This is a genomic window from Stackebrandtia sp. (assembly GCF_035643755.1).
Classification (GTDB): Bacteria; Actinomycetota; Actinomycetes; order Mycobacteriales; family Micromonosporaceae; genus Stackebrandtia.
In genome coordinates, this window is sequence record NZ_DASQPW010000032.1 from 1 (window position 1) to 40,825 (window position 40,825).

A 40,825-nucleotide genomic window follows, 5' to 3' on the forward strand; every position below is an offset into this window, starting at 1 on the left:
GATCGCGTGGAACGCCGTCTACGCGGACGCGAAGTTGCCCCTCGAGGGCGACGGCGACGCCGCCTGGATTCGGCGGGGCGGTCGGCTGCTCGGGTTGGTGAGGCGACAGCTCGCGGGCACCCACGAGGTCGTCGTGACCGAGCCGTGGTGGGACTGACGCCGCCGATGCGCCTCAGGCGTCGAGGCGGGCCATGACGGCGTCGATGGTCATCGACATGGCGTGTTCGTACTCGGCCGCCATGGCAACGAGATCCCCATAGGTGGGCCGATCCGCGTCGACAGGGAGGCGCCCGGGCCGCTCATACACGTCGGGCGCGTTACCTAGGGCGGCGAGGGAGGGGCGCATGTCCGCTACGGCGGCATACACCCACGATTTCGGCATGGTCAACTCCGTGCACGACACGCCCCAGTCAAAGGCCGCAGTAGCCCAGGGCGTGACGCACCCGAAGCGCTGGATTGAGACTGAGCCGTGTGACCGGCAGGGCAGGTTGTTGGAGATGTCCCATGCACGGTCCTGCTGAGCATAGCCGCCCAAAGCACCGGCGCGCCGCCACACGCCAAACGTTTCCAACTGTGGCGACGTGGTCGAGTTCCACCTAAGCATCTGCACATCATCCGGATGTCTCGGTCCACCGCAATGCCTAGACAAAGGGGCTACTCCGAATACGGCTGTTCGTACACACTATGAGTGTTGGAGCCTTTGATGAGCATTGTTAAAGGAGATCGCTGTAATGTGGTTACTTCGACAACAGCTGGCCGTACAAGGATGTGCTCATGCCAATCGAGACAATCGCCATAGATGATGCCCAAGCCGCGAAGATCCTCACTCTGCGCGAGGGGCACTTCTCGGACATGAAGGCAAAAGCCGTCAGACCAGCTAAACTGACAAAGGCGCTATCGGCGTTCGCCAATGCGGATGGCGGCGAGCTCTATGTTGGCATAGATGAGGATGACGGCAGGTTCTCGTGGAATGGCTTCACCGACGAAGAAGCTGCGAACGGTCACCTTCAGGTATTTGAGCAAATTTTCCCACTCGGCGACGGTTTTAGGTACGAGTTTCTATCGAATGATCCGAGCTCTGGGCTGGTTCTTCACGTGCTCATTCTCCGTTCTGGCTCGATTCGGAAAGCCAGTGACGGTAATGTGTATGTCAGGCGCGGCGCAGCATCACAGCTTCTAACGACCGACGCACAACTTCACCAGCTAGAGCGAGACAAAGGGATAACCACTTTCGAGGCCGAGACCGTTAATACTGCAGCGGAGACAATAACGAACTCAGTCACGACCATCGAGTTTATGCTCGGTCTCTTCCCCCTCTCTGATCCTGAGCGCTGGATGCAGATGCAGCGCGTGATCGTGTCAGGCAAACCCACCGTGGCAGGACTCCTCCTCTACTCGGACTTGCCACAAGCTGACCTTCCAAAGCGGTCATCAGTCAAACTTTACAGATACAAGACCGCCGAAGCTGAAGGCCGTCGTGAGACACTAGGCGGCCAGCCGCTTACGATCGAAGGCCCTCTATACCACCAGATCCGAGATTCGGTGCATTTGACGACGGAACTGGTCGAGTCGATTAGCAAGTTGGACGCCGCAGGGCTCGCATCGATATCCTATCCGCAAGAGGCACTACATGAGATCATTACCAATGCACTCATTCATCGTGACTATGGTATCGCCGACGATGTCCATATACGAGTTTTTGACAATCGAATCGAAGTCGAGAGTCCAGGGCGGCTCCCAGGCCACGTGTCTCCGGACAATATTCTAGATGAACGATTTGCACGAAACGGAAATATTGTACGCTTGATCAATAAGTTCCCAGATGCCCCAAACAAAGATGTAGGCGAGGGCCTCAACACCGCCTTTAATGCTATGAAGAAGCTCCAGCTCAAAGATCCAGTGATTACTGAGCTCGACCACTCGGTGCTCGTGAATATCAGACACGAGAAACTGGCGTCGCCAGAGCAAATGATCGTTGAGTACTTGCAGTCGAACCCTGAAATTACTAATCGCATCGTGCGCGGTTTGACGGGAATCGGATCCGAGAATAAGGTAAAGAGGATATTTCAGAGTCTTATGAAGCGCGGTCAGATTGAGCGGGTTCCTGAGAAAAAGGGGAACCTCACGGCTTACCGGCTTGTTTCGCGAGAATAGCTAAGGCATGCGTGTAAGTTCCTGGGATCATCACCACCCACCGCTGATGTCTAGTGAGATGACCCCGCTATTTGGTGACGCATGACTCCAGAGCGCAATATTTGCTAATGAGAGTCACTTCGCCGTCGACAATCATTCGAGTAGATTTTCTGCCCGATTCTTCGTTATCAGAGATTGTCGTCGCTACTTCGAAATCTCTTTCTAGCGTCTTGGTCAGCAGGAAGCTCTTGTAACGCCTCAGCGTATTCAGCGACAGCGCAGGCAGATGTCGACAGCAAGGATAGATACGACCCACTCCAGATCAATGCGATATGAACTGTCGTCGTGGGCATTCTACCCAGAGATAAATTGACTACGGAAAGTAGCAGAACTCAGCTACAACGCCTAGCGTCCAATGCGTGCCACGATGGAGTCGATGGCCATCGACATGGTGCGTTCGTATTCGTCCGCGGGGTCGAAGTGGGCCAGATAGGACGCCGCGGCGGCGATGGACGGCAGCGTGGATCTCTCCAGCGTGGTCCGATGGTGCTCGTCACCGCCGGTGGCGCCGAAGTCCGTGGTCGTGTTGGCCTCGCGCATCAGCGCTCCGACCAGGGTGGATGTCATCATTCGTAGCATGTGGACGCTCTGTTCGGGCGAGGCACCCGCCTTCCGCAGCACTGACAACACTGCCTCGATCGGGGCCAGCGCCTCCGTTGAGCTGAGCCGGCGGGTGAGGACTAGGGGGGCCGCGTTTGGGTGGGCGAGCGCCTGATCTCGGGAGATGCACGCTATCGCCCATAGGTCGGCCCGGGTGTCGCCGGTGGGCTCGGGGTACGCCAACCTGCCGAGGATGTGTTCGGCCACGGCGTCCAGCAGGCCGTCCTTGCCGTCGACGTGGTTGTAGAGGCTCTTGGCGTCGACGCCGAGCGCGCCCGCCACGGCGCGCATGCTCACCGCGGTGATGCCCCCGCCGTCGATCACCTCCAGGGTCGCCTCCACTATGGAGGTTTTCGACAGCAGGGCGGCGCCCCGGGGTGGACGGCCGCGTCGCGCCGGCGATGGATTCTCACGCTGAGTGCTGGGTTCGGACGGGACCACGGGCCCATCATGCCCGAGCATTGCGTTAAACCACACTGTGGGTATAACCTTTCCGGAACCTTTACCCACAACGTGGGTATCCCGGGTGAGGAGACCGCGGATGTCGCGATTCGACATGCCTGACGCGACCGTGCTGCGCGCCCGGGAAAGGCTCGTCCTCGATCATTTCCGCGACGAGGTCGCCCACGACTGGGATGCCACGCTGTCGACCTTCCCCCACCCCCACTACGAGATCGTCGCGCAAATGACGGTCCACGATGGTGACTGCGCGGTGCGCGGGTACTACCGCGACACCCGCGTCGCCTTTCCCGACCAGCACCACGAACTCATCGCCCTGCGACACAGCCACGACGCCGTGATCGTCGAGTTCTGGCTGCTGGGGACCCACCTCGGTCCGCTCGGGAAGATCCCGCCGACCGGCACCCGGCACCGCACCCGCATGACCGCCTACTTCGTCTTCGACGCGGACGAAAGCCTTGTCGCCGAACGGATCTACTTCGACCAGCTGACCATCCTCAGGCAGCTCATCGCCGGACTCGACAAGCGCAGGCCCCGCCAGCTGCTCACCCTGATCAGGGCCGTGTTCGGGCTGTTGCGCATGGCGGGCCGCGAGCCCGACCCCCGCCTCCTCACCACCACCCCGCCCGATCTCGACGGTTGACCCCGTCCCGCGAACCATCCACAGGAGACACCCCCATGTCTGTGCGAGTGCACCACCTCAACTGCGGCACCATGAGACCCTACGGAGCACCGGACGGCCTGGTGTGTCACGTCCTGCTCCTCGAGACCGACAAAGGACTCGCGCTTGTCGACTGTGGATTCGGCACCCGCGACATCGCCAGCCCCGGCAAGCGCTTCGGCCCGATCCGCTTCTTCGTGCGCCCCGCCTTCGACGCCGCCGAGACCGCCGTCCACCAGATCAAGAGCCTCGGCTTCAAGCCCAGTGACGTCCGCGACGTCGTGCTGACCCACTTCGACGGCGACCACACCGGGGGCCTCGCCGACTTCCCCTGGGCCCGAACCCATCTCACCACGGAAGAGGCCGCCGGGGTGAAGTATCCCGGTACCCTGCTGGAAAAGCAGCGCTACCGGCCCTCCCAGCGCGACCACGACCCGACGCTCGTCATCCACGCACCGTCGGCCGGGGACGTCTGGCGGGGTTTCGCCAACGCCAAGGAACTCACCCAGGTGGCGCCCGGCGTCGTGCTGATCAGCCTGCCGGGCCACACCCGCGGCCACGCCGCCGTCGCCGTCGACGCCGGAGACCACTGGGTCATGCACGTCGGCGACGCCTTCTACCACCACACCCAGCTCGACGGCACCGCGAGACCGCCCGTCTCGCTGCGGATGCTGGAGCGGTCGGTGGCCCTCGACTGGGGACGGGTGAAGGCCAACCACGAACGGCTCACCGAGCTGTGGAACGCGGACGAGCCGGACCTGATGCTCGTCAACGCCCACGACCCCACGTTGTTTCGCCGGGCGCGATCCCGCGAGACGGCGTGACCTCAGTGGAGGGTCGTCACGGCTGCGTCTCGGCCTCGGTCGGCGCCTGTGGGCGGGGCGGGCGGGTCAGCAGCGGCAGCGCGATCGCGACGAACGCCATGGCCGCGATCGTGTAGAACGCCGCCGTGTAGCTGGTTCCCGAGATCAGGTTGGCGACGACCAGCGGTCCGATCACGCCGCCGATGCTCCAGCCGATGATCATCAGGCCGTAGATGGCCCCGGCGTTTCGCAGGCCGAAGAAGTCCCCCGCCGTGGCGGGCATGGCGCCGAATCCGCCGCCGTAACACAGGTAGACCAGCGCGCCCAGAACGGCGAACAGCACCGGCGAGGCGGCGTGCGGCAGGATCACGAAACACACGGCCTGGATCGCGAGCATCACGGCGAACGCGGTGGTGCGCCCGGTCAGCCCCGACATCCAGCCCCAGAAGATCCGGCCGCCCCCGTTGAACAGCCCCATCACGCCGGTGAACGTGGCCGCCGCCGCGGTGCTGTAACCCGCTATGTCGGTGGCGGCGGAGGTGGCCACCGAGATCAGGCCGATGCCGGCGGTGACGTTGAGCGTCAGGATCGCCGTCAGCAGATACCACTGTGGAGTGCGCAGCGCCTCCCCCTGTCCGTACTCGCGCGTGGTCGCGACGACCCGCCCGGTGGTGGGGGCGCTCCAGCCGGGAACCCGGTAGCCCTCGGGCGGGTTGCGGAAGAAGGACGCGCCCACCACGGTCATCACCAGGTACGCCACGCCGAGCCACAGGAAGGCCCTGGTGGGCACCTTCGGGTAGATCTCCACCAGGCTCTGGGCGACCGGGGAGGTCAGCACGGCGCCGAACCCGAACCCCCCGACCGCGATGCCGGTGATCAGGCCGCGCTTGTCCGGGAACCATTTCTGAAGCATCGCCACCGGGACGATATAGCCCAGCCCCATGCCGAAACCGGCGATCACGCCGTACCCCAGCACCAGCAGCCACAGTTGATCGCTGTCGACGGCGAACCCGGCCAGCAGGACGCCGGCCGCGTAGACGACGCCACCGGTCAGGGCGACGACGCGCGGTCCCTTGACGTCCTGGACGCGCCCGCCGATGTAGGTGCCGAGAAAGATCATCGCGATCGTCACCGAGAACGGAAGCGCCGCTTGGGATTTGCTCAGCGCGAAAGCCGAGTCCTCGCTTTGTAGGGCCCGGGAGAAGGTGCTCCACGCGTACACCGCGCCCAGCGCCAGTTGCAGAAGCACTCCCGCCGCGGCCAGCCACCACCGGCCTCGGGTCGGGTTGTCACCAGAAGACGTAGCCATACCTTGGAATACCGCATTTCGGGCCCCGGGTCAACCAATAGACATTGATTTTCTTCGATGGATTCCGCGCGGGGCGAATGCCCAAATCTGAAATGCCCATACCGGCCATAAAGGTTGCGGCGCAAGCGCTTTCGTCCGGTGCTCAAAGGCTGTAAATTGAGCCACCCAAAATACGCTCTATGAAGGGTATTCACGCCACGATGGACGACAGCAAGCGCAAGTCACACAAGGGTCTGCTGGGCCGGCCGATGAAGCGGTCGACCTTCTTGAAGACGGCGGCCGGAGTGGTCGCCGGGGGTGTCGCCCTGGGCGGCTCCGCGTGGGCTTACGCCGCGACCCGGGACGGCGGCGCCAAGCCCAAGGGACAACCGACGGTCACCCACGTCGCCGACCTCACCGGCCAGGGCCACACCGATCAGTTCAAGGTCAACGGCACTGACCTTGGCATTCCGGCGACCGCGCCGGACAACAGCTGCCTGTTCGTCTTCGGCGACAGCTACGTCGGCCCCGGCCCCAACGAGAACGACGAGAACTGGCGCGCCCCCATCGGGCTGATCGGGGACGTCTCCGACCTCAACGGCGGCGTCAAGTGGACCGGCGCCATCGCCGACGACTCCGGCGCCGCCCGCCAGTTCTGGGACTACCAGCACAACAACGACGAGTTCTCCACGGTGCTGCCCGGCGACATCATCACCATCGGCGACACCATGTACCTCCACGTCCGGGTCCACAAGGGCCTCGACACGGTGGTGCGCACCGAGATCTGGAGCTCCACCGACAACGGCCACACCTGGAACAAGACCCCCGCCGAGTGGGCCGGCGACGTCCACAACGGCTGGATGCAGCAGGTGACCTGGGCGCTGGGCGACGACAACAAGGTCTACGTGCTGTCGGACCGCTTCATCCGCGACGACGGCTTCATCATGCACCGCGTCGACGCCGACAAGATCACCGATTCCACCGCCTACGAGTGGTGGGGCTGGGACGACTCGGCCAAGAAGTGGGGCTGGGGCATCGCCACCCCGGGTCTGATCTGGACCAAGCAGGCCGGCGAGCTGTGCCTGCGCCGCATCGACAACAAGTGGGTGCTGACCTTCTTCAACAAGGCCGACTACAGCATCGACGCCCTGCTGTTCGACAACCCCACCGACGATCTGTCCAAGGTAGAGCACCACCAGCTGATCCTCGGCAACAACTGGGGCGACCCCCAGGACGACAACCACCTGGCCCAGCTGTACGGCGGCTACATCATCCCCGGCTCGACCCTCAACGACCTCCACCTGACGGCGAGCCAGTGGAAGACCGACGACAACTCGATCTACCGCGTGGCGCAATACCGCGTGCAGGGCCTGGGCGGCTAAAAGCCCCGAAAGCGTTGGGCCACGGGGCATGCCCCGTGGCCCAACGGCGTGCGTGAAGAGTCATTCAGATGCGCTGTCGGCTGGCGTGGTTGCGCTGTGCCATCGCTGAAGCAGGTCGTCACGTTGATAGTCGCGCAGTAGTTTTGTCACCCAACGAGCCAGGAGGTCCTTTCCGGATTCATCCATTGTGGCGACAAAGTCATCGATCACCGCGCCAGGGGTATCCGGTTCATCACGCACGGGTTCCTCGACGAACGCGGGACCGTGAAGCTGTGAGCGCAACTGCGTGAAGGTATCGGCGACGGCGGGCAGTTTCTCGACCTGGTTGATGTTTCTGTTGAACCACCATGCGGTAGCGCGATGCGGGTCCGACAACAGGTTGCCGAAGTAGCTGATCGAGTGTTCATCCATTTCGGTACTGAGCTTCCCCAAGCGCCGTATCCGCATCGCGTCCTCATACCGTGCCAGCACCGCGACATCATCCTCATTGGCCGTCACCTCCAGACAGCTGGCGCTCGATGCGACTCCGGAATCATTGATGCGGACGCATTTGTGCAACGTCAGTTCCAACTCGTTTCGCAACTCATCCGCCTGCAAAACACTGAACCGCTCGGCGACCGCCTGCGCCCGCAGGCGCAACCCGTGCATTCCGATGCGCGTGGCATCCGTGTCGGGTGCCGGGGTTCCATCGGTGACAACGGTCATTCGCAAACGGGCAGTGAACTTGAGATAGTCGTCGCGGCTGTTCAACACCATGGTGATCTCGACGGTCGGAGCCTCGTAGACATGCCAGTCACTGCGGGCGGGCGGAGGCATGACATCGATGGGCGCCTTCGGCCCAAACGACAACTTCCGGGCCAATCGGGCCAGCCAGCATCGCCGCCGCGGACCTGCCGCTTGATCGGTCATACCGCGGACTCCAACTCTTCAAGCTGGGTGTAGATCTGGGCGCGTAGTTGGTCGATGCGCGGGGCCGTTTCCTCCGTGATGACGAGCTTCGGGCGCAGCGCATAAGACAGCACCCCGATGTTGCGCAGGCTGGAACCCACCGCGCTGGGCAGCAATGCGGCCATCGCGTCGCCATACTCTGGCCGGGCTCGTTCGGCCAGTTCCATCCAGGCCGCGACCATGACCGCCACATCCGTGGGTGGCATGGTTTCGTAGGCCTTGGTCCACAACGCCGTAGTGGCGGAGGTCAGCAGCGGTACCTTGCCCAAACCGCGACCAAGACTGCCGGGGTCCAACGCCTCCAACACGCTGGCGTACGCCCGCGCCAACACGAACATCTGGCCGGGGCGTTCCGCGTTCAGCCAGCCGTTCAGGTACCGGTGCAGCGTGGGTAGTTCCACGCCGTCGGCGATCTTGACGATCGCCCGCACCACCTCGTCACGAACCACGGGATCTTGGCTGGCGGCGATGTGACGCAGCCGGGTGAGGGCATTGCGGGGATAGGCGACACCGAAACCGGTGCCGCACACCTGCGCCACGGTAATCAGGAGATCGGGGTTCCTCCGGTCATACACCCAGGACCACAGCTGGGCGCGCACCTTGGCTCCGACGCGATCGTCCATCGCGCAGTCGGTGAGGACACGCACCGCCAGTGAACGGCGGGTGCGGTCGATCGACACTCGCCGCCGCCGCTTCGCCGCGTTGTCGTCACCAGCCGGCTTCAGAGACTGCGACCAGCGGGCGGCAATCTGGGTGGCGACCTTGTGATCCACTCGCACCCCCAACTGGACCACGCTGTCGGCGAGCCGATTCAGGTCCTTTGTGGTGTACATGGAAGCGTTGTGGGGCAATATCCGCAGCCAGGTCTTGAGCGACTCCCGCAGCGGACGGTACCCTCGCCACACGTGCGGCAACACGGCGTCGGCGAAGTCGGCGTTGTCGAAGGTCACGTTCGCCGCGTCAAACGAGACCGGCCCTTCCAATTGGGACAACTGGTGCTCCGCGCTGGCCTCCTCGAGGGGATGCACCGGCGGCAGCTGGTATTTGGTGACCTTGATCAGTTGACGCGCGGCGAACACGACCGCGGTCGGGTCGGCACCCTGTAGGACGGCCGCCGCCAGCAACAGGCAACGACGAAAGGCGTCGATGTCCACGTCTAGCTGCCTTGCCAGGACTTCCGACCAGTCCGTTCGCGCCGAGTTCAGGCCCCGCAGCACGGTGGCGAGATCCGCACCGCGCTGTCTGGCCGCATTGGCCTGCGTCGCCAGAGCCACGGCGTCGGCAGGCCAGCATTTGTCCAATGTGGCGCTCAGGGTGGGAGCGGCGAGCATCCGCTCGGCATCCTCGGATCCGAAAGTGTCGCTCAGGTGCGCCTTGAACACCAGTCTCCCGTCGGGAGGTACAAGGGAGTACACCCGATGCGGAACGGCGTTTCTCAGCTGGTCCTCGTATTCCTTGGGGTAGCTGACCACCAGATAGGACTTGGTCTCTTCGAGTTTGCGCCCGACGTTACCCAGGTCATTGAGCGTTTCGTCCAGGGTCCCGCTATCGACCATCACCAAGTCAGCGAAGTACGTGGTGGACTTCTCTTCCCGATCCAGTACCTCAAGGAGCTTTTCCTCGTCGTCCAGCAGCAGCTTGTGCACCGAGCGATCCTCCAAGGGAATCGTGTGATCCGTGGTGAGCCGCGACAGGATCCACTGGGCCGCGGTGTTTCGGCCGCACCTGCCACCGGACTCCCCGAGATTGGGACAGGTCATGACCAACAACCGGTCCGACTTCAGCCTCCCCAGCATCCCGGCCAGGCCAGGCGGTGGAACCGCGGACGCCACTCGTTGCGCCACGGCGGCAGGATCCACCACGCGAACCCGGTTCCTGGTCATCAACGAATTCAGCTCGGCGATGGGGTACATGAGGGTGGTGGCCTTGATGTGTTGCGTGACGTCTTGGGCGTATGTCACGACGCTGTGCTTGTTGAGGTCGCGAGTGGACTCATCACCGGGGCTGGGTGGGGTCGGCGAAGGAGCGGGGTCAGCGGGCGGGTCCAACGGCTCGTCAGGTCCGAGCGGATCGACGAGGTCGTCGAGGGAACCGGCGATCGCGGGATTGCGGTTCACTCCGACCACCCCGAGTCGTCAGTCCACGTCGCGCCGCGGCGTCCGCTGTGGTCTCCATTATTGACGTCACCACCCGGCTGCACGATGTCGCGCTTCGCGTTGTTGACGACGCTGTCGCGATTGAGGTCCCGCCCGGCTACATCACCGGCGTTGCGGAATTGGCCCACCGCCCCGGCCGAGCCGCTGAGCTCGCCGACGCTGACCGACTCGTCGCGCACGTCACCGGCCGCGGTGCCCAGCGCCTTGGCCTGCTGGCCGTCGACCCGTTGCGACACCGCGGCGGGCTCGAGTTCTCTCGGCGTGACGGGTTCTTCCCGCCGTTCCTCCGGTGCGCCCAGCAACCCGTGACACAGTAGGTCACCCGATGGCGCGGGCACGTGTACGTATGCCGTGGTCGCGAACTCCTTGTCGGGTAGGGACACCTCGACGGCGACGTACTCGGACTCGCGATGCCAGCCGCGGCGGGCGCGTCTCAGCGTCCAATCCAAGACGGTTCCGGTCACGATCACACCTAGCCGGGTGACGGCCGGATCGGACCGCTCCAGCAAGTCACGCGCCGTCGGGCTGTCGACGAGGCGGTGAGTGTCGATCATCGTCTTACCCACGGGGGAGTTCAGCCGAAGGTCGGTGGCATCTTGGACCGGTCCGACATGCAGCGCCAGCCGCATCCGCATGTCGTGCCCGCCGGCGCGGGCTTCCTCGGTCAACGCCTCATGCAGGGCGTCGAACAGGCGGTCCACCACCAGGGGCAGGGCGATCGGGTCGAAGCCGATCATGTATCCATCGCCGGTTCCGTCCTGAAATCGGCAGCCACTCCAGTAGCGCTCCAGATTTGACTTGATGAACGCCCGGTGCAGAACGTCGACGACAAACACCTGCATGCTGCCCTGGCTGTCGTCGTCGTGCTTGCTGAAACCCTTGGTGTCCACCACCAGCACCGCGGTGGAGTGCTCGGTCGGCTTGGCGGATTCGTGGTCGCGGTTATACATCGCTTGTCTCCGTTCGGATTCGCACCGGCATCGCCGGTCGCCTTTCCAGCCTGCGGCCACCGGCACGTCGCCCGATGTCCAAATTTGGACGTTCACCCCGGTGTCGTGTCTCACAGCCCAGCCGCTCGCACGATGCTCCGCAGCCCGGCGGGATCGAGGACTTCCGTTCCACCATGTTGGACAGTGACCAAGCCGGCCATGCGCCAGCGCGCCAACGGGGAGGTGACCGAACTGCGCACGACTCCGAGGGCATCGGCCATCTCCTCTTGGGACAGTGGAACCAGCATCGGCGTCTTGTGCGAAGGTCCGGCCACTTTCACCGCGTACAGCAGTAGCTCCGCCAGCCGGGCCTCCGCCGATGCCCGCGCGGTCTGCCATTGGCGCGGAGCCGTCTCACGCAGCTTTTCCACCATGTAGCGCCGAAACTTCGACTCCAGTCCACCCAGACGAAGCCGGCCGTGGAAGTCCTGGTCCGACAGTCCATACGCGACGCAACGCTCGATCGCCACCACGGAGGCCATCCGCTGTTCGCCAATCCCTCCGGCCAGCTCCCCCAACAGGTCTCCCGGCCCCCGCAGACACAACAGCACCGTATTGCCGTCTTGCCCGACGTACATGACCTTCACGCGGCCCACCGAAAGCAGCCGGACCACGCCGCCCGGCTGCCCCTGGGCGAAAAGGATGTCCCCGCGTTGGAAGGTGTGGCGCACCGCGACGCGAATCAACTCGGTCCACGAGGCGATGCCGACGAATCCCCGAAATCCGCTCAGCGCGACGTCCGCTGGATCCTCCATGTGCGACCGTCCTGGCTCGACGAATGTGGGGTGGCTCGAGCCCAAACGGGCCGAGCACCAATCAGGATGGCCGAGTCGTGGATGGGTCACTGTCGGAGACCCGACAGTGACCCATCCACATTAGATTCGGGGTCAGGCGGCCGGGCGCAGGGTCTGGAGCATTCCGTCCAGGTCGATGGCGAACATGTCGTGGCGGAAGACGTGGCCGCCCGGTCGCTCGTGGGCCTCGTAGGCGGTGCCCGCGGCGTCCAGGGCCGCGCGGAATTCCCGCTGGCCCGCCAGCACCTCGGTCTCGTTGGCCTCGTCGAACAGGTTGATCGGGTCAGGCGAGGTGCCCGCGACCAGGAAGATTCGCTTGTCGGCGTACGCGGTGAGGTGGTGCATCGGGTTGTCGGCGTCGATGCGCTCGTCGTCCCAGGGGACGCCGTAGACCGTGGCGCCGCCCAGGTCGAGGGCGGCCGAGGTCGCGTTGGCCCAGTGGACGACCAGACCCGCGTCCCGGCGCAGACTGGGCGGGCCGGAGTGGGCGCTGACCGAGCAGAACAGGTCGCGGTGCCTGGCGGCGTACTTCAGGGCGCCGAAGCCGCCCATGGAGAAGCCCGCGACCGCGCGGCCCCGGGTGTCGGGGTGGGTGCGGAAGTTGGCGTCGATCCAGGGCAGCAGCTGGTCGATGTGGAAGGTCTCCCAGTTGCGGGGGCCCAGGTTGCTGGACACCGGGTCGCTGTACCAGCCCGTGGAGGCGTCGGGCATCACGACGATGAGGTCGCGGCCCGCGGTGAGCTTTTGGATGTCGTGCTGGGTGTCGAAGGTGCGGAAGTCCTCGTTGCCGCCGTGCAGGAGGTACAGCACCGGGTAACGGGCGTCGCCGTCGTGGTACCCGTCGGGCAGCAGGACGTTCACCGCCGGGTTCCAGCCGATCGCGGTGGTGGAGAAGCGGTAGTAGGACAGCCGACCGTTGATCTCGCCGCTGTCGACGACGGTGAGGCCGTTGCCGTTGTCGGCGGCGCTGGCGGCGCCCGGCCACCAGATGCCCGCGGCCGCGGCCCCTGCGATGGCGGTGGCGCCCGCGATTCCGGCCAGCAGCCGCCGCCGGGTCATGGACGTGAGCCTTGCCGGGTTCTCATTCATGTCACCGACGCTACGAGATGACGCCCCGTGATGGAACCCTTGCGCGGCAGGGATTCCATAAAATCTCCCCAAAACGGGGAGCGCGTCAGTTGGCGTTGCGGCGGCGGCTCCACCAGGTCCGAAACGCCCCCGAGGGGGATTCGGCGTGGGGGCCGTCGCCCAGGGTTGAGGTGGGGCCGGCGATGTGCTGATAGGCGTCTTCGACCCGGGCGGCGAAGTTCACCTCGGACAGGCTCACCCCGTCGGGCCGCGTGACGTCGATGCGCGTCTGCCCGTCCAGACGGGAGACATCCGGGCGCAACTCGAACGCGTCCGCGAATATCTTGATGCGCTCGGTCAGATCGGCGTGTTGACTGTCGTCGATCGTCAAAACACGGCTGATGTGGGTATGGTCCGTGCTCCAGCCGTCGAGCTGTTGCAGGGCGTCTTGTAGCAGATCATCGCCTCGCGTCATCTCACACCTCAAGCGGTCGCGATCGGCCGGGATCGACAGGGTTCTTACCGTCGCGTGGCCGAATCGACGCCGCATCTTTACCTTTGGGTGTCGGCAAGTCTGGCTTGCCGATGCCGGATCTGTCTAGCGCCCCAAAGCCGTTAAATCCGACATTTCGGTTATTGAAGGAAGGTTCTCGCCGCAAGTCTCCGCCCGTGAGACCACTTCTGTCCACTCGGACGAGGGGTGGCGAACCGAACGGTGGTCCCCGCCCCGTCCGTCCGATGATCATTCATAGTGGACGGTTAAGCGAGGGCTCACCAACGGGTAACGGAGACGAAAATGACAGGCGTCATGTCGCCTCCGGGCGTTACGTTAAGAGCGTGAGCTCCCATCCCCCCGATTCTCCCCCGCGCCGCCGTGCCTTGAAGAGTCTGTGGCGGCTGCGACACTACCTGCGCCCCTATCGCGCCCGCATGACCGCGATGCTCGTGTTCGCCCTGGCGTCCACCGCGGCCTCGGTCACCGTGCCCCGGCTGATCCAGCACGTCATCGACGGCCCCATCGCCCACCGCGACACCTCGGGCCTGTGGCTGCTGGGCGTCGTCGTGGCGCTGTTCGGTCTCGCCGAGGCCATCACCGTGTGGCTGCGCCGCTTCATCCAGGCCAAGGTGGCGCTCAGCCTGGAGGCGGACATCCGCTCCGACCTGTACGCCCACATGCAGCGGCTGCACGCGGGCTTCCACGACCGGTGGCAGACCGGCCAGCTGCTGGCCCGTGCCACCTCCGATCTCGGCTCGATGCGGCGGTTCCTCGCCTGGGGACTGATCTTCGGCGTCACCAGCATCCTGACCTACGTCGTCGTCGTCATCCAGCTCATCACGCTGCACTGGCAACTGGGCCTGGTGGTGGCGGCCTCGGCGGTGCCGCTGTTCGTCGTGTGCCGCAACTTCGCCCGCGACTACATCCGGGCCTCGCGCCAGATGCAGGACCAGCAGGGCGAGGTCGCCGACCTCGCCGAGCAGGCCGCCCAGGGCATCCGGGTCATCAAGGCCTTCGGGCGGGCCCCGCACGTGCAGCGCAACTTCGACGCCGAGGCCGAGCGGCTGCGCGTGATCTCGACCGAGCGGATGAACGTGTCGGCGCGCGCCCTGTCCAAGTTCAACCTGATCCCCAACGCCACGCTCGCGGTGATCCTGGTGGGCGGCGCGATCGCCGTGGCAGACCACAGCCTCACCATCGGCGCGCTGGTGGCCTTCGTGACCCTGGAGCTCATGCTGCTGTGGCCGATCGAGGCGCTGGGCTGGATCATCGCCAACGGCAACGAGGCCATGACCGCCGCCGACCGGATCCAGGACGTCTTCGACACCGAGCCCAACATCGTGGACCGCGACGGCGCCGAGCCGATGGCCCGCGAGACGACCCGCGGCCACGTGCGCTTCGAGGGCGTGTCCTTCGGCTACGACGGCGTCGACGCGCCGGTGCTCGAGGGCGTGAACCTGGAGATCCGGCCCGGCGAGACCGTCGCCATCGCCGGGGCCACCGGCAGCGGAAAGACCACCCTGGTGTCGCTGGTCCCCCGGCTGTATGACGTCGGCGCCGGGCGCATCACCATCGACGGCGTCGACATCCGCGACATCACCCTCGACAGCCTGCGCGCCGTCGTGGCCACCGCCTTCGAGGACCCGACGCTGTTTTCCATGAGCGTCAGGGAGAACCTCACCCTCGGCCGCGCCGACGCCACGGAGGAGGACGTCGCCGAGGCGCTGCGGGTCGCCCAGGCCGAGTTCGTCCACGACCTTCCGTACGGGCTGGACACCCGGGTCGGCGAGCAGGGCCTGTCCCTGTCGGGCGGCCAGCGCCAGCGCCTCGCCCTGGCCCGCGCGGTCCTGGTGAGGCCCGCCGTGCTGGTGCTGGACGACCCGCTGTCCGCCCTGGACGTCCACACCGAGGAGCTGGTGGAGCGCGCCCTGCGGCAGGTCCTCACGGGCACCACCGCGCTGCTGGTGGTGCACCGTCCGTCCACCGTGGCCCTGGCCGACAGGGTGGCGCTGATCGCCGACGGCAGGATCGCGGCCTTCGGCACCCACAGCGAACTGTTGCACGGCACCCCGGCCTACGCCGAGGTGCTGTCCGCCGAATCGGAGGACGTCACCACATGACCACCACGACCACCAGCCGGGCCGAGCAGTCCTGGCGCGGCAGGGCCGAATCCAGCGACGCCGACCGCACCTCCGCCGAGGCCACCGACGCCGCGGCCATCAAGGAGCTGCGGGTGCGCAGCCAGGCGCTGCTGCGGTCGCTGCTGCGCCCGCATCGCACCAAGATCGTGTGGATCATCGTCCTGCTGCTGTTGATGTGCGGCACCAACCTGGCCGGGCCGTACCTGGTGCAGCTGGGCATCGACTCCGGCATTCCGCCGCTGCTCAAGCACGCCGACTACGGCGTCATCATGTGGGTCGGCGTCGCCTACGCCGTCGTGACCCTTGTGGACTATGGAGCGACGTACGGGGACATCACCCTGACCGGCCAGGTCAGCCAGGACCTGCTGTTCGACCTGCGCCGGCGGGTCTTCGGCCACTTCAACCGGCTGTCGGTGGGCTTCCACGAGCGCTTCACCTCCGGCCGCGTGGTGGCCCGGATGACCTCCGACATGGACGCGATCCGCGAACTGTCCGACAACGGCGTCCACGACCTCGTGCTGTCGGCGCTCAACGTCGTGGCGATCACCGCGATCATGCTGTGGATGGACACCCAGCTGGCCCTGGTGGCGCTGGTGTCGTTCCCGGTGATGGCGGTGCTGGCCAACTGGTTCCGCCGCTACTCCACCGTGGTGTACCGCCGCACCCGCGAGACCATCGCCCTGGTGATCGTCTACTTCGTCGAGTCGATGAGCGGGGTGCGCGCGGTGCAGGCGTACCGCCGCGAGCCCCGCAACCAGTCCATCTTCAATGGACTCAACGACGACAACCGGGTCGCCAACACCCGCGGTCAGCGCGCCTCGGCCCTGTTCGCCGCCAGCACCAAGGGCGTGGGCAACGTCTGCATCGCCGTGGTGCTGATGGTCGGCGGGTACCTGGTCATCACGCGCCAGACCCAGATCGGCGTGCTGGCCGCTTTCATCCTGTACCTGCGGCGCTTCTACGAGCCGATGCAGGACCTCACCATGTTCTACAACACGCTCCAGTCGGCGACCGCGGCGCTGGAGAAGCTTTCCGGTGTGCTGCAAGAGAAACCCGACGTTCCCGAGCCGAAGCGACCGGTCGCGCTGGAGGCGCCGCGCGGCGAGATCCACTTCGACGCCGTGACGTTCTCCTACCGCGGCGACCAGGTGGTGCTGCCCGACATGGAGCTGCGCGTCCCGGCGGGCCAGACGGTGGCCATCGTCGGGGCGACCGGCGCGGGCAAGACCACCGTGGCCAAGCTGATCTCGCGCTTCTACGACCCGACGGCGGGGGCCGTGCGGCTCGACGGCGTCGATCTGCGCGAGGTGTCCGAATCGGACCTGCGGCGCGCGGTGGCCATGGTGACCCAGGAGAACTTCCTGTTCAACGGCACCGTGGGCGACAACATCGCCTTCGGACGTCCCTCGGCCACCGCCGACGAGATCGCCGAGGCCGCCCGCGCCATCGGCGCCGACGAGTTCATCCGGGCCCTGCCCGACGGCTACGACACCGACGTCCGCAAGCGCGGCGGGCGGCTGTCGGCGGGGCAGCGGCAGCTGGTGGCCTTCGCCCGCGCCTTCCTCGCCGACCCGAGGGTGCTGATCCTGGACGAGGCGACGTCCTCGCTGGACATCCCGAGCGAGCGGCTGGTGCAGCGGGCGCTGCGCACCATCCTGGCCGACCGCACCGCTGTCATCATCGCCCACCGGTTGTCCACGGTGGAGATCGCCGACCGGGTGCTGGTGATGGAGAACGGCCGCGTCGTGGAGGACGGCCCGCCCCGCACCCTCATCGAGGGCAGCGGCCGCTACGCGAGCCTGCACGCCCAGTGGGAGAACAGCCTGGTGTGAAAAGCCGGTGGCGCCCGAAACATCGGACGCCACCGGTCTCAACCACCGAGATAAGTCAGGTGCCGGTCGCCCGGGCCATCATCGCGTCGAAGTACTCCGCGTAACGTCCCTCGACCCGCGGATCGTTGACGTACGCCAGGGTCTCGTCATTGGTCCGCAGCGAGGTTCCGCTGAGGTTGTGCGAACCGCTCCACACGGCCCGCTGCCATTCGTCGCCGTACTTCGCGTCGATCATGATCAGCTTATTGTGTGAATTGAAGATACTGACCTTCCCGTTACGGAGATCACCACTGGAGTTGGCCGCCTGCACCCACGACTCGGTGTCCCGATCGCCCACGATCACCTGGACATCGCAGCCGAGCTTGTCCTGCAAGGCCGCCAAGCGATCGCGGATCGCCACCCGCGGCTTGGTGAACAGCGCCGCGGCCACCATGATCCGATTGTGGCTACCCGAGCACTCCTTCACCTTGTTGAGTACCGTCAGCACGTTGTCGCTGTGACGCGGATACGCGTACCCATAGGTGGACTTCGATCCCGCCGCGACCTTGTCGTCGTCGTCCCAGGTGTCGCCGTCATAGGTCCAGCTCTGCGCGTTCAACCGATTCCAGTACCCCAGGAAGAAGGCGTACAGCTTGTCGTCGCCGGAGACCTTCAACATGTTGTTCGGCAACGCCATCTGGGCGGTGGTGAGATTGGTGGAGGTAACCGCCACCTGCTTGACACCGCCGATGTCGAACAGGAACAGCTTGTTGTGGCTGAAATGGGTTCCCAGGCAACTGCTGCCGTGCGAACACGACGTCAACGGGATCCCGCCGTCGGTCAGCGTCGTGTAACCGCCGTTGTGGTCGTGCTTGTTGATGCCGTCAAGCACCACCTTGACGTCCACGCCACGATCCTTGGCCGCCACCAGATCCCGCGCCAGCTCCGGGCGCGTCCAGGTGTACTCCGATATCCGGATCACGTCACCGGACCCGGCGGACTGGGTCAACTGCCGCAACCGATCCTCGATCGCGGTGTCGTGGCCATTGCTCACCTGCTCGGGATCGGTCAGACAGGTCTCGTAGTCGCCGGAGACCACACAGCCGCGCGGCCCCGCCTCCGCGGCCGCATCGGCCAGGGCACCAGTTGGGGGATATACCAAGATCACCGCCACCGACAAACCCGTCAGGGTGGCCAGCGGCAACATTCGACGTCGCATCACCGGGGGTACTTTCGAACGGAAGGGGTAAGGGACCCACCAACGTACGTATCAACCCCACAAGCCGTCCATTACGGAAAGAAAGCTACGGAATACGCTCCGTCCATTCCGGGGTCGAAAACTTCTCGGCCGCGAGGATCTCGGCGGCCCGCTGCTCCCCCGGGCGGATCTGCCCGTCCCGCAGTCCGTACCGCCCCCGGAAGTACGCGATCATCACCGAGATGACGTCCGCCCGAGGCAATCCCGTCTGACGCCGCAGCGGATCCACCCGCTTGGCCGCGCTCGTCACGCCCTTGTCGGAGATCTTCTCCCGCCCGATCCGCAGCACCCGCGTCATCTTGTCCGCGTCGATGTCGTACGCCATGGTCACGTGATGCAACACCGCCCCGGCCGCCAGCCGCTTCTGCGCCGCCCCCGCGATCTTCCCGTTGTCCGAGGTGATGTCGTTCAACGGCTGATACCAGGCATTGATCCCCAAGTCCCCCAACGCTCCCAGCACCCAGTCATCCAAATAGGCGTAACTGTCGGCGAACGTCATACCCGCCACCAGCGACGACGGCGCGTACAACGAATACGTGATCGTGTTCCCCGGCTCCACGAACATCGCCCCGCCGCCACTGATCCGCCGCACCACCGTGACGTCATTGTCCTTGGCCGCGGCGACATCCACCTCGTTGCGCAGCGACTGGAAACTCCCGATGATCACCGCGTTCGACGCCCACTCCCACACCCGCAACGTCGGTGGACGCCGCCCCGCCGCCACCTCCTCGGCCAACACCTGGTCCAGGGCCATGTGCAACGCAGGCTCCTGCGGTCCCGCGTGGATCAGCTCCCAATCATGATCGGACCACTCCGACGTCCGCGACAGCGCCCGCCGCACCGCGATCGCCACCGACTGGGCCGAGAACCCGAACAGCACCGCGTCATCCCGCAGCCGCCCGTTCAGACGCGCCGCGATGGCCGCGCCGTCCATGTTGGTGGGAATGCCCTCCAAGGCGGCATTGATGTCCTCCAATGCCTCGTCGGGCTCCAGGAAGAAGTCACCACTCACCTGGACGCCGCGCAGCGCGTCGTCCTCCACCTCGGCGTCGACGCGCACCAGCTTGCCGCCGGGGACCTTGTACTCGCCATGGATCATGAACCCACCAACCATTCGCCACGCCCGTGGCATTCCATTTGTGACGCGAAAGGGGATGCCCGGCGCAACGCCGGGCATCCCCCCTTGCTCGAACGAGACTAACTGCAACCGCTGGTGGAGCCGCAGCCCTCGCACACGTAGCAGCTGCCCGCGGGGCGCATCTTGGTGCCGCAGGTCATGCAAAGCGGCGCGTCGGCCGCCTTGCCCTGCACCCGTTCCAGCAGCTCGGTGGACGAGCCCACCGCGATCTGCGGGGACTGCTCGACCAGCTTCTCGACGACCTTCTCGATCGGCGCCGAGGCCGCCAGCGCGGCGAAGTCGATCTCGTCCTCGTCCGGGGTGACGGCGGCCGGGTCCTCGCCGCGGACCTCGGCGATCCGCTCGGTGGAGGTGAGGATTCCCAGGTCGGCGCGGGTCTCGTACGGCAGGTAGTCCAGCGCCAGACGGCGGAACAGGTAGTCCACGACCGAGGCGGCCATCCGGATGTCCGGGTCGTCGGTCATGCCGGCCGGCTCGAAGCGCATGTTGGTGAACTTCTCGACGTACTTCTCCAGCGGGACACCGTATTGCAGGGCGATGGAGATCGCCACCGAGAACGCGTCCATGATGCCCGCCAGGGTGGAGCCCTGCTTGGACATCTTGAAGAAGACCTCGCCCAGGCCGTTGTCCGGATAGGACGACGCGGTCAGGTAGCCCTCGGCGCCGCCGACCGAGAAGGACACGGTCTGGCTGGGGCGCTTCTTCGGCAGGCGCTTGCGCACCGGGCGGTACTCGACGACCTTCTCGACCTCCGGGCTGGCCTCCTCCTTCTTCTTGGCCGACAGCGGCTGGCCCACCTTGCAGTTGTCGCGGTACACCGCCAGGGCCTTCAGGCCGAGCTTCCAGGACTCGAAGTAGATGTTCTCGAAGTCCTCCACGGTGGCCGATTCGGGCACGTTGACGGTCTTGGAGATCGCCCCCGACACCCACGGCTGGGCGGCGGCCATCATCTTGACGTGTCCCATCGCCGCGATGGAGCGGTCGCCCATGGCGCAGTCGAACACCGAGTAGTGCTCGGTGCGCAGGCTCGGGGCGTCGACGACGTGGCCGTGTTCCGCGACGTACTCGACGATGGCCTCGATCTGCTCGTCCTGGTAGCCAAGGGTTTTCAGGGCCCGCGGGACGGTCTGGTTGACGATCTGCATGGAGCCGCCGCCGACCAGCTTCTTGAACTTGACCAGCGCCAGGTCCGGCTCGATGCCGGTGGTGTCGCAGTCCATCATGAAGCCGATGGTGCCGGTGGGCGCGATGACGCTGGCCTGGGCGTTGCGCCAGCCGTTCTTGTCGCCGATCTTGTTGCCGCGCTGCCATTCGGCGACCGCGGCCTTGAGGATGTCGCGGTCCATGACGCCGAAGGTCTTGACGTTGTCGCAGGCGGCGGCGTGCTTGCGCATGATCCGCTTGTGGGCGTCGGCGTTGAGGCCGTACGCCTCGTAGGGACCGACCACCCCGGCCAGCTCGGCGGAGCGCCGGTAGGACACCCCGGTCATCAGCGAGGTGATGCCGGCGGCCACGGCGCGGCCCGCGTCGGAGTCGTAGGCGAAGCCGGACGCCATCAGCAGCGCGCCCAGGTTGGCGTAGCCGATGCCCAGCTGGCGGTGGGCGCGGGTGTTGCGGGTGATCGCCTCGGTCGGGAAGTCGGCGAAGCAGATCGAGATCTCCATGGCGGTGATGACGAACTCCACGGCCTTGGTGAACTTGGCGACGTCGAAGCCGCCGTCGTCGCCGAGGAACTTCATGAGGTTCAGCGACGCCAGGTTGCACGAGGAGTTGTCGATGTGCATGTACTCCGAGCACGGGTTGGATCCGGTGATCCGGCCGGTCTCGGGGTTGGTGTGCCAGTCGTTGATCGTGTCGTCGAACTGGATGCCCGGGTCGGCGCACTCCCAGGCGGCCTTGGCCATCTTGTGGAAAACGCTCTTCGCGTCCAGGCGTTCGATCTCGCCGCCGTCGAGGCGGGCGCGCAGCGGGTAGTCGGCGCCGTTCTCCACGGCGTGCATGAACTCGTCGGTGACCCGCACCGAGTTGTTGGCGTTTTGGTACTGCACCGACACGATGTCGGAGCCGCCCAGGTCCATGTCGAAGCCGGCGTCGCGCAGCGCGCGGATCTTGTCCTCCTCGCGCGCCTTGGTGGAGATGAAGTCCTCGATGTCGGGGTGGTCGACGTCCAGGATCACCATCTTGGCGGCGCGGCGGGTCGCGCCGCCGGACTTGATGGTCCCGGCGCTGGCGTCGGCGCCGCGCATGAAGCTCACCGGGCCCGACGCGTTTCCGCCCGACGACAGCAATTCCCTGGAGGAGCGAATCCGCGACAGGTTGAGGCCGGCCCCGCTGCCTCCCTTGAAGATCAGGCCCTCTTCGCGGTACCAATTCAGGATCGAGTCGATGGAGTCGTCGACGCTGAGGATGAAACAAGCCGACACCTGCTGCGGGTCGGCGGTCCCCACGTTGAACCACACCGGGGAGTTGAAGCTGAAGTACTGGTGCAACAGCAGCCAGGTGAGCTCTTCTTCGAAGATGTCGGCGTCGGCGGGGGACGCGAAGTACCCGTTGTCCTCGCCGGCGGAGCGATAGGACTTGACCACCCGGTTCAACAGCTGCTTCAGGCTGGATTCGCGCTGCGGGGTGCCGACCGCGCCGCGGAAGTACTTGGAGGTGACGATGTTGGTGGCGTTGACGCTCCAGAACTCCGGGAACTCGACGCCGCGCTGCTCAAAGTTGACCGAACCGTCGCGCCAGTTGGTCATGACCACGTCGCGCAGTTCCCAGTTGACCTCGTCGTACGGGTGCGTACCCTCCGTCGTCCACACTCGCTCGATCTTCAAGCCCTTGCACGCCTTGCCACCCGCGCGTGACGCGGCGTGTGGTTTGGCGTCGACCGTGTCGCTCATGTCATTACTCCCTGGGTCGGTGCGCGTGTCCCCGCGCAGTTTTCGGTACATGGATTTCATGTTCTTCACGTTCGTGTGGCACGCGAATCGCCGGTGACGGCGACGCGTGCTCCCCCCTTTCGACGACGGCCCTATGCGGTGGCCGCCCCGATCGCGTCCTCGTCTGTCTTCATTTGGCGCAACATCGCGATCTCCTCGGCGAAGTCCTCAACGGACTCGAAGGAGCGGTAGACGCTGGCGAAGCGCAGGTAGGCCACCTCGTCGAGCTCCCGCAGCGGCCCCAGGATCGCCAGCCCCACCTCGTTGCTGGGCACCTCGGCCAGCCCCCGGGCCCGAATCTCGTCTTCCACCTTTTTGGACAGTACCGCCAGCGCGTCCTCGTCCACCGGACGGCCCTGACAGGCCCGGCGCACCCCCGCGGCCACCTTGGTGCGGCTGAACGGTTCGGTGACGCCGGAGCGCTTCACCACGGCCAGGATCGACTCCTCCACGGTGGTGAACCGCTTGCCGCATTGTTGGCAGGAGCGGCGGCGCCGGATCAGTTGGCCGTCCTCGGCCTCACGCGAATCGACGACACGCGAGTCCGGGTGCTTGCAGTAGGGACACCGCACCGGTCATCATCTCCTTGCGCCGGAATCGCCGTCGACGATACAAACCCGACATACCACAATCTCTGGTTGGACCACATCAGTGTAACCACTAGATGTTGTGGCTCGACCCTATGCCCCCATGATCGTATCCGCAAGCATTTCGCCGGGAATGTCGACGTGCCGATTGTCTCGCCCGCCCCACCCATCGCCAAATCCGGCAATCGAACTATTGTTTCACTCGCAGGTGAAAAATGGTTTAAAGTGACTTCCGGCGCTAGCACCCGGTTACCACCAACCGACTGTGACGGTCGGATTCGCAAGGAGGAAGACGTGGCCATGACCCGGGCCAAGACCGACGTTCCCACCACCATCAGCGACGCGCCGCCCGACCTCGACGAGGCCGCCCTGACCGAACGGCAGCGCAAGATCCTGTCGTGCATCCGCGACTCCGTCGCCGATCGCGGCTATGCCCCGAGCGTGCGCGAGATCGGCCAGGTCGTGGGCCTGGCGTCGGCCTCCAGCGTCGCCTATCAGCTCAATCAGTTGCAGTCCAAGGGTTTCCTGCGCAAGGACGCCAAGCGTCCCCGCGCCGTTGACATTCGTCCCTCCCACAACGGCGACGCCGAGGGCACCCGCAAGCCCCCGCGCTATGTGCCGGTGGTCGGCGAGATCGCCGCCGGTACCCCGATCCTGGCCGAACAGCGCGTGGAGGAGATGTTCCCGCTGCCGGCCGAGTTCGTCGGCGAGGGCGACGTCTTCCTGTTGAAGGTCAAGGGCGACTCGATGATCGAGGCGGCGATCACCAACGGCGACTGGGTCGTGGTGCGCGAGCAGCCCGAGGCCCACAGCGGCGAGATCGTCGCGGCGATGATCGACGACGAGGCCACGGTGAAGACGTTCAAGCGGCGCGAGGACGGCAACGTGGAGCTGTTGCCCGCCAACCCCTTGTACGACCCGATCCCGGCGAACAACGCGCAGATCCTCGGCCGCGTCGTGGCCGTGATGCGGCGGATCTAGTACCCGCCGCGGCGGCCACCGCCGCCGTAGACCGTGCCGCCGCCGTAGTCGTCATCGTCGTGGCCGTAGGTGGACCCACGCGACTGTCCGCCGTAGCCGCCATCGGAGCGTCCTCCGTAGACGCCGCCGCCCCCGTCGTCGCGGCGGTGCGGCCATTCGTCGAACTCGCCGTCGTCGCGGGCCGGCGCCGGCTCGAAGAGCCGCCCGCCCCCGAGTCCGTCGTCCTGGCGGCCGTAGCCGGGCTCGGCGTAACCGGAGTCCTGGTAACGGTCGTACCGGTCGTCGCGGGGATCGTAGCGGTCGTCGCGCCGGTCGTAACGGTCGTCGTAGCGATCGTCGTAGTCGTCGTCGGCGGGCTCCATCGAGTCCTTCAGGGAATGCGCCCGGCGGGTGCGGCGCGACACCACGATCGCCCGGATGCCGACGATGACCATGATGAGGCCGATCAGCCCGATGCCGGCGATCGCCCACAGGATTCCGTTGACGCCCAAGGTGTCCAGCAGCGAGTCGAGGATGCCCTTGCTGGAGCCGCTGGAATCGTCCTTGGCCGCCGAGCCCGAGTCCGATGTGGGTGCCTTGGCCGGGGTGTAGTTCCACAGCTGGGGCGGCGTCTCCACCGTGACCTGGTCGCTGGCCATCTTCGCCTCGGACGCGGTGACGAACTTCTTGCCGTCCGAGGTGTAGGCGATCGCCTCGCCCTGGGGCTCCTTGGGAAGCGGGGTGACCGCGGGCTTCGTCTTGCCCCCGATGGTCTTGGCGACGTCGCCTCCCGACACCTTCCACTCGTAGGCGTCGGTGTAGGTGCGCAGCACGGCCTTCTTGCCGTCGGGGGACACCGCGCCGCCGGTGACGATGGTGGACGGGGCGTCGCCCAGCGGCACTCCCCCGACGTCCTTGGGGCCACCCTTGGTCTTGGTGGCCTTGATCTTGAACTCGCCGACCTTCTTCATCGGTTTCGGGCTGCTGGCCGCGCTCTCGATGTCCTTGCCGGGCGAGAACAGCTGGGTCTTGCCGGGCTCCCAGGTGGCGAAGATCGGGGTGCCGTCGTGTTGCAGCAGCAGCGCCTCGGCGTTGTTCTTGGCGCCGCCGGGATAGGTGAACCGGTAGGTGGTCGCGGTGTTGCCGTCCGGCGAGACCTTGTGCAGCGCGACCGAATCGCGCTCGCCCTTGTTGTCGCCGGTGTCGGCGATCCAGAAGTTGCCGCTGGAGTCCACGGCGAGGTCCTCGGGATCCAGCGGGTCGATGCTGCTGACGCTGACTCCGGTCTCCGCGTGCTGGCACTTGCCGTCAAGCCCGTAGATGTTGAGCACGTTCTGCCCGTCGGCGCCGTCGACTATCGCGAAGTAACCGTCGGTGCCGTCCGTCGCCAGACCCGACAGTTCCTGGATGCGATCGTCGCCGACATCACAGATCTTCTTGCCCGCGTCCTTGGCCAGCGCCACTCCCGGCAGCGCCGCCATCGCTGCCATGCCCGTCAGGGCGATCACGGTTGCCCACCGGGCGCCTCGGCTCCTCATTCCACCTTGCTGCACGCAGCAAGTCTTGCATTGAACCGACGGAAACGCGAAGGTGCCGGTGCGGATTGACCGCGGGGAACCGGAAGGTCACGAACCGTCCATGGCGAACGGCCCCAATTCGGCCGCCAGGGCCTGGTCGACCCGCACCTCCATCACGGTCCCCTCCCCGACGTGATCGACCCTCAACACCTCGCCGCGCTGACGGATTCGCGCCACCAGGTCGCCTCGGACATAGGGAATCCGGACGGTGAGCGCCACGGCGGGGCGGGGCAGCGCCTCCTCGATGGCGTCGCGGAGCTTGTCGATGCCCTCGCCGGTGTGGGCGGACACGAACAGCGCCTCGGGGGTCTGGTGGCGCAGGGTGGCCAGCTCGTCGGGGTCGGTGCGGTCGATCTTGTTGATCACCAAGAGTTCCGGCACCGCGTCGGCACCCACCTCCCCCAGCACCTCGTGCACGGCGTCGACCTGCGCGGCGGGGTCGGGGTGGCTGCCGTCGATGACGTGGACGATCAGGTCGGCGTCGGCCACCTCCTCCAGGGTGGAGCGGAAGGCGTCGACCAGCTGGTGCGGCAGGTGGGACACGAATCCCACGGTGTCGGACAGGGTGTATTCGCGGCCGTCGGCGGCGCGGGCCCGGCGGGTGGTCGGGTCGAGGGTGGCGAACAGGGCGTCCTCCACCAGCACCCCGGCGCCGGTGAGCCGGTTGAGCAGGCTGGATTTTCCGGCGTTGGTGTACCCGGCGATGGCCACCGAGGGCACGCCGTGGCGGCGGCGCCCGGAGCGCTTGGTGTCGCGGACGGTGCGCAGCTTGGCGATGTCGCGGCGCAGGCGGGCGATGCGGCTGCGGATGCGGCGCCGGTCGGTCTCCAGCTTGGTCTCGCCGGGGCCGCGCAGACCCACGCCGCCGTTGCCGCCGCCGGCACGCCCGCCGGCCTGGCGCGACAGGGTCTCGCCCCAGCCGCGCAGCCGCGGCACGAGGTATTCCAGCTGGGCCAGCTCGACCTGGGCCTTGCCCTCCCGGCTCTTGGCGTGCTGGGCGAAGATGTCGAGGATCAGGGCGGTGCGGTCGATGACCTTGACCTTCACCTCTTCTTCCAGGTTGCGCAGCTGGCTGGGGGTGAGCTCGCCGTCGCAGATGACGGTGTCGGCCTCGGTCGCGGTGACGGCGTCGGCCAGCTCGGTGACCTTGCCGCGCCCCACGTAGGTGGCGGCGTCGGGGTGGGACCGGCGCTGGATCAGGCCGTCCAGCACCTCGGAGCCCGCCGTCTCGGCCAGGGCGGCCAGCTCGGTCAGGGAGTTCTCGGCGGTGGTGAGGGTGCCGGTGGTCCACACCCCGACCAGGATCACGCGTTCGAGGCGCAGCTGGCGGTACTCGACCTCGGTGACATCGGCCAGTTCGGTGGACAGCCCGGCGACCCGGCGCAGCGCGTGCCGTTCGGCGAGGTCAAGCTGGCCGTTGTCGGTGGTGTCTGAGTCGTTTCGCATCGTCTCAAAGCGTGACACGTCGCGGCGCCGTGCGCACCCCGGTATCGGCCAACCCGGCGTGCGGCGCGCGAGGCGGCGGTGCAATTGTGGAGCGCGACAATGGCTGTCGAGAAGGAGCAAGTGGGTCATGGCGATCGCGAAACTGCCGAGTGCGGGTTTCTCCATCACGGTTCGGGTGTCGTTGACGGCTGACGCCGGGGCGATCGGGCGGCTGACCACGGCCGCCGGTGAGGCCGGGGCGATCGTCAAGGCCCTGGACGTCGTGTCGTCCGACCACAAGAGAGTCGTGGTCGACATCACTTGCGACACGGCCGATTCGGCGCACGCCGAGCAGGTGACCGCCGCGATCGGCGAGATCCCCGGCGTCGAGGTCCGCAAGGTCTCCGACCGGACGTTCCTGTTGCACCTCGGCGGCAAGATCGAGGTGACGTCGAAGGTGAGCCTGCGCAACCGCGACGAGCTGTCGATGGCCTACACGCCGGGGGTGGCGCGGGTGTGTCAGGCGATCGCCGACAATCCCGCCGACGCCCGGCGCCTCACCATCAAGCGCAACACGGTCGCGGTGGTGACCGACGGCTCGGCGGTGCTGGGTCTGGGCAACATCGGACCGGAGGCGGCGCTTCCGGTGATGGAGGGCAAGGCCGCCCTGTTCAAGAAGTTCGCGGGCGTGGACGCCTGGCCCGTGTGTCTGGACACTCAGGACACCGACGAGATCGTGGAGATCGTGGCCGCCCTGGCCCCGGTGTACGGCGGCATCAACCTGGAGGACATCGCCGCGCCGCGCTGCTTCGAGATCGAGGAGCGCTTGCGCGAGCGGCTCGACATCCCCGTGTTCCACGACGACCAGCACGGCACCGCCATCGTGGTGCTGGCGGCGCTGACCAACGCGCTTCGCGTGGTGGGCAAGGACTTCGCCGACGTGCGGGTCGCGGTGTCGGGCGCGGGCGCGGCGGGCACCGCCATCATGAACCTGCTCATCCAGCGCGGCATCGGCGACATCATCGCCTGCGACCGCCCCGGTGCCCTGTATCGCGGCATGCTCGGCCTCACCCCGGCGTGGGAGAAGCTGGTGGCGTGCACCAATAAGGACAACTTCTCCGGCAGCCTGGCCGAGGCGGTGGCGGGCTCCGACGTGTTCATCGGCGTCAGCGCGCCGAATCTGTTGACCGGCGCGGACGTGGCGAAGATGGCGACCGATCCGGTGGTGTTCGCGCTGGCCAACCCGGACCCGGAGATCGACCCGCGCGAGGCCGCCGAGCACGCGCCCATTGTGGCCACCGGGCGCTCGGACCAGCCGAACCAGATCAACAACGTGCTGGCCTTCCCCGGCGTGTTCCGGGGCATGCTGGACGCGCAGGCCACCGGCTGGAGCGACGCGGCGGCGCTGGCGGCCGCCGACGCGATCGCCGGGGTGGTGGGCGAGAAGAAAGTCAACGCCTCGTTCATCGTCCCCAGTGTCTTCGACCCGCACGTGGCCCCGGCCGTCGCCGAGGCGGTGCGCGACGCCCTGCGTCCGTCGAAGACCAACGGCGACAACGGCAACGGGCACTAGAGCCCGAGGACCGGCCGCGACCACAAGAGACATACCCGGAATCTAGATACCCGATAGGCATTTTGGCTGGTCAGGGCGCTGGCGTGAAGACGCCAATGTCCGGTCAATGAATTACGGTCGGTTTACAACATTCAGGCATTTGCATACTCTTAGTGCCAGGCTCGTGCCCGCGAGCTAGCTATGACGGCGGCCCGGCCGGATGCCCGAATCTTCCTTTACCGATCGGGCCGCCCCTTATCCCCACAAGGGAGTCAGCCAGAATGAGACCACATAGGACTCGATTTTTCGCAGCCTGTGCCGTCGCCACCGCAACCGCCCTCGGTGCCTTCACCGTAGGCACGACGGCGGCGCACGCCGAGAGCACCATCCTCGGCGAGGGGTCGTCCCACGCGATCTCGGGCAGCTACATCGTCACCACCAACGACCACATGTCGACGTCTTCCTTCAAGGACCTGCTCGGGTCCTACGGAGGCAGCCAGAAGCACACCTTTAAATCCATCGACGGATTCGCGGTGCACGCCACGGCGGACGAGGCCCGGCAATTGGCCGCCGATCCAGCGGTGAAGTACGTCCAGCAGGACCAGAAGGTGCATCTGGCGGCGACCCAGGACAACCCCCCGTCGTGGGGCCTGGACCGCATCGATCAGAAGGATCTCCCGCTCGACAACTCCTACACCTACCCCGACACGGCCGGTTCCGGTGTCACCGCGTACATCATCGACACCGGCATCACCATGAACCACCCGGACTTCGGCGGCAGGGCCTCCAGCGGCACCGACACTGTGGACAACGACAGTGACGCCACCGACTGCCACGGGCACGGCACCCACGTGTCCGGCACCATCGCCGGTACCACCTACGGCATCGCCAAGAAGGCCAAGCTGGTCGGCGTCCGCGTGCTCGACTGCAGCGGTTCGGGCAGCGACACCGGCGTCATCGCCGGCATCGACTGGGTGACCGCCCACCACAGCGGTCCCTCGGTCGCCAACATGAGTCTGGGCGGCGGTTTCGACCAGGGCATCAACGACGCGGTCACCCGCGCCATCGACTCCGGCGTGACCTTCGCGGTCGCCGCGGGCAACGACGACGCCGACGCCTGCGAGGGCTCGCCATCGTCCACGCCCGAGGCCATCACCGTCGGCGCCACCGACGACACCGACACCCGCGCCTACTTCTCCGACTACGGCACGTGCGTCGACATCTTCGCCCCCGGCGTCGACATCACCTCCGACTGGCTGAACGGTGGCACCAACACCATCTCCGGCACGTCGATGGCCACCCCGCACGTGGTGGGCTCGGCCGCGCTGTACCTCGGCGAGCACCCGAGCGCGGCGCCCAGCGAGGTCGCCAGCGCGCTGGTCGACAACGCCACCGCCAACGTCTCCGACCCGGGCGCCGGCAGCCCCAACAAGCTGCTGTACACCGGTTTCATGAACGGTGGCGGCACCGAGCCGCCCGGTGGCGACTGCGCGGCCGCCAGCTCCACGTCGATGACCATCGGCGACCTGTCCACCATCAACTCCCCGGTCAGCGTCTCCTCCTGTGGACGCGACGCCAAGAGCACCGCCTCGGTGAAGGTGGACATCACCCACTCCTACCGCGGCGACCTGCGCATCCAGCTCGTGGCGCCGTCGGGCACGGTGTACACCCTGAAGAGCCCGAACGCCTGGGACAGCGCCAACGACGTCAAGACGACGTACACGGTGAACCTGTCGAGCCAGGCGGCCGACGGGACCTGGAAGTTGCGGGTCTCCGACGTCTACAGTGGCGACTCCGGCAAGCTGAACAGCTGGTCGCTCGCCCTGTAAGCGCAGGAAATCGAAGAAGTTTCTCAATTCCCGGGCGGTCATTTCTGGCTCCTCCCAAGCCATGAAATGGCCGCCTCGGCGCGGCTGCGACCAGTGCCGCAGGTCGTCGCAGGCGCGCTCGGCCAGCGAGCGGGGGAAGTTCTCCATGGACGGTTCGTGGCTCAGGGTCACCGCGACGGGAACGGTGATGACGGGGCTGGGGGTATTGGCGAAGAAGTCGAAGTACTGGCGAAACGACGTGCCGATGCTCTCGGTGATCCAGTACAGGGTGACCAGGGTGAGCACGGAGTCCTTGTCCCAGTGGCGTTCCAGGTTGCCGTCGACATCGGACCAATCGCGCAGCTTGTCGACTATCCAGGCCGCCAGGCCGATCGGGGAATCGATCAGGGACGCGGCGATGGTGTCGGGGCGGGTCAGCATGATCTCGGAGTACCCGCCGTCGGCCTTGTCGTACTCGTCCAGCGCGTCCAGATAGGAACGCTCGCGGCGGGTCAGCGGCGGATCCGTGGTGTCGGAGGGGAACGGCGGGTGGATCTTGTGCAGGCCGATGACGTTGTCGGGGTACTTGGCCGCCAGGCGGGCGGCGGCGCCACCACCGATGTCGCCGCCGAACAGCCCGAAGCGGCGGTAGCCCAGCACCGTGGTCATCAGGCCGTGGAGGAGGTCCCCGATGCGTTCGCGGGTGAGGGTGCCGTCGGGCAGACCGGAGAACCCGAAGCCCGGCAGCGACGGGATCACCAGATCGTAGTGGTTGCCCAGCAAGGGAACCAGCCGCAGCATCTCGACGAAGCTGGACGGCCAGCCGTGGCACAGCATCAGCGCCGGCGGGGCGGCGTCGCCGTCGCGGCGGGGCGCCCTGATGTGGACGAAGTGCATGGGGGTGCCGTCCACGTCGGCCATGAACTGCGGGAACTCGTTGAGGTTGGCCTCGACCGCCCGCCAGTCGAAGTCGTCCACCCAGTACGCCGCCAGGTCGCGGAGGTAGCCGGGATCGGCGCCACCCACCCAGTCGTCGGCCGAGGCGGTGACGAAGCGGCTGGAGGCGACGCGGCGTCTCAGATCGAGCAGCTCGCCGTCGTCGACGGCGATGGTGAAGGGCGTTGTCGCCATGGGTCCCTCCGATTAGGATATATCGATGGTTACCGAAGTATCCGAGTCTGCCCGACCGGCCGCCCTGACGGCGGCTCGGACCCTGATGCTCGTGGGCGTGATCACGGCGATCGCCGATCTGGCCGTCGACACGTACTTCGTCGTCGGCGTGATGTGGATGGACCCGGACTTCGCGGGCCTCCGCGACGACAACGCGGGGCTGGCGGAGTTCGTGTACGCCCTGGTCGCGATCCGGGTGCTGGCCTACGGGGCGATCGCGTGGCTGGTGTTGTGGCTGCGGCGCCGTCTCGGCAGGGTCCACAATGGCGACGCGGGGGTGGCGGCCGCGCTCATGGGATCGCTGGGCGTTTCGAACCTCGGCAGCGTCGGGGTCACGTTCCTGGAGGTCTATTTGTCCTTCGCCGTGAGCCTCAACCCCGATCACGGCGACTTCGACACGGGCGGGGGTGTGCTGTGGACCAGCCTGGGGGGCGACGCCGCGCTGCTGGTGATCGCCGTGGCGGCCATGACGGCGCTGCTGCTGCCGTCGGCGCGTCGGTACTGCGCGGCCCCGAGGCGAGGCCGCGCAGTACCGCTAGCTCACGAGGTGGGCCAGATCGATTCGACCCACTCGGGGTGATCGATGAAGGGGTTGCGGTTGTGCTGGTACTTGTCGTAGATGACGTCGTTGCGGTTCTTCTCGAAGTCGCTCGGCGGGTCCTGGGCGCTCCACGCCTCCAGGACCGACAGGCGTCCGATGTTGGGCTTTGAGCCGTTGTTGACGTCGTCGTTGGGCTCCAGGTCGGCGAAACCGTCGTCGCCGTCGTAGCGCACGGCCATGTAGAGGATCATGCGGGCCACGTCGCCCTTGACCTCGTCGCGCGGCTCGAAGGAGTCGCTGTCGTACTTGCAGTCCGGGGCTCCGTTCACCGGCTCGCCGCCGTTGTCGAAGTCCAGATTGTTGCGGGTGGAGTTGACCACCATGTCGGCGGGCCGCAGGTGCTGAAGATCGGTGCCGGGGCCGACCTTAGTGCCGAAATCGCCGTGGCTCTTGGCCCACACGTGTTCGCGGTTCCAGCTGCCGTCGGTGAATGCGACTGAGTTTCCACTGTAGAGCTCGATGATGTTCCCCGGCTTGGCGGGGTCGGCGTCGGTGTCCTTGATGGCGTCCTTCACCTCGTCGTAGGTGAGGGTGTCCATCTTGCTGATGATGGTGTGAAGGGCCGCCTTCAGCTCCGGACCGTTCTTGCCGTCGGCATCGTCGTAATATCCCGCCGGGATGTCGCGGGAGTCGTGGCCAGTGTCTTGCGCGAATGCCATGGGCGCCAGCAACATCGTTGCGGCGGCCACGGACGATACGCCCAACAACGCCACCGTGTATCTACGGCGCATTGGTTACGTCCTCTCCTGAGTCCACATCACACCGTGTTGGTGTGATTACCACTATCGATATCTCGATATATGGATGTGGCTCAGGCTCGCATTTAACGCTGATTCAGCGCTACCGACGAACGGATGAGCGATGGTGGGACGAAAGTATGAGTCACGCGATGTGAGCACACCTTGGACAGACGTCAGTGGACGAATAGTGTCGTCCAGATGACTTTCTATGGAAGAAATGTAGGATCAGCGAGTCAGGAGATTCACCGCAATCAATACGCCGCCGATGTCGTACACCTCGGTCCTCACTGTTGGACGAGAAGGATGACCTCTCTCGGAGTGATGGCGCCGCTGGCGCGAGCCTCCAGTATCGACAGTCCCGCCACGACGGTCGACAGCTGCGATACCAGGCGGCGGGTCTCGGTGACGGGCATTCCCGCGCCCCGGGCCACCGCGGCCACCGCCGTCAGGCTGGCGCGGGCGCTGACCAGCTGCTGCTCGCCGCTGGCACGGCTGTGCACCAGGCTGGAGTTGAGGACCTCGGTGCACGAGGACATCAGGTCGCGGCCCAGATCGAAAAGGACGTTGCCGCGCGGAGCCGCGTCGACCATGCGTTGGGCGCGCGACAGCGACTCCAGCAGTCCCTCGGGGGTGACGGTCTTGGCGCGGTCGTGGCTGTCGGGGAACACCTCGGCGGCCACGTAGGCGTCGAACTCCTCGATCGCCTGGCCGTAGCCGTGCTTGCCGCGGTAGCGGCGGCGGGAGAACCACAGCAGCGTGTAGGCCGAGGCCATCAGGCGCTTCTCGGCGTCCGACAGCCCGGCCGTGAACGCGAAGGTGGTGTCGGCGCCGCTGGCCGGGGTGTTGGCGCGGCGGTACTCGGTCGGGAAGTCGCACAGGCGGAACACCGTCGACACCACGCGCCGCACGTGCTCGGTGGCGGCGGGGTTGGCGGTGTCGGCGGCGCCGGGAGACAGGTCGCGGGGCCGCAGGAAGACGCGGGCGGCGCGCAGATCGGTATCGGAGTCGAGCTCGCGGGGCAGCAGGTACGCGCGGTCGCGGTTCAGGTTGAGCTCGCCCGACAGGTCGCGGGTGAGATCGCGGGCCGAGGCCCCCAGCGCCTGGGAGACCAGGTACAGCGACAGCGCGCCGCGGCGGCGGTCGGCGGCGAGCTGGCGGCCCCACCAGCCGTCGCCGAGCGCGTAGGGGTCGCCGTGTCCGTTGACGCCGAAGAGCTTCGGGTGCGGCTCGGACGACACCCACATCGGGCTGTGGGCCACGGACGCGTCGAGCCGCAGCCCGGGATCGGACAGCTCGGACTCGGTGGGCAGGCGGAAGTTGGCGCCGTCGTCGCGGGGCAGGCCGTTGAGCCACTCGACCAGGTGCTGGGCGTCGGAGGCCCACATGCCCACGGCGGGGCCCTCGGGGTGGGCGGCGGAGGGTCGGGAGTCGCGGGACGGGAACTCGGAGTCCAGGAAGGACGAATACAGGCTCGCCGAGACCGGGCGGGCCGCCAGGCGCGCCCCGCCGGGCAGCCGAATGGTCTCGCGCATCTCGCGGGCCGACTTCACCCCGCCCAACAGGCGGCTCTGCGGCAGGGACTCGGTGGCCTCGGCCAACAGCCGCTTCAGCCGCAGGCGCACGTCGGAGGCCAGCTCCAGGGAGTGCTCGGCCAGGTCGTAGGCCAGCGACAGGCCGGTGACGTGGCCGGTGCGCAGGCACGCCTCCACCACGCGGGTGGCGTCGGCCTCGGTGGACCACAGCAGGATCGCGTCCCTCCACCATGGATCACCCGTCTTGGCGGCGACGTCGGCGTCGTTGGCGCGCCAGTGGAGCTCGCGGGCCGCCAGGAACTCCTGCATGCTGAGGTGCGAGAACGCCAGGACGCCGTCGCCGACCTCGTTGAGCAGGCCCGCGTCCACCGCCTCGAACAGCACGGCCTCGGGGATGCGGCGGGGGCGCACGCCGGTGAGGACGTCGGCCAGCAGCGAGCGGGCGTCGTCGACGGTGATGGTGGTGCGTCGGGTGTCCATCAGGTGGTGGGCGAGGCGCCGCACCACCTCGAAGCGTTGCGCCCCACGGGTCTTGGTCGCCGCGTCCTCGTAGAACGCGCCGCCGCCCAGGCGGTGAAGCATCAGGTCGCAGGCGTCGGCGTAAAGCTGGGCGCGGGTGGACGGGAAGAGTCCACAATGGCGATTGATGCGGGCGATCAGGGTGAGGACAAGCGGGTTGCGGGCCAGCGCGTACAGCGCGGGGTTGGCGCGCAGCCGCGACAACAGCACCCCGGCCTCGGCGGCGGTCTCGTCGCGGATCCAGCCGTAGGAGTGGCGGGCGCGGCGCACCTCCACCGCCCGGCACCAGGAGTACACGAACCCCGAGATCTGCTCGTCGGTCAGGCGCCGCAGCTGCCAGGTCTCGGCGCCGGCCAGCGGGCTGCCCTTCAGCCCGCCCGGGCGGGAGGTGACAACGCAGGCGTTCTTGGGGTAGCGGCTGAACTGTTCCCGGATCCAGCCGACCACCTTGCGGCGCTCGGCCTCGGAGGGAATCTCGTCGAGGCCGTCGAGCAGGACGACGCAGCCGCCTCGGTTCAGGCGGCGGGCGAACCACTCGGCGGGGATCTGGCCGCCCAGCCAGCCCGCGTCGGCGGCCAGCTCGGGCAGCGCAGGGGGCGCGTCGGCGCACAGCCGCGCGGTGTGGTGGCGCAGTTCGAGGTAAATGGGGACGCGGCGGGTGTGGAGGGCGGCGCGGCGCAGCGCGGTGGTCTTGCCCGCGCCCGGCTCGCCGACGACCAGCACGGGGCTGTGGCGCCGTTTACGCAATGTGGACATGAACGGCTTCGGGGCGCCAGGGTCGTGGGAGGTGCCGACGAAGGCGATCTCGGGGCCCCCGCCGCCCTCGGGTCGCATCCGCAGGTCGACGTAGACGTCGGTGAGGCGCACGGCGACGTCGCCCTGGGTGGTGACCCCGGCCAGGTCGACGCGGTCGAGGTGTTCGGCGAGCAGGCGGCGATACGGTCCATGGTGGCCGGAATCACGGCGATCGGCGCCGACGGTCTCGGCGACCGAGGACTGCGCGCCCAGCCACACGGCCAGCACCAGTAGCAGCCAGAGACCTAGCGCCCCAAGGCTTTTAGCGGGATGTCGCGTGATCGCCTCGTAGGCGGTCAGCAGCGAAATGAGCGGAATGGACGCGGCCAGCGCGCACCACAGGACTCTTGAACGAACGGCAACTGCCGGGGGTCGACCTGCCATGGTTACTACCTCTACCGGTCTCGCATCTTCGCACCATTATGCGCCGTCGACGCGCCAAATGTGTACCTCTATAAAGTACTGTCCTTAAAGGAGGTTAATGCGCGAAGCGCGGAGCGGATCCGCGAGCCGAGTTCCGCCCGCTCCCCCGCCTCGAGTTCAAGCACCCCCGCGTGCTCGTTCATCAACGAGTGGTACTGCTGGCGCTTGAAGGGGATATCCATTTCTGCTGGTCTCAGCGTCGGTCGTGTGACGGGCGGCGGCCTGAAGAAGAGACACCCTCGGTCCCCATATTTGAAACTCCACATTGTTTCTCCTTGGGTTAGAGAAACGTCAGTGCCCCTCAGACGCTTACTAAATGGAGCGGGGTCGTCGCGGTCGCCCGCCGCAACCCAACAATGGACTGGACGCGCTTGACATAGGACGTCTTGTCGAACTCGGTTCGCCGCATGGCAACTCACCGTAGCGCGGGGCGTCGACTCAGCCGAGCTCGTAGGTGACGCCCGTCAGCGACTCCGAGGCGCGCCAGAGCTTGCCCTGTTCGGCCTGGTCGCGGGAGGAGGTGCTGGAGTGGGCCGTGGTGGGGTAGCCGCGCAGCTCGGCGAAGCCTCCGGGGCCGTAGTAGCCGCCGCCCTCGACGTTCGGGGCGACGGCGGCGTACAGGATCGGCAGGGCGCCCATCGCGGCGTCGGCGAACATGAAGCGGCTGACCAGGACGTTGGGGCCGCGCAGGATCGCGGGGGCGTTGCGCAGCAGGCCCGTGCGGGCCACGCCGGGGTGGGCGGCCACCGAGATGGTGGGGCTGCCCGCCTGTTGGAGACGGCGTTGCAGGGCGAAGGAGAACATCAGATTGGCCAGTTTGGACTGTCCGTACGCGCGGTTGCGACCGTAGCCGCGCTCGAAGTTCAGGTCGCTCCAACGGATGCGGCCGCCGCGGTGGGCGAGGCTGGACACCGTGACGACGCGGGAGCCCTCCACGTCGCGGAGGCGGTCCAGCAGCAGGCCCGTGAGCGCGAAGTGGCCGAGGTGGTTGACCGCCAGCTGGGTGTCGTAGCCGTCAGTGGAGCGGCCGCGGGGCATCCACATCACGCCCGCGTTGTTGATCAGCAGGTCGATGCGCGCGTAGCGTTCCCGCAGGACGTCGGCGGCCTCGCGCACCGAGTCCAGGCTGCGCAGATCCATCGCCACGCCGTCGAGGTCGGACTCGCCGACGGCCTCGGTGATGGCCGCCCCGGTCTGCGCGAAACGGTCGTCGTCGCGGCACGGCAGCACGAGGCGGGCGCCGCTGGCGGCCAACACCTTCGCTACCTCCAGGCCGATACCCGAGCTGGCGCCCGTGACCACCGCGACCCGACCCGACTGGTCGCCGACGTCCTCAGCCGTCCACTGCTCGGTGTCACCCATGACCCGCCTCCAGTTTCGCCGTGGACCCTGCCGAGACTCTATTCCGTTTCGCGTTGCTCAGGGTGATACGCGCGGCGCCGACGGTCGACGCGACCCAGACGGCACACCACGCGAGGCCGACGGCGACCGTCACCCAGGCCGCGGGCGTGGTCGGCGCGCCGAACAGCCCCGCCGCGCGCAGCCCGAATCCGACGAAGCCCGCGCCGATGAAGGCCGCGCCCACGCCCGACAGGCCGATCAGGACCCAGGCCAGCGGCCTTCGGGCGGGCGGACGCAGCAACGCGGCGACGACACCCGCGAACACCAGCCCCATGACCGCATTGGACAGTTGACCCGAGGTGGCGTCGTAGACGCGGTAGTCGGCCGCGGGAGCGGGAAAGCCGGGCATGCCGAGCTCGCCGCGCACCGCCAGGTCGATCTTGGTCAGCGCGTACAGAAGGGCCCCGCCGCAGGAAGCGACCGTGACCAGCGAATGTGTCCTCATGGCGTCCAGTCTGGCGAGACGCTGACGTTTCCGCCTCACCGCGCGGGGCCGGCCCGCTCCCCCACGCGGGGGACATCGAGCCCTACTGGTCGACGGTCACGAGGTTGGCGTCGCGACAGATCCGCCACCGCCCGTCGCCGCCCTTGCGCAGGATGGTCAGCGTGTAGCCCGAGCGGTGAACCTGGGAACCGTCGGGCATCGTCATCGTCATGCGCAGCTTGTTGCGCAGGTACGCCCACTCCCCCATCAGCTGGAGCTCCTGGATCTCGGAGCTGCCGTCGATGTCGACGTCGTCCATGCCCCGCGACGCGTTGGCGAACGCCTCCTTGCCGAAGGGCGCGTTGCCGATGGTCTGGAACAGCACGTCGTCGGTCATGAGGTTCAAGACGGTGTCGGTGTCGCCGTCGCGGCTGGCCGACATCCAGGTGTCGACCACGTCGCGGATGGCCTGTTCGTCATCGCTCATGGGCCCTTGGTATCACGGGGCGCCGACATTCGGGTCGAGTTCGGCGTGGCGGCGGTGCAGGGCGTCGAGCGCCTCGGGCGTCAGGGAACCGAAGAGCCGCAGCCGGCCCATGCCGCCGTCGGGGTAGATGTCGAGGCGGACGTGGGTGGCGGCGGGGACGGGGTCCAGGACGAAGCGGTGCGGGGTGTCGGGGCGCAGGTCGGTGCGGGGCAACAGGTCGAACCAGGCCGCGTCGTCGTCGACGGGACGGTCGGACGCGGCGTCGAAGCCGCGCAGGCGGGCGGCGCCGGGAGCGTTGTATTTCAGGTGGGTGGTGTCGAGCTCGGCGGCGCGCACCACGCCGCGTCCCGCCAGCCGCACCGTGATCCAGTCGTGTCCGTCGTCGCGGCGGCGGGCGGTCTCCCAGCAGTCGCCCTGCGACAGCGGGTCCCCCGGGGAGATGGCGTTGTCGGCGCGGGAGAAGAAGGTGTCGCTGGCGTCGGCGATGCCGCCGCCGTTGCGCAGGGCGGCCAGGTCGATGGGCAGGTCGGCGAAGAGGCGGGGGTCGGCGACGGGTTCGCCGTGGACGCGCAGCCGCGCGACGCCTCCGTCGGGGTGCATGGTGAGGCGGACGTGGGTGAAGCGGTGCGGGTCGCCCACTCCGTAGCCGTTGCGGGTATCGCCCCTGGCGGGCGAGCGCGGTACGAGAGTGCGCCAGGTGGCGGCGGCCAGATCCTCCACTGTGGGGTATCCGTCCACGGCGCAGCCCTCGACGGAGACCTCGGGCGGGTAGTTGCCCTTGAAGAAGGCGGTGTCGACGACGACGCCGCGGATCACGCCCGGGGCGCCGAGCCGCACGATCGCCCAGTCGTGGCCCGGTTCGCGGCGGCGGCGGGTCTCCCAGCCGTCGTAAACCTGTCCCTTGTGGCCGAAGGTGTGCGGTGTGAAGGTGGGCTCGGCGTGGCGGACCAGGCTCTCCTTCTCGGCGAAGGACTCGTCGTTGGCGGCCAGCACGGCGCCGCCGAGGCGGCGGGTGGCGAGGTCGGGCAGGTCGGTGAAGGTCACGATTCCTCCTGGGACAGTAGGCGGCCTGAGGGGGTGGAGTCGGTGCGGCGGCCGCGCAGCCAGGTGGCGCGCACGGCGCCTGTGAGTTCGCGGCCGTCGTAGGGGGTGACGGGATGGCGGTGGTGTAGGTCGGCGGCGCGCACCGTCCAGCGGCGCTCGGGGTCGAAGGCGACCAGGTCGGCGTCGCCGCCCACGGCGATGGAACCCTTGCGGCGCAGGCCCACCAGCGCGGCGGGGCGCCGCGACATCCAGGCGGCGACGTCGGACAGCGTGTGGCCGCGGGCGCGGGCGGCCGTCCAGATCACCGACAGTCCCAACTGGACCGACGAGATGCCGCCCCAGGCGGTGGCGAAGTCGCCGCGCTTCAGCTCGGGCGGGCACGGCGAGTGGTCGGACACGACGCAGTCGATCACGCCATCGGCGAGGCCCGCCCACAGCGCCTTGCGGTTGGCCGCGTCCCGGATGGGCGGGCAGCACTTGAACTGCGTGGCGCCGTCCGCGATCTGCTCGGCGGCGAAGGTCAGGTAGTGCGGGCAGGTCTCGGCGGTGATCCGTACGCCGTCCGCGCGGGCCTTCGCGAGCAGTGGGAGGACCTCGGCGCTGGAGACGTGCAGGATGTGGACGCGGCAGCCGGTCTCGCGGGCGAGGTCGATGACCTCGGCAAC

31 protein-coding genes and 3 pseudogenes are annotated in these 40,825 nt (G+C 67.1%); 11 read left to right on the plus strand and 23 right to left on the minus strand.

Features of this window, described 5'->3' with window-relative positions; translation table 11 throughout:
* Window positions 1-172 precede the first annotated feature (172 nt).
* Window positions 173-604 carry a hypothetical protein gene (locus VE172_RS02495; protein ID WP_324796675.1) on the minus strand — a complete coding sequence of 144 codons (432 nt, stop codon included), beginning with the start codon at window positions 602-604 and terminating at the stop codon, window positions 173-175.
* 170 nt (window positions 605-774) lie between these two features.
* On the opposite strand from VE172_RS02495, the gene VE172_RS02500 reads away from it, so the two are divergent.
* The gene (locus VE172_RS02500; RefSeq protein WP_324796678.1) at window positions 775-2,154 is read left to right on the plus strand and encodes an ATP-binding protein; all 1,380 of its coding nucleotides are present in this window, start codon (window positions 775-777) and stop codon (window positions 2,152-2,154) included.
* Window positions 2,155-2,538: 384 nt separating this feature from the next.
* On the opposite strand, the gene VE172_RS02505 is transcribed toward VE172_RS02500, so the two are convergent.
* Complete coding sequence (locus VE172_RS02505; RefSeq protein ID WP_324796681.1) at window positions 2,539-3,234, minus strand: TetR/AcrR family transcriptional regulator; 696 nt, start codon at window positions 3,232-3,234, stop codon at window positions 2,539-2,541.
* A gap of 100 nt (window positions 3,235-3,334) precedes the next feature.
* Between VE172_RS02505 and VE172_RS02510 the strand changes: the two genes are divergently transcribed.
* Both VE172_RS02510 and VE172_RS02515 read left to right on the plus strand, forming a co-directional pair.
* On the plus strand, window positions 3,335-3,895 hold the full coding sequence (locus VE172_RS02510) for an ester cyclase (protein WP_324796684.1): 561 nt from the start codon (window positions 3,335-3,337) through the stop codon (window positions 3,893-3,895).
* Window positions 3,896-3,936: 41 nt separating this feature from the next.
* Window positions 3,937-4,737, plus strand: a complete 801-nt coding sequence (locus VE172_RS02515; RefSeq protein ID WP_349258226.1) for an MBL fold metallo-hydrolase — start codon at window positions 3,937-3,939, stop codon at window positions 4,735-4,737.
* Window positions 4,738-4,753: 16 nt separating this feature from the next.
* On the opposite strand, the gene VE172_RS02520 is transcribed toward VE172_RS02515, so the two are convergent.
* A complete protein-coding gene (locus tag VE172_RS02520; protein WP_423213358.1) occupies window positions 4,754-6,025 on the minus strand; it encodes an L-lactate MFS transporter in 1,272 nt (423 codons plus the stop codon).
* A 179-nt stretch (window positions 6,026-6,204) separates the two neighbouring features.
* Between VE172_RS02520 and VE172_RS02525 the strand changes: the two genes are divergently transcribed.
* The gene (locus VE172_RS02525; RefSeq protein WP_324796694.1) at window positions 6,205-7,386 is read left to right on the plus strand and encodes a DUF4185 domain-containing protein; all 1,182 of its coding nucleotides are present in this window, start codon (window positions 6,205-6,207) and stop codon (window positions 7,384-7,386) included.
* A 60-nt stretch (window positions 7,387-7,446) separates the two neighbouring features.
* On the opposite strand, the gene VE172_RS02530 is transcribed toward VE172_RS02525, so the two are convergent.
* The 6 genes and pseudogenes from VE172_RS02530 to VE172_RS02555 all read right to left on the minus strand — a co-directional run.
* Window positions 7,447-8,295 carry a hypothetical protein gene (locus tag VE172_RS02530; RefSeq protein ID WP_324796697.1) on the minus strand — a complete coding sequence of 283 codons (849 nt, stop codon included), beginning with the start codon at window positions 8,293-8,295 and terminating at the stop codon, window positions 7,447-7,449.
* Window positions 8,292-10,451: a hypothetical protein gene (locus VE172_RS02535; RefSeq protein WP_324796700.1), complete on the minus strand. Its 2,160-nt coding sequence runs from the start codon at window positions 10,449-10,451 to the stop codon at window positions 8,292-8,294. Before VE172_RS02535 ends, VE172_RS02530 begins: the two co-directional genes overlap by 4 nt.
* The gene (locus tag VE172_RS02540) at window positions 10,448-11,440 is read right to left on the minus strand and encodes a nucleotidyl cyclase domain-containing protein (protein WP_324796703.1); all 993 of its coding nucleotides are present in this window, start codon (window positions 11,438-11,440) and stop codon (window positions 10,448-10,450) included. Before VE172_RS02540 ends, VE172_RS02535 begins: the two co-directional genes overlap by 4 nt.
* A gap of 110 nt (window positions 11,441-11,550) precedes the next feature.
* Window positions 11,551-12,234 (minus strand): Crp/Fnr family transcriptional regulator, encoded by a 684-nt coding sequence (locus tag VE172_RS02545; protein WP_324796706.1) that lies wholly within the window; start codon window positions 12,232-12,234, stop codon window positions 11,551-11,553.
* A gap of 132 nt (window positions 12,235-12,366) precedes the next feature.
* A complete protein-coding gene (locus tag VE172_RS02550) occupies window positions 12,367-13,362 on the minus strand; it encodes an alpha/beta hydrolase (RefSeq protein ID WP_324796709.1) in 996 nt (331 codons plus the stop codon).
* 172 nt (window positions 13,363-13,534) lie between these two features.
* A pseudogene (locus tag VE172_RS02555) lies at window positions 13,535-13,816 on the minus strand (4a-hydroxytetrahydrobiopterin dehydratase); the annotation flags it as partial.
* 455 nt (window positions 13,817-14,271) lie between these two features.
* Between VE172_RS02555 and VE172_RS02560 the strand changes: the two are divergent.
* Window positions 14,272-15,957: an ABC transporter ATP-binding protein gene (locus VE172_RS02560; RefSeq protein WP_349258227.1), complete on the plus strand. Its 1,686-nt coding sequence runs from the start codon at window positions 14,272-14,274 to the stop codon at window positions 15,955-15,957.
* Complete coding sequence (locus VE172_RS02565; protein WP_324796718.1) at window positions 15,954-17,810, plus strand: ABC transporter ATP-binding protein; 1,857 nt, start codon at window positions 15,954-15,956, stop codon at window positions 17,808-17,810. Before VE172_RS02560 ends, VE172_RS02565 begins: the two co-directional genes overlap by 4 nt.
* A 55-nt stretch (window positions 17,811-17,865) precedes the next feature.
* On the opposite strand, the gene VE172_RS02570 is transcribed toward VE172_RS02565, so the two are convergent.
* The 4 genes and pseudogenes from VE172_RS02570 to nrdR form a co-directional block, all read right to left on the minus strand.
* Entirely contained in the window at window positions 17,866-19,008 is a 1,143-nt protein-coding gene (locus VE172_RS02570) for a phospholipase D-like domain-containing protein (RefSeq protein ID WP_324796769.1), read from the minus strand.
* A gap of 85 nt (window positions 19,009-19,093) precedes the next feature.
* Window positions 19,094-20,143, minus strand: coding sequence for a lipoate-protein ligase LplAB (locus VE172_RS02575; RefSeq protein ID WP_349258228.1), 1,050 nt, complete (start codon window positions 20,141-20,143; stop codon window positions 19,094-19,096).
* 101 nt (window positions 20,144-20,244) lie between these two features.
* Window positions 20,245-23,013: pseudogene (locus VE172_RS02580) on the minus strand (vitamin B12-dependent ribonucleotide reductase); the annotation flags it as partial.
* Window positions 23,014-23,207: 194 nt separating this feature from the next.
* Window positions 23,208-23,687, minus strand: coding sequence for a transcriptional regulator NrdR (gene nrdR, locus VE172_RS02585; RefSeq protein ID WP_324796728.1), 480 nt, complete (start codon window positions 23,685-23,687; stop codon window positions 23,208-23,210).
* Window positions 23,688-24,002: 315 nt separating this feature from the next.
* Between nrdR and lexA the strand changes: the two genes are divergently transcribed.
* Window positions 24,003-24,683 (plus strand): transcriptional repressor LexA, encoded by a 681-nt coding sequence (gene lexA / locus VE172_RS02590; RefSeq protein WP_324796772.1) that lies wholly within the window; start codon window positions 24,003-24,005, stop codon window positions 24,681-24,683.
* Here the strand turns inward: lexA and VE172_RS02595 are convergent.
* Entirely contained in the window at window positions 24,680-26,200 is a 1,521-nt protein-coding gene (locus VE172_RS02595; RefSeq protein WP_324796731.1) for an NHL repeat-containing protein, read from the minus strand. The two genes, lexA and VE172_RS02595, sit on opposite strands and share 4 nt — an antisense overlap.
* 87 nt (window positions 26,201-26,287) lie before the next feature.
* Window positions 26,288-27,685 carry a GTPase HflX gene (gene hflX, locus VE172_RS02600; protein ID WP_324796735.1) on the minus strand — a complete coding sequence of 466 codons (1,398 nt, stop codon included), beginning with the start codon at window positions 27,683-27,685 and terminating at the stop codon, window positions 26,288-26,290.
* A 127-nt stretch (window positions 27,686-27,812) separates the two neighbouring features.
* Between hflX and VE172_RS02605 the strand changes: the two genes are divergently transcribed.
* From VE172_RS02605 to VE172_RS02615, 3 genes are all read left to right on the plus strand, one after another.
* The gene (locus tag VE172_RS02605; RefSeq protein WP_324796738.1) at window positions 27,813-29,237 is read left to right on the plus strand and encodes an NAD-dependent malic enzyme; all 1,425 of its coding nucleotides are present in this window, start codon (window positions 27,813-27,815) and stop codon (window positions 29,235-29,237) included.
* 260 nt (window positions 29,238-29,497) lie between these two features.
* Window positions 29,498-31,045, plus strand: a complete 1,548-nt coding sequence (locus VE172_RS02610) for a S8 family peptidase (protein WP_324796741.1) — start codon at window positions 29,498-29,500, stop codon at window positions 31,043-31,045.
* A 61-nt stretch (window positions 31,046-31,106) separates the two neighbouring features.
* Window positions 31,107-31,520, plus strand: coding sequence for a hypothetical protein (locus VE172_RS02615; RefSeq protein WP_324796744.1), 414 nt, complete (start codon window positions 31,107-31,109; stop codon window positions 31,518-31,520).
* A 101-nt stretch (window positions 31,521-31,621) separates the two neighbouring features.
* On the opposite strand, the pseudogene VE172_RS02620 reads toward VE172_RS02615, so the two are convergent.
* Window positions 31,622-32,155 (minus strand): annotated as a pseudogene (locus tag VE172_RS02620) (epoxide hydrolase family protein); the annotation flags it as partial.
* Between the two features lie 25 nt (window positions 32,156-32,180).
* Here VE172_RS02620 and VE172_RS02625 point away from each other — a divergent pair.
* Window positions 32,181-32,774: a hypothetical protein gene (locus tag VE172_RS02625; RefSeq protein WP_324796747.1), complete on the plus strand. Its 594-nt coding sequence runs from the start codon at window positions 32,181-32,183 to the stop codon at window positions 32,772-32,774.
* Here the strand turns inward: VE172_RS02625 and VE172_RS02630 are convergent.
* The 7 genes from VE172_RS02630 to VE172_RS02660 all read right to left on the minus strand — a co-directional run.
* On the minus strand, window positions 32,735-33,454 hold the full coding sequence (locus VE172_RS02630; RefSeq protein WP_324796750.1) for an endonuclease I family protein: 720 nt from the start codon (window positions 33,452-33,454) through the stop codon (window positions 32,735-32,737). The two genes, VE172_RS02625 and VE172_RS02630, sit on opposite strands and share 40 nt — an antisense overlap.
* Window positions 33,455-33,819: 365 nt before the next feature.
* Complete coding sequence (locus tag VE172_RS02635) at window positions 33,820-36,609, minus strand: NACHT domain-containing protein (protein ID WP_324796752.1); 2,790 nt, start codon at window positions 36,607-36,609, stop codon at window positions 33,820-33,822.
* A 633-nt stretch (window positions 36,610-37,242) separates the two neighbouring features.
* Window positions 37,243-38,166 carry an oxidoreductase gene (locus VE172_RS02640; RefSeq protein WP_324796755.1) on the minus strand — a complete coding sequence of 308 codons (924 nt, stop codon included), beginning with the start codon at window positions 38,164-38,166 and terminating at the stop codon, window positions 37,243-37,245.
* Entirely contained in the window at window positions 38,159-38,650 is a 492-nt protein-coding gene (locus tag VE172_RS02645; RefSeq protein ID WP_324796758.1) for a hypothetical protein, read from the minus strand. Before VE172_RS02645 ends, VE172_RS02640 begins: the two co-directional genes overlap by 8 nt.
* Window positions 38,651-38,732: 82 nt before the next feature.
* Window positions 38,733-39,116 (minus strand): YybH family protein, encoded by a 384-nt coding sequence (locus tag VE172_RS02650; protein ID WP_324796761.1) that lies wholly within the window; start codon window positions 39,114-39,116, stop codon window positions 38,733-38,735.
* A gap of 12 nt (window positions 39,117-39,128) precedes the next feature.
* Window positions 39,129-40,163, minus strand: coding sequence for an allantoicase (gene alc / locus VE172_RS02655; protein WP_349258229.1), 1,035 nt, complete (start codon window positions 40,161-40,163; stop codon window positions 39,129-39,131).
* On the minus strand, window positions 40,157-40,825 hold a 669-nt coding region (locus VE172_RS02660; protein ID WP_324796766.1), incomplete at its 5' end, for an amidohydrolase family protein. The genes alc and VE172_RS02660, both read right to left, overlap by 7 nt.

Excerpts from the sequence above, each read along its gene's own strand:
- VE172_RS02495 (WP_324796675.1), bottom strand. The coding sequence starts at position 604 with ATGCTTAGGTGGAACTCGACCACGTCGCCACAGTTGGAAACGTTTGGC.
- VE172_RS02500 (WP_324796678.1), top strand. The coding sequence starts at position 775 with ATGCCAATCGAGACAATCGCCATAGATGATGCCCAAGCCGCGAAGATC.
- VE172_RS02510 (WP_324796684.1), top strand. The coding sequence starts at position 3,335 with ATGTCGCGATTCGACATGCCTGACGCGACCGTGCTGCGCGCCCGGGAA.
- VE172_RS02520 (WP_423213358.1), bottom strand. The coding sequence starts at position 6,025 with ATGGCTACGTCTTCTGGTGACAACCCGACCCGAGGCCGGTGGTGGCTG.
- VE172_RS02525 (WP_324796694.1), top strand. The coding sequence starts at position 6,205 with ATGAAGGGTATTCACGCCACGATGGACGACAGCAAGCGCAAGTCACAC.
- VE172_RS02530 (WP_324796697.1), bottom strand. The coding sequence starts at position 8,295 with ATGACCGATCAAGCGGCAGGTCCGCGGCGGCGATGCTGGCTGGCCCGA.
- VE172_RS02540 (WP_324796703.1), bottom strand. The coding sequence starts at position 11,440 with ATGTATAACCGCGACCACGAATCCGCCAAGCCGACCGAGCACTCCACC.
- VE172_RS02545 (WP_324796706.1), bottom strand. The coding sequence starts at position 12,234 with ATGGAGGATCCAGCGGACGTCGCGCTGAGCGGATTTCGGGGATTCGTC.
- VE172_RS02550 (WP_324796709.1), bottom strand. The coding sequence starts at position 13,362 with ATGAATGAGAACCCGGCAAGGCTCACGTCCATGACCCGGCGGCGGCTG.
- VE172_RS02560 (WP_349258227.1), top strand. The coding sequence starts at position 14,272 with ATGACCGCGATGCTCGTGTTCGCCCTGGCGTCCACCGCGGCCTCGGTC.
- VE172_RS02565 (WP_324796718.1), top strand. The coding sequence starts at position 15,954 with ATGACCACCACGACCACCAGCCGGGCCGAGCAGTCCTGGCGCGGCAGG.
- VE172_RS02570 (WP_324796769.1), bottom strand. The coding sequence starts at position 19,008 with ATGCGACGTCGAATGTTGCCGCTGGCCACCCTGACGGGTTTGTCGGTG.
- lexA (WP_324796772.1), top strand. The coding sequence starts at position 24,003 with ATGACCCGGGCCAAGACCGACGTTCCCACCACCATCAGCGACGCGCCG.
- VE172_RS02595 (WP_324796731.1), bottom strand. The coding sequence starts at position 26,200 with ATGAGGAGCCGAGGCGCCCGGTGGGCAACCGTGATCGCCCTGACGGGC.
- hflX (WP_324796735.1), bottom strand. The coding sequence starts at position 27,685 with ATGCGAAACGACTCAGACACCACCGACAACGGCCAGCTTGACCTCGCC.
- VE172_RS02605 (WP_324796738.1), top strand. The coding sequence starts at position 27,813 with ATGGCGATCGCGAAACTGCCGAGTGCGGGTTTCTCCATCACGGTTCGG.
- VE172_RS02610 (WP_324796741.1), top strand. The coding sequence starts at position 29,498 with ATGAGACCACATAGGACTCGATTTTTCGCAGCCTGTGCCGTCGCCACC.
- VE172_RS02615 (WP_324796744.1), top strand. The coding sequence starts at position 31,107 with ATGAAATGGCCGCCTCGGCGCGGCTGCGACCAGTGCCGCAGGTCGTCG.
- VE172_RS02625 (WP_324796747.1), top strand. The coding sequence starts at position 32,181 with ATGGTTACCGAAGTATCCGAGTCTGCCCGACCGGCCGCCCTGACGGCG.
- VE172_RS02630 (WP_324796750.1), bottom strand. The coding sequence starts at position 33,454 with ATGGCATTCGCGCAAGACACTGGCCACGACTCCCGCGACATCCCGGCG.
- VE172_RS02640 (WP_324796755.1), bottom strand. The coding sequence starts at position 38,166 with ATGGGTGACACCGAGCAGTGGACGGCTGAGGACGTCGGCGACCAGTCG.
- VE172_RS02645 (WP_324796758.1), bottom strand. The coding sequence starts at position 38,650 with ATGAGGACACATTCGCTGGTCACGGTCGCTTCCTGCGGCGGGGCCCTT.
- VE172_RS02650 (WP_324796761.1), bottom strand. The coding sequence starts at position 39,116 with ATGAGCGATGACGAACAGGCCATCCGCGACGTGGTCGACACCTGGATG.